Origin of the sequence: Brucella sp. NBRC 14130 (assembly GCF_040371715.1) — a bacterium.
Taxonomy (GTDB): Bacteria; Pseudomonadota; Alphaproteobacteria; order Rhizobiales; family Rhizobiaceae; genus Brucella; species Brucella intermedia.
This window is the reverse complement of sequence record NZ_BAABTE010000010.1, coordinates 1-57671: the sequence shown is the minus strand read 5'-3', so window position 1 is coordinate 57671 and position 57671 is coordinate 1. Positions and strand designations below refer to the sequence as shown.

The window sequence follows — 57671 nt, the reverse complement described above, 5'->3', positions numbered from 1 at the left end:
CGGAGAATCCGTGCGCACGGCATCTTCCATCAATCCCCGCGTAATGCGCAGGTTTTCGGCCTTGTCGGTCTGCGGGCTCGTTTGGATCAGGCTAATCTTCATTTCTTCCTCCAGCGAATGGATTGGTATTCAGTTCAGTCAGGCAACCAGGGCTTCGCTTTTCAGCATGTTCACGGTCGAGACCATGCCCTGGCGAAGCGTCATGTTCTGGGTGGCGACAACCAGCATCGTGGCGCCCTCGTTCTGCGCGAAGCGCCGTTCGGCTTCGGTCCAGGCGGGCATGATCCACGGCTTCCCGGCAGCGCGTGCAGCCGCCGCGCAGCGGCGCAGGTCGGCCTTGTCGTCATCATTGAAAGCGTAGGCTCCCCGCCCCCGCGCAAGCGCCAGATCCGAAGGGCCGGGAAACAAGCCGTCAACCGTATCGAGCGCAATGATCTTCTCGACATCGGCAAGACTTTCCGCCGTCTCGATCATGGCGAAGCATTTAGTGCGCTTGTTCTCTTTCTCGAAGGCATCGGTGGCCGGGCGGGCATAACCGAAAATGCGGCCGCCAGTATAAGAGCGCGTGCCGACCAGCGGATATTTTGCCGCTTTCGTAACCTGCTTCGCATGTTCCACGCCCAGAATATGCGGAACGATGACGCCATCCGATCCGAAGTCGAGCGCCTGCTGAATGGCTTCCGGCGTCGGTGCCAGCACCTTGGTCAGGGTGGAAAGACTCTGCGCCTTGGTGAAGGCCAGAAACTGGTCCAGTGTCGACAGGTCGAAGGTTCCGTGCTCGAGTTCGAGGACGAAGGATGAGAAGCCGCAGGTCCGGGCAATTTCGAGATAGCTGAAATGCGGTTGCGACATCCAGAGGGCGATATTTTCCATGCTTGAAGTCACTTTCAGTTGGGAGGTTATTTGCCGATTGTGCGGGACAATCCGAGTGTGCGTTCGATGACGAAGATGATGAGCAGCGTCGCCGCGATCAGCACGACCGAGATGGAAGCGGTCATCGGGTCGGTGCGGCTTTCGACATAATTGAAGATTTCGACCGGCAGCGTCGTCATGCGTGGCCCGGTGATGAAGAGCGAGATCACCACCTCATCGAAGGACAGAAGGAAGGACAAAGCCGCACTTGCCACCAGACCCGGCATCATCAATGGCAGTGTGATGCGACGGAACACCGTGAACGGGGACGCACCCAGCATCGTGGCGGCCTCTTCGACCGATGGAGGCAAGGTGGAGAACGCGGTTATCATTATGCGGATGACGTAAGGGGTCGTCACGATCAGATGGGCGATCACAAGACCTGTAAATGTGCCGAGAAGTTCCAGCCGCACGAAGACCAGCAGAATGGCGAGGCCCAGCACGATGGATGGCAGAAGCAGCGGCGCAGTAAAGAGGTTCAGCACCGCTTCGCGTCCACGGAACTGATAACGGCGGATCGCATAGGCCGCCGGGATACCCGCCAGAAGCGACAGGACGGTAACGACCGATGCAATGCCGAGGCTGATCCAGAACGCCTGGATGAGCGTTTCATGGTGCAGCATTTCCGCATACCACCGCACGCCCCAGCTCTGCGGCGGAAACGTCAGATAGTTGTCGTTGCTGAACGATAACGGCACCACCACCAGAATGGGGGCCAGCAGGAACAGGTAAAGCAGGCCGACCAGAAGGCGGAATGGCAATGAAGTTGAACCGATCATCTCATTTCTCCTTGCCGGTCAGTCGATGCGACGTGCGATGCGGGAATAGACCATCAGAGCGAGGCCGAAGATGATCAGGACAATGACGGAGGTTGCGGCTGCCCGCGGCCATTCAAGCTGGATCACGGCCTGATCGTAGATTTCCGTCGCCAGCAGGAACACGCGTCCCCCGCCAAGCAGTTTGGGCGTGATGAAGGAACTGATTGCCAGCACGAAGCAAAGCAGGCAGCCAAGCGCGATACCCGGCAAGGTGAGCGGCAGGATGATGCGGCGAAACCGGGTGAAGGCATTGGCGCCGAGGGATGCCGCAGCCTCCTCAAGCGAAGCGTTCAGGCGCCCGAAACCGGCAATCAGCGACAGCGCCATATAGGGGATCAGGATTTCCACCATGCCGATGAACACACCAAGCGTATTGTTGACGAGCCTGATGGGGGAGGAAATGATGCCGAGGTTCATCAAGGCTCCGTTGACGAGCCCCTGATCGCCGAGAAGCACCATCCAGCCATAGGTCCGCACCACGCTGCTGACGAGCAGCGGCGAGACCGTCACCACGAAAAGAAAGTTGCGCCATACGGGTGAAACACGGTGCAGGAAAAGCGCAATCGGATAGGCACAGATAAGCGTTGTCAGCGTGATGAATGCGCTCAGCCAGAGCGAGTTGAACACCAGACCCCAATTGAAACTGTCGGTGAAGAAATTGATATAATTCTCAAACGTATAGCGGTCTGTCAGGACACCGCCGCTCTCGCTCTGCAGGAAAGATATCTGCGCCAGATGCGCAACCGGCGCGATAAAGGCGATGAGATTGATCAAGGCCATCGGCAGAAGAAGCGCAACGGCGACGAGACCGTAACGCCTGCGTCTCGACGGCTTTGCCGGGATGATGCCGGTTGATGTGATCGCTGTCATGACCTCAGCTCCCAAAAACCAGCATGTCTTCCGGCTTCCATTCGCATAGCAGCCGGTCACCGGTATGGAATGCATGTCCCGCGCTGGCGGTCGGCACTTCAACTTTCAGGCAGGCGCCTTCGATCTCGATGTCGTACTGAACGATGTCGCCGATATAGGTCGTACGCTCAACCACGCCGTGCGCGCTGTTGGTTACGACGCTGACAAGATTGCGATCGCGGTTGGGCGTGAGATTGATGCGATGCGGACGAATGGCGATCTGCCCGGACCCGCGTGACTTTCCATGCGTGTTGCAGCGATAGGCGGCGCTGCCGAGACGGCAGACATTTTCATCCAGGATCTCGCAATTGTGGACATTGGCGCGACCGACGAATTTGGCGACGAACAGCGACGATGGCTTTTCATAGATTTCTTCCGGCGAACCGAGCTGCGCCAGCCTGCCGCTATCCATAACGCCCACGACATCACACATTGTCAGCGCTTCTACCTGGTCATGCGTGACGAAGACCGTGGTGATATCGAGGCGTTTCTGAATCTCACGGATTTCGATCCGCATGTCGTCGCGCAGCTTCGCATCCAGATTGGACAGGGGCTCATCGAGCAGAAGAATACGCGGACGAATGACCAGCGCCCGCGCAAGCGCCACGCGCTGCTGCTGGCCGCCGGACATCTCCTTGGGCTTGCGCGAGCCATAGCCGGGAAGCCGCACCATTTCGAGTGCTTCTTCGACCCGCTTCTTCGCCTCAGCCTTGGCGACCTTGCGCATATCGAGACCGAAAGCGACATTCTCGGCCACCGTCATATGCGGGAACAGGGCATAGTTCTGGAAAACCAGACCAATATCGCGCTGATGGGGTGGCCTGTGCGAAATATCGTTGCCATCGATCAGGATGTTGCCGTCCGAGATCGATGCGAGACCCGCAATCATGCGTAATGTCGTGGTCTTGCCGCAACCGGACGGGCCTAGGAGACCGAGCAGTTTTCCGCGGGGAAGATCGAGATGAAGATCGTTCACTGCCCGGTAATTGTTACCGTAAAGCTTGGTGAGGGCTTTCAACTGTAGAAATGAGCTTTCTGCTGCCATATCGAAACCTGTAAGGGTTCGGCGCCGCCCCGAAAAAACGGGGCGGAAGCGTAAATTTCAGGGTGAGGTAGGTTTAACGACCAGCCGGAATGATCTGGCGCCGCCAGGGATTGAGCAGCTTGTCGCGCATATCGCCGATAGTCATCCAGTCGACCGGAATGAGCTTTTCACGTTGAACCGTATCCATGTACGGGATGCGCTTTTTCGTTGCGTCGTTCACAGCCGCTTTCGTGTTCGATGGCGCATAGAACATGATCTCGGCGAAGCGGGCCTGCGCTTCGGGGCTTATCGCGTAATCGATGAATGTTTTGGTCGCATCCATGTTCTTGCCATTGGCAATTGCACTGATCACATTCACCTGCGCAGCCGTGCCTTCCTTCGGCCCGACCGACTGAAGTTTTCCGCCAGTCTGATCATAATAGAATTGCGCGCGCGCATTATAGCCGATGGACAGGGTCGCCGTGCCGTTTGCAACCAGCGTATAGGCATCGGGCTTCGGTTCCCACGTCTGTACGGCAGGCGCCAGTTCCACCAGCTTGTCCACGCCGGGCTTTACGGTCTTCGTATAATCGTCTTCACCGGCAAGCCGGTTTGCAATGATCGTAAGCAGGATGGCCTGAATATCGCCGCCGCCCTGCGCCGGGATGATGACCTTGCCGCTTTGCTGCTTGTCCCAGAGCGCTTCCCAGCTGTCCGGTGCACCTTGCCCAAATGCATCGTGATTATAAAGCAGCGAAAGCGTGTCATATGTGATTGGAATTGCAGCGCCAGCGAGTTCCTTGCCGAGGGCAGCCACATCGACATAATTTTTGAGCGTCGCTGGGTCGAGCTTTTCGACCAGCCCTTCCTCATCAGCTATCTTGGCGACCGAGAGATCGTAGATTACCGCATCCGTCTGCGGCGAGGACTTCTGGGCACGCATGTTTCCAAGCGATGTCGCGGCATTCTGCACCCCGTAATAAGTGACCTTGATATCAGGATGTTCCTTCTGGAACGGTTCGATGACGGCCTTGACATAATTGTCCTGAAATGCGCCGCGATAACCCATCACGGTAATTTCTGCTGCATTGGCTGCGAAAACAGTCAGAGCCGAAACACTCAACGCTAAACTCGCCAGAAAAGCCGATTTTCTGTTGATCAGACGTGCCATCAGTCACTCCCCTTTTGTTTGAGAACAAGGTGGAGAATGGTGGCGGGAGCGTCCAACGACTTATTCTGTCCGCCTGTTCGATTTTGCTTTATGCCTTTGAAACTCGGAGCTTTTGCTCCTGCATTTCAAGCGAAGATACTGGTCTGATGAAACCTGCATCCAGCGGATGATGAAATTCTGATCCATTGCCTGTTTTTTGAGCAGATTCCCGCTGTGCGGTTCCATTCGCCCGTTGCCTTATGCCTTTGTCGCCTTGAAACCACCGGCATCGCAAGACTGGCACGGTCCTTGCTTCTCTCAAATCGAACACCGAGCCGCGCGACACCGCATGACTTGTGGTGATCGATCAACCGAGGATGACAGAGAGACTAGCCGATGACCAAGTACAAGCTCGAATACATTTGGCTCGATGGATGCAAGCCGGCGGCGAACCTGCGCGGCAAGACGCAGATCAAGGAATTCGAGGCTTTCCCGACGCTCGACCAACTGCCGCTCTGGGGTTTCGATGGTTCTTCCACGATGCAGGCTGAAGGCCGCAGCTCGGATTGCGCGTTGAAGCCGGTCGCGATCTATCCCGATCCTGCGCGCAAGAACGGCGCTCTCGTGATGTGCGAAGTCATGATGCCGGATGGCATCACGCCGCATCCGTCCAACAGCCGTGCAACCGTCCTTGAAGACGATGATGCATGGTTCGGCTTCGAGCAGGAATATTTCTTCTACAAGGACGGCCGTCCGCTCGGCTTCCCGGAACAGGGTTTCCCCGCCCCGCAAGGACCGTATTACACCGGCGTCGGCTACAAGAATGTCGGTTCCATCGCCCGCAAGATCGTCGAGGAACATCTCGATCTCTGCCTGGATGCCGGCATCAATCACGAAGGCATCAACGCGGAAGTGGCCAAGGGCCAGTGGGAATTCCAGATTTTCGGCAAGGGTTCCAAAAACGCCGCCGACCAGATGTGGATCGCCCGTTACCTCCTGCTTCGTCTTTGCGAGCAGTACGAAATCGACATCGAATTCCACTGCAAGCCGCTCGGCGATACCGACTGGAACGGCTCTGGCATGCACTGCAACTTCTCGACCAGATACATGCGTGAAGTGGGCGGCAAGGATTATTTCGAAGCCCTCATGGCGCAGTTCGAGAAGAATTTGCAGGACCATATCGACGTTTACGGCCCGGACAACCACATGCGCCTGACCGGCAAGCACGAAACCGCTCCGTGGAATAAGTTCTCCTATGGCGTTGCCGACCGCGGCGCTTCGATCCGCGTTCCACACTCCTTCGTGAGGGACGGGTATCGCGGTTATCTCGAAGATCGCCGCCCGAATTCACAGGGCTGCCCATACCAGATCGCTTCGCAGGTCCTGAAGACGATTTCTGAAGTCCCGACCTCGGAAGACGAAGCACTCGCTGCCTGATTTCCAGACCAACGGCCAGCTGGAGGAATTCAGCGGGCCGTTGGTTAAGTTTCTCGGAAAACTGCAAACAACAAAAAAGGCCGGGGCGAAAACGCACCGACCTTCCTGATCATCGCTTTACTACCAGTGCCAGTACATCCGTGGTCAAAAGCATCAAGCGATGAAGGCTATTGCGAGCGACAGACGCGTTCCAGCGCTCTTGAGCAATGCCTATGACAGCCATATAGGCGCACATCTTGTTCAAAACAAGGTCGTGCATCAAATTAGTTCCGGCTTACCCTTCCCGCGCAAGACCGAAGCATGTTGTTCCTAGAGCATTTCCAGCAAAAGTGTGAAACGGTTTTGCGTTGGATAATGCGACAAAACAAATAGTAAGAGCGGTTCCGGCGATTCCGTTAGAACAGGAACCGCTCTAGGATGCCTGAACGACCTGTCTGCGTCCGTCCACATCATTCCCTCATCATTGTCGATCGCCATCGCACTGCGGTGCGTTCGCGCCGCTATCCCGGCTGATCTGAATGAACGGGTGACAGGATCGGGAACCGAACGAGCGTCGATGGCGGAAGCGTGGGGAGACTGGATTCCTTGCAAACGGCCCAGACTCGAATCATTGACTTTTGAAAATGGCCGCATTTAAACACCTGTCACATTCCTGCAATGGATCAATCCCCCGCGACCGCGTAACTCGGTGCGCTGCGTTAGAAATCAAGAGTAAATCATGGCAAACGAAGATCTCGAAGCTCGGCATCTGGAGACTCTTGATCGCGACCTTGGCCGCTTCGTCAAGCTGGAAACGGCGGCGAGCTACGTCTCCCGTCCGCTCGTGGCGCCCGGCATCGCTCTTGTATTCATCATGCTTGCCGGGCTTGGAGCGGCGATGCTGCTGGGTCATTCCAGCCAGATGTTCATCGTTGTCGCCGCAGCCGTCTTCGGCGCTTACATGGCCTTGAATATCGGCGCCAATGACGTTGCCAACAACATGGGACCCGCTGTCGGAGCCAATGCGCTAAGCATGGGCGGTGCGATTGCGATTGCTGCCATTTTTGAAAGTGCGGGTGCGCTCATTGCCGGGGCCGATGTCGTCTCGACGGTGGCGACCGGCATCATTGCGCCCGATACGCTCGCAACCCCGGTCATGTTCATCTGGGCGATGATGGCCGCGTTGCTCGCCTCGGCGCTCTGGGTCAATCTTGCCACCTGGATCGGCGCTCCCGTTTCAACCACCCATGCGGTTGTCGGAGGCGTCGTCGGGGCGGGCATCGTTGCGGCTGGCTTTGGAGCGGTGAACTGGTCGCAGATGGCCGCAATCGCGGCAAGCTGGGTTATCTCGCCGGTGCTGGGTGCGATCATAGCCGCCGGTTTTCTCTGGCTGATCAAAGCCCGTATCGTCTACCGTCCGGATAAGATTGCGGCTGCCCGCGTTTGGGTGCCCATTCTTGTCGGTCTGATGGCTGGCACCTTTGCAACCTATCTGATCATGAAGGGGCTGAAGCAGCTGGTCGATGTATCGATCGAGGCCGCTCTGGCTATCGGGCTGGCTTTCGGGCTTGCAAGCTGGCTAACCTTGATCCCCGTCATTCGCCGCCAGTCGCAGGGGCTCGAAAACCGCAACAAATCGCTGAAAGTCCTGTTCAGCATTCCGCTGGTTGTTTCGGCGGCGTTGCTTAGCTTCGCCCATGGTGCAAATGACGTGGCCAATGCTGTTGGTCCGCTTGCGGCGATTGTTCAGACATCGCAGACGGGCACGTTGAACGACGGTGTCGAGATTCCGCTCTGGGTCATGCTGATCGGCGCTTGTGGCATTTCGTTCGGCCTGTGCCTGTTCGGCCCGAAGCTCATTCGGATGGTTGGCAATCAGATCACCAAGCTGAACCCGATGCGGGCCTATTGCGTGTCGCTTTCCGCCGCGATCACCGTCATTCTCGCCAGTTGGCTGGGATTGCCGGTCAGTTCAACCCACATCGCCATCGGTGCGATCTTTGGCGTCGGATTCTTTCGCGAATGGGATACGGAACGGCGGCTGAAAAAGGCGCGCCAGGCCCTGCCGCTTGAGTCCATCCCGGTTGAAGAGCGCCGCCGACGCAAGTTGGTTCGCCGTTCTCACGCGCTGACGATTGCCGCAGCCTGGGTGGTAACGGTTCCCGCCGCGGCAATTCTCTCGGCCATTCTGTTTGCCTTGCTGAACCAGTTGCCCGTGGGGAATTCCTGATTCAGCGACCTAAAGCGTGTCGCATTTATCATATTCACACAACACGCTTTAAGCTTTCGTGCATGTCTTTATCCCAAAACCGGTTCCCACTTTTGGGAGACATGCTTTAGGCTCCGCTGAGAATTGCAAAAGCCCCAAGCTGCAAGCCCGGGGTTTTGTCCCCGCTGCTGTTCACGCCCTGGGAGCACCGGATAGAAGCTGGATTGAGCGTCAAGAAAATGCTCCAATCCCATGGACTGATTGACATCATCATAGGGTCATTCGAAGCAGGCGGCATAAATGGAATTCAAGGAGACTGGCATGAGCGTGCAATTTGCCCCGCAGCTGACGGTGTGCGGGATTGAGGAACTGGCCGGGCAGCGGGCGCGAAAGGTCACCCATGTTCTGTCGCTGGTCGATCCAGACCTTCCCGAACTGGATGCGTTTCAGACTTTCGAGCAGCATCATCGCGTGACGTTGCGTTTTCACGACATCATCAATGCCGCCGACAATCACACAATGCCAACGCCCGATCATATGAGCTCGATCCTCCAGTTCGGCTCGGACTTCCTCGCTGCACAGAACGGGGAAGCGCCTCGCCACCTGCTGGTCCATTGTCATATGGGCGTGTCGCGTTCGACGGCGGCCATGGTTTCGCTCATGGCGCAGGGCAATCCCGACGAAAACGCTGAAAACCTCTTCGCGCGCCTTGTCGCCATCCGCCCGCAGGCGTGGCCGAACTCCCAGATGATCGGCTTTGCCGACGAACAGCTTGGGCGTAAAGGCGAACTGACCGACGCATTGCGCAGGCATTACGGCCGCCAGATCGAACGCAACCCGCAATTTACGGAATGGATGACAAGACTGGGCCGTCAGGCCGAGCTTCAGATGGCGATACCGGTTGCACCGTCGACGGCATCGTCGATGTGACCACATCAGCCTGCGAAAGAAAAAGGCGCCTTTCGGCGCCTTTTTGCTAACTTATCAATCGGCCGGCCCATATCAATATACAGGCGCCGATGAAGCCCGCGATCAGATAGCCCAGCCAGCCGCCGAACGAAACACCGAGCAATCCGAAGATAAAACTCGCTACGGCTGCGCCGATGATACCGAGAATGATATTCATGAATATCCCGGTATTGCTGTTCATGAAATTGGAGGCAATCCAGCCGGCCAGACCGCCGATGATGATTGCCGCAACCCAGCCTATTCCTGCGCTTCCCATCGAGAACCCTCCTGATTACAGTCCGGCGGGCACCTTGCCGCCGTTATCCTTCAGTTTCTGAATGACCTGCTTGTGCAGCCAGACATTCATGGTCGCGGAATCGCCCGTGTCACCGGTATAGCCCAGTTCCTTGGCAAGTTCCTTGCGGTGCTCCAGGCTGCTGTCGAGGCCAAGAGCCTTCATCAGATCGACGATCGAAGTCTTCCAGTTGAGCTTCTGGCCGCTTTTGGCGACGGCGGCATCAAGAATAGCGCCTACGTCGACGCTGCCCGCAGTAGCGGGTGCCGACTGCGCCGGAGCGGCAGCGCTCGGCGATGCGGTTGGCGTCGGCGCTGGCGAAGCAGCGGTTTCCGTGGAAGGCGTTGCAGCCTGCGCCTCTCCCCAAATGGCGTTCTTAATCTTGTCGAAAATCCCCATCACGAACTCCAATCGTTGAAAAATCGATATGCCCCCAAACTTCCGACTTTGGACGATCGGAAACCTGGACACAGCAAATCATCCGGTGATTCCCGGACAAACGCTCGAAGTAAATGAAGATGAAGCGGTTTTGTTCCCTATAAAGTTGTAACAGAAAGTTTCAGCGTGTCTTGATCGCGCATCTATACAGCCGGGCGCATGCCGATTGGACGTGCCGGAATCAGCCTCACGTTCTGCGCCGGACATATCGCCAGCCCGAAACAATCCCCTATCTTGTTACGCATCAGCCCCGAACAAGGGAGTGGCCGCGCGTGCACAAGCAGCTTGTTACGTTCAATGCCGGTTCGTCGACCGTCAAGATCGGCACCTTCACCTTTGACGGACAGCACATCCGAAAACGGGCGCGGGGCGAGATCGACCTGAACGAATCTCCCGTGACCTTTCGATTGCGCGGTGAAAGCGGAAACCTCGACATTGCCCTGGCATCTGCGGACGCCGGCAATATCGTCAGCATTCTGGAAGAATTGCTCGTACGATTGTCCGATCACATCAGCCCCGGCAACATTCTCGGCGTCGGTCATCGCGTCGTCTTTGGCGGCGATCATTTCCCCGGGCCGGTATTGTTAGACGACAAACATATCGAAGTCATCGAGAGCCTTTCCATTTACGCGCCGCTCCACCAGCCCAAAAGCACAGCCCTGATAAAGGCCGTTCGGGAACTCCTTCCCCATCTTCCGCAGGCGGCTTCCTTCGACACCGCCTTCCACCAGACCATACCGGACAAGATCAGGCGTTTTGCGGTTCCCATCGCCCTCCATGAACGCGGAATAAAGCGATATGGCTTTCACGGCTTGTCCTACAAATCCATCATCGCGAACTTTCCCCGACGAGAGCCGGAGCTTGCTGGCGGGAAGATCGTCGCCGCACATCTGGGAAGCGGGGCAAGCCTGTGCGCCATGGACGGCGGCAAAAGCGTCGACACCAGCATGAGCTTTTCCACGCTTGACGGCATTCCGATGGCGACACGTTGCGGAACCATCGATCCCGGCGTTCTCCTTCATTTGTTGCAGCAGGAAAACATGCAGGCCGACGCGCTTTCCGACCTGCTTTATCATCGCTCCGGCCTTCTCGGATTGTCCGGGATAAGCAGCGATACACGCGACCTGCTCGCAAGCGATGATGCCCGTGCCCGGGAAGCCATCGACATTTTCACCGCGCGCATTGCCGGTGAAATATGCAGGCTCGCCGCGATGCTTGGCGGGTTGGATGCCTTGATCTTCACCGCCGGTATCGGGGAACACCAGCCCGCAATCCGCGAAGCGGTCTGCGAACGTCTGTCCTGGCTTGGTTTTGAAATCGACGCTGCCGCCAACGAAAACAATGCTTTCCGGATCACGCGCCCAACCTCCCCGGCAGCGGCCTTCGTGCTTGCTACCGACGAGGAACAGATCATCGCCGCCGAAACGCTGGACGCTCTTCGGAACACCGCAGTTACAGCGCCCGCCGCATCTGCGTAACCATCCGCGAAGGAGACAGAGAATGACCAAAGCACCGGCCCAAGGCCCCCTGGCACCTCAGCAGCTCGCGCTGATCGATCGCTACTGGAAAGCGGCGAACTATCTTTCGGTGGGGCAGATCTACCTGATGGACAATCCCCTGCTGCGCAAGCCGCTGGAACCTGAGCATATCAAGCCACGGTTGCTCGGCCACTGGGGGACGACGCCCGGCCTGAATTTCATTTACGCCCACCTCAATCGCATCATTCGGGAAAGAAATGCCAACATAATCTACATATGCGGGCCGGGGCACGGCGGACCGGGCATGGTAGCGAACACCTATCTGGAAGGCTCCTATTCTGAAATCTATCCGGGCGTGAGCGAGGATGAGGCAGGAATGCGCAAACTGTTCCGGCAGTTTTCCTTTCCCGGCGGCATACCAAGCCATGTCGCGCCGGAAACGCCAGGCTCGATCCATGAGGGCGGCGAGCTGGGATATGCGCTTGTGCACGCCTATGGCGCCGCTTTCGACAATCCTGATCTGGTGGTCGCCTGTGTGGTCGGCGATGGCGAGGCGGAAACGGGAACCCTTGCCGCCTCATGGCATTCCAACAAGTTTCTCAATCCCGCACGCGACGGCGCCGTGCTGCCGATCCTTCATCTGAACGGCTATAAAATCGCAAATCCCACCATCCTCGCCCGCCTTTCCGATGACGACCTCACCAGTCTCTTCAGCGGCTATGGCTATGAGCCGTTCTTCGTCGAGGGCAGCGAACCCGAGGCCATGCACCAGCAGATGGCAGCGACACTCGATACGATCTTCGCCCGGATCGAGACGACAAAGCGAAGTGCCGATGTGAAATCACCGGAGCGCCCCCGCTGGCCCATGATCATTCTGCGAAGCCCGAAAGGCTGGACCGGCCCGAAGGAAGTCGACGGGCTGATCGTAGAGAATTACTGGCGATCGCATCAGGTTCCCGTCGCTAATTGCCGCGAAAATGATGCGCATCGCAAAATTCTTGAAAGCTGGATGAAAAGCTATAACCCGGAGGACCTGTTTGACGAAAAAGGTGCGCTGAAGCCCGAACTGCGCGCGCTCGCGCCGCAGGGCGAACGGCGCATGGGGGCCAGCCCTTATGCAAATGGCGGCTTGCTTCGCAAGGAACTGCATACGCCCGACTTCCGGCAATATGCCGTCGAGGTCACCGAACCGGGAGCGCTGGAAGGGCAATCCACCAAAATACTCGGTGAATATCTGCGCGACGTGCTGAAGCTGAACGAGCCGGAGAAGAATTTCCGCGTCTTCGGCCCCGATGAGACCGCTTCAAACCGTCTCGGCGCAGTCTTCGATGCCAGCGACCGCGTGTGGATGGCTGAAACCCTCGACATAGACGACCATCTGTCGGCCGATGGCCGCATCATGGAAGTGTTGAGCGAGAACCTGTGTCAGGGCTGGCTGGAGGGCTATCTGCTGACCGGAAGGCACGGGTTTTTCTCCTGCTACGAAGCCTTCATCCATATCGTCGATTCCATGTTCAACCAGCATGCAAAATGGTTGCAGGTCGCGCGCGAATTGAAATGGCGAAAACCGATTTCATCGCTCAACTATCTTCTGACCTCTCATGTCTGGCGTCAGGATCATAACGGCTTTTCCCATCAGGACCCGGGCTTTGTCGACCTGGTGGCCAATAAGAGCGCCGATATCATCCGTGTCTATTTTCCCCCGGACGCCAACACGCTGCTGTGGGTTGCCGATCACTGCCTTAAAACCTGGGATCGCATCAACGTCATCGTGGCGGGAAAACAGCCTGAACCGCAATGGCTGTCGACGGACGAGGCCGTGCGCCATTGCGAAGCCGGTCTCGGCATATGGGACTGGGCCGGAACCGAGGACGGTCTGGAACCCGACATCGTGATGGCCTGCGCGGGTGATGTGCCAACGATGGAAGTTCTCGCCGCTGTTTCTCTCCTGCGCCAGTCCCTGCCGCATCTGCGCATCCGCGTCGTCAATGTCGTGGACCTGATGGTTCTGCAATCACCGCAACACCATCCGCACGGCATTGCCGACGACGAGTTCGACCGCATCTTCACGACCAACCGGCCCGTCATCTTTGCTTACCACGGTTATCCCTATCTCATTCACCGGCTGGTCTATAAACGCACCAACCATTCCAATTTCCACGTGCACGGCTTTATCGAACAGGGAACCACGACCACGCCTTTCGACATGACGGTGCTGAACGAACTGGACCGGTTTCATCTGGCCATGGCGGCTGTCAGGCGGCTGCCGATCGGCAATGACGTGGCGGGTCCTTTGATCGCCACGTTCGAGGAAAAGCTCGTCCTTCACAAACGTTACGTGCGGGAACATGGCGAAGACATGCCGGAAATCCGGGATTGGAAATGGGACGCACGGCTGTAAGCAACCGCGCGAAGAAGCGCGGCGCCCGCAGGCACCGCGCTTCAGGTTCAGCCAATTGTCGCAGGCGCGCTGATGGCGCCGCGATGCTGACGTGCGGGTTTTCTCACCAGCGCTTCAACCCCAGCAGTTTCTCGCCAAGCAGGGTCAGCGCGGCCGTCTCAGCGTTGTGTTTTTCCCATTCGCGCGGATCACCGGGAAAAGCGTCACGCCTTGGATGATCACGCTCCCGCCAGAGCCGGATGCGTTCCAGTCGTTCGGTCTCGTTTTCCCATTCGGCGGGGTGCATGGAGATATATTGCGCCATGCGCACCCGGTTGTCGGAATGGTTCGGCCTGACGCCATGTGCCAGCAGCGAATTGAAGATCATCAGGTCGCCTGGCTCCATGTCGATATTGACCACTTCGAGCCCGGTCATGTCGGGGTGCATGGGGTCGCGGTCGTCCGGCTGTGTTTTCACCCATTCCTCGAAATGCTCGAACAGATAGGGCGCGCACTGGAAACCGCCCACATCGCCATCCTGCTTCTGCAGGCTGAGAACACCCTGCACGCCGATTGGCAGAGGCCGGATCGAAGTGTCCACGTCCCAATGAATGAAGCCGTGCGGGTTGCCCTTGATCTTCTTTGGCGGATTGAGGTTGGCCCGGTCGATGGTGACCCACAGGTCCTCCCTGTCCCATATATCGACAAAGACGTCATAGACACGCTGCTCCATACGATTGTCCCACAGATACTGGTGATTGTAGATTTCCAGCATCCCGGTATTGTTGAGCTCCTTCATCTTGTGCTCGCGCCGCTGCGGCGCATACCAGGTTGAAGGGTCTTTCGGGTCCTTTTCGTCGAATTCCCAGAGCAGATCGACAAGACGCGCAACATTGGCCGCCGGGACGGCCTGACGGACGATGACATATCCCCTTGTCGTCCAATGTTCCCAATCGGCCTTTGACAGAACGCGCAGCGGCAGGTTCTTCCTGATGTCCTTCAACTGGATCGTCGCGGCTGTGGTCGGATGGCTGTCGCGCTTGGTCATTGTGGTGTTCTGCATATCGTTCTCCCATCATATGCTTGCCCGGAACCGGGGATGCAGAAAAGCTAATGGTTTCCCGCGCGCCATGTTGCGTCCAAATGGACAAAACTGATACTATTCCAGCGTCAAACCTGTACCCCAAGGCAACATGAAGCCACTTCTTGAACATTTGCCCGCATCGCCGGACGCTTCCTGGAGCATGCTCAATCGGCGTCTCGACGATGCGATCCCTTTCGAATGGCATCATCATCCCGAGTTTGAATTGACGCTGACGCTCAATTCCCGCGGCCAGCGCTTCATCGGAAACCACGTCGCCGAATACGACCATGGCGATCTCGTCCTCATTGGCCCCGATCTGCCGCACACATGGGCCTCGCGCGAAAAACTCGACGAGACAAAACCGCACGTGGCGCTTGTCTTCTGGTTTCGAAGGGAATGGATAGATGGCCTGACGTGGGGATCGGTGGAGCTGGCTCCCATCCGTCGCCTGATATCCGACGCCGGCACGGCTCTGGCGTTTGATCCGGCGCTCGGTCGTCGCCTGTCGGCGGATTTCGAAGCGCTGTTCCTGCATCCGCCCGCGCAGCGGCTGATCGGCCTGCTGACGATACTGGCAAGGCTCGCGGAGGAGCGCACGAGACAGCCACTTTCGTCCGTCATTCCCCAGCAGCATGTGGGCGACCGCTCAAGGATCGACCGGGTACTCGTGCATATCCATAAGCACTATCACGCGCCCCTGCGCATGGAGGAGCTTGCCGAAATCGCGTTCCTCAGCGTTTCGGGGCTGCATCGCCTGTTCCAGCGGCACACCCAGATGAGCGTCTCCGAATATCTGATCGCCTTGCGGATCGGTGAATCCTGTTCGCGGCTTTCGGGCACGAACCAGCCCATCCAGCACATAGCCGCCGAAGTCGGCTACGCTTCCCTCGCCAATTTCAACCGGCAGTTCAGACGGTTGCGCGGCATGTCCCCGCGCGAATACCGAATGTCCTTCCGCCGGTAGGTTCGACGTTCAGGCAAAGGCATACTCACCCGCCATTGGGCTCAGGAAGGCGCCTAATCAAAGGTCTTTGATCAGAAAAACTTCGGACTCAGGCTGAAACTTTCCAAAGGAAATGGCTCCGGCCTCGCGAAAGCCATTGCTCCGGTGCCATTCCTGAGGTTCCTTCTCGTCGGCAACACTCGATGTCATCAATTGCGTGACCTGCTGTTCCCGCATCGCGCTTTCCCAGTGCCGGAACAGCAATCCGCCAATGCCGCGCCGCCGGTATTGGGGAATGACCCAGATCATATCCATGTAGGGGATGACACCCCAAAACCAGCTGTAGCGAAGAAATCCGGCAGGCTCCGCATCCGCCAGAGCCATGATATACTCGCCAGCGGATAGACAGCGCTTCACCCAGTGCGCAGGCACGTGCAGGTCATGGCTGATCAGCCAGTCCGTATATCGGATATCAGCGGTAATAACATTCGTGTTCATTCTCTGCCTGTCATTCTGCCCGTTCCATTGGCCAGGTCGTCCGGGATCGGACCGCTCCGCCATGAATTGTCCGTGGCAAGAAAATCGACGAACGCCCGCAGTTTCGGCGAGAGATGGCGGCTCGACGGCCACATGACCTGCAAGGGCGTGGGAATATCGAGATAATCCTCGAGAACGCTGACCAGTGTCCCGTTCGCCAGCTGGGGGCGCACGCTCAAATCCGGGATGGAAACAAGGCCGATGCCTTGCTCCGCCAGGGATATTTGCGGCTCCAGTGAATTCAGCACCATGCGGGCGGGCAGGTCGGCTTCGAAGATTTCATCTTGCCTTCTGAAACGCCAGCGGTCGAGCTTGCCGGTCGTGGGGAACCGGTAAACCAGGCACGAATGGCGCGCCAGATCCTCCGGCTTTTCCGGCACCCCATGCCTGCGCAGATAGTCCGGAGAGGCAACGACCGCCCGGCGATAGGAGCCGAGCTTGCGGGCCATCAAACGGGAATCGCCCTGATGGCCTGTACGGATCACGGCATCGAACCCTTCCTCGATCACGTCCACAAGCCGATCCGTGAAGTCGAGTTCCAGTTCTATTTGCGGGTGGTGGCGCGCGAAAACCGCAATGGCCGGCAGGAACAATGTGCCCAGCGACGGCAGGCTGACGCGGAGCCTGCCGCTCAGTTCCTGACAGGTCTGCGACAATTCACTTTCGGCCATCTCGAATTCACACAGGATGCGGTGGCATCGGTCCAGAAACTTCACGCCTTCCGGCGTCAGCGAGATGCTGCGCGTGGAACGATGGAACAGCCTTGTGCCGAACCGTTCCTCCAGCCGCACCACTGCCTTGCTTACAGCAGACGGCGAAATGCCCAACCGACGCCCCGCCTCCGTGAAACCTCCGGTTTCGGCTGCCTGCACGAAAGCGCGCAATGCGCCAAGACTGTCCATCCCCTGAGCCTCCATGCCCGACATAAATGTCAAAAGTATTTGGAATTATAGCCTACTTTTCTTGATTGGCGAGATTGAGCAATTTCCCCAACCCGATTTACCAATAGGATTTTGCTCCATGTCATCCACCTCCACCCCTCGACAAAGCACGGAAAGGCTGCCCGTCGGGGCGCTGCTGGCCCTCGCCATGGCGGGCGTCATCACGCTCATGACCGAAGTCATGCCCGCTGGCCTTCTTCAACAGATCAGCCCCAGCCTCGGCATAACCGACAGCCTCGCTGGGCAGATGATATCCGTTTACGCTGCAGGCTCGTTTCTCACCGCCATTCCGCTCATCACTTTCACGCAAAAACTGCGCCGCCGCCCGCTTCTGCTCATGGCAATCGTCGGCTTCGCGGTGGTGAATGCCGTAACCGCCCTTTCCAACAGCTTCGCGCTGATGCTTATCGCCCGGTTCTGCGCCGGAATATCCGCAGGCCTGGTGTGGGCGTTGCTCGTTGGCTATGCAGCGCGGCTTGCGCCATCGCATCTTGCCGGACGTGCGATTGCCATTATCGGCATAAGCGCGCCGCTGGCCTTTTCCTTCGGCGTTCCGGCAGGCACATTTATCGGTGCGCTGGCCGGATGGCGGCTCGCTTTCGGATTGATGAGCCTTCTCGCGCTTGCCCTCGCCATCGTGATCCACTTCATCGTGCCGGACCTTCCCGGACAGAAGCAGGAACAGCGGTTTTCCGTGCCGGATACACTGCGCATACCGGGCGTGCTGAAGATACTCGGCATGACGCTGGCATTCGTGATCGCACATAATATCCTTTACACCTATGTGTCGCCGTTCCTGAGCCTTTCCGGCCTGTCGGCCCGCGCCGACATGGTGCTCTTCATTTTCGGCATTGCGGGAATTGCCGGTCTCTGGGTCGTCGGCACGTTCATCGACCGCAAGCTGTGGCCGATGATGCAGGGCAGCATCATCGTCGTTGCCGCCTGCGCCCTCGCCTTCGGGGTCTGGAACACCTCGCCGCTGATCGTCCTTGCCACCGCCGGCCTGTGGGGACTGATTTTTGGCGGCGTTCCAACGCTGCTTCAGACAGCGCTCGCCAAAGCTGCCGGCAGCGCGGCGGACGTGGCGCAAGCAATGCTCGTCACCTTCTGGAATCTCGCCATTGCCGCAGGGGGACTGATCGGCGGCCTTGTTCTCGGCGGTCTAGGCGCAGGCTATCTTCCCTGGGCTATGGCCGCATTTCTCGCGGTCACATGGCTGATTTCGCTTCAGTCACATGCCGTGGAACTTTCTGCTGAAACGCAGCCATAAGCCGGGAACGAGGGATATGGGCTCGGCAAATGCTGTACATGGAATGCCGGGCGTGGCTGGCTTCCAGCAGCTTCGTCCGCTCATGTCACCTCTTGCGCGCCACGATATAGGGGCGATTATCGGTGCCCCTCGCGGCGTGATGTTCAACGGCAAGGATATCGAAGCCCGCCGCAGATATTTGCTGGCTCAGTTCTGTCGCCCGGAAGACGCCCGCATAGGGCGCCTTGCCGATCAGGCGCATCGCGGGCAATGCAAGCCGGATAAGCGGGTTCATGTCGCCCACGCAAGGCGTCTTGGAAATGAACAAGCCTCCCGGCTCAAGCAAAGTGTGGATTGAGCGCAGCGTGCCCGACAGGTCGCGAACCAGATGGAGATAGTTGAAACCAAGAACCACGTTGAACCGTGCCGCCTCTGAGGCAAGCGCCTGCGCGGTCGCCCTTCGGAAGACGAGAGCCGGGACCGGGGAAGCGGCAAGCTTTTCGTTGGCTTTCGCGATCATTCCGGCAGAAAAATCTGTAGCTAGATAATGCTGAACAGCACCGGCAAGCTTAAGCGCTGTCGTTCCTGTTCCGCAGCCCAGTTCCAGCACCTTGTCGCTTGCACCAAACAAAGCCCGGGTCCGGTCCAGCGTGCGCTCATAGCCGATCTGGTCCGCGATCTTGCCCATGGCATATTTCCGCGATGTCCGATCCCAGAAACGCGCATCGCTTGCTGTGTTCATGAAGGGCCGCCTCCCAACCACCGTTGCACGCATGAATAGTGCAGAAATGTGATTGCGTGAAGAGGCGGCTCTCCGCGCCTTGGCTGATGAATGCTTCCAATCAGCCAAGGCTTTTCTGTCTGGCGCGACGCTGGACCAGATAGGTAGCAACGGTTGCAGCGAACAGCAGCAATGCCGTTGCCACCACGACAGCGACATAGGCATTCTCGAACGCTTGCGAAGCAAGCGTGGTCAGCGCGCTGGCGTCAGCGGCGGCCATTGATTGCGCTGCAAGCAGCGCCTCATCAAGGCTGTCGCGGACAACTGGAGGAATGCCTGAACCGGCTGGCAGAACAAGGCTCGCCGTATAGAAAGCCGACAGGATACTGCCGAAGATCGTGACGCCCAGAGCATTGCCAAGCTCGAACGAGACTTCCTCCACCGAAGCCGCCATCCCCGCTTTCTCGGCAGGCGCGCTCCCCATGATCGAGGATGATGCGCCGGTCATCGCGCAGCCGACGCCAAAGCCAAGGACGGCAAGCCCCGCCAGATAGAAGTGCGCCGAGATCCGATAGGTGAGGATGTAGATCATCACCCCGAGCGCCGTAACGCCGAGCGATATCCAGAGCACCTTGCCCGCACCGAAGCGCGGCAACATTGCGCCCGCAAGTGGCCCCGCAACGAAAGCTGCCAGCGGAATAGGCAGAATGGTCAGGCCCGCCTGGAGCGGTGTCATGCCTTCGATCAGCTGCATGCGCTGGCTGAAAACCAGTTCCATGCCGGTCATCGAACCCGACGCAACCAGAGCAGCAAACACGCCCAACGAGAACAGTCTCGTCCTGAACAGCGAGAAATCGATCAGTGGTTCAGCGCTTGCAAACTGTCTGCGGACGAAGATGGTCGTGGCAGCAAGGCCGATGACGAGCGCTGCCGCAAAAATGGACATGGAAGCATCGCGCTTTGCAAGTTCCTTGACGGCATAGGTGAGCGCGATCAGACCCACCATGATCTGGATCGACCCGACCAGGTCCCATTTGCGCTGTGAGCCGAGCGGACGGTTTTCAAGGTGGAAGGCCGAAAGCCCGAGCGCAACCAGAACAACCGGCACATTGATCAGAAAGACCGAACCCCACCAGAAATATTCCAGCAGAATGCCGCCCGCGACCGGACCGATGGCAGCGCCACCCGAAGCGATTGCCGCCCATATGCCGATGGCAAGCGAGCGTTCTTTCTCATCGGTGAACGTGAGGCGGATGATCGAAAGTGTGGCAGGCATCATCATGGCCGCACCGCAGGCAAGGAATGCGCGCGCCGCAATCAGAATTTCCGGATTTGGCGAATAGGCCGCACAGAGCGAGGCAAGGCCAAACACCGCAAGGCCGTTCATGAACATGCGCTTGTGGCCGAGCTTGTCTCCGAGCGTGCCGAGGCCCGGCAGCAGACCTGCCACCACCAGAGGGTAGATGTTCATGATCCAGAGCTTTTCCGAAGCGCTGGCCGCCAGATCATGGGTAAGACGCGGCAGGGCTGTGTAAAGCACCGTCATATCCACGACGATCAGGAACAAGGCGCTGGAAACAATTGCGAGAACAAGCCAGCGATTTTGCGGCAACATCGGTTCATACCTTTTCAATACGGTCGTATTCAAACTTGTCAGAGGTGCCGACGTAATATAAATCCGTCCGTATGGAAAGTAAGAAATTGCAAAAAACGGGTCGCCCGCGCTCGATCGACCGCGATCATGTGCTCGACATGGCCGAGAAGCTGGTTGAGGAAGGCGGCATCCTTGCGCTGACCATGGATGCGGTGGCGCAGGCCGCCGGTGTAACCAAGGGCGGCGTGCAATATTGCTTCGGCAACAAAGACGGGCTGATGAAAGCCATGATCGAACGGCTGGGCGACCGGTTCGACGATCAGGTGGCGGCACGCAAGCCGCATAAGAATGACGCGATCTCACACATAGCGGCCCATATCGCGGTGACACGCGAAAGCGACGCAGACGACGATTCGCGGTTTGCGGCGATGATGGCGAGCCTGATTCCCAACTCCCATTATCTCGAGGAAACCCGCGCCTGGTATCGCAAGCAATGGGACGGCCTTGATGTTTCGACGCCGGAAGGACGGCGGGCACGCTTGGCATTCATTGCCAATGAGGGCGCATTCTGGCTGAGAAGCTTCAACCTGTTCGAGCTGACACAGAAAGAATGGCAGTCGATCTTCAATGATATCGAAGACCTTCTTGGCGAGCATTCAAAAGGGCGCGAATAGGCTTCAACGGTGGATCGGAGCTGGCGCTCGCTCCATCATCGCTACCGGCAGGGACAAGAAATCTGTGCCATTAGGGCGCGGTTCTTTCCGCAAACCGTTCACAGTTTTCGAGATGCGCTCCGGCCTCAAGAAATCTTTTTTCTGTACTCTGTAGGACCCAACCCCGTATGACGTTTGAAATATTTACTTAAGTAAGAAGCATCTGAAAATTCAAGATCATGTGCAATTTGCTGCATTGACCTTTTTGGCTGCATCAACTGCTTCTTGATTTCCAGTATTACCTGCCGGTCGATCAGCGTTTTCGGGGCATCATTGAAGAATCTCTTGGTAAGTCGCGAGAGATAATAAGGTGTCACATTCAGGAGACCCGCATAAAAGGAGACTTCACGCTGATGTCTGCAATGCAGGAATATCAACTCCCAGAATTTCCAGCAGAGCGCTTCCTGCCTGCTGTAATCATTTTTCTCGGTAATATCGAAACCGGCGGCCTTATGCGAAAGCCACAGGAACAGATTCTGAAACTGATTGACCAGAATGGTTCTCTGATATTGCAGCGACTCTTCGTAAATGAAAGCGGTCATCTTCTCCCATACCGAGAGAAAACGAATGGTACGCTCATCGGCCTTGAAAAACGGATGCCGGCTTAGAAACAGAAACAACTCGTTTGGCAATCCATAAGCAATATCCGAGGCTATGGAGCGCTCTATCAGATAATAAGAGCAGGAAAAATGAGATGATCTATTGCTCACAGAAGCGATGCTATCGTCATAGAGAACCAGAAAATCGTCTTTTTGCATCTGGTAGCTGCGGAAATTTACATCGAATTCGGCCGAGCCATTCTGGCAAATGAGCAGCACAACATAACTCAATGACAATAGCTGGTTGTCGTCTTCTTCGAGCCGACCTTCCCCGATCCCGAATTCAACGCCTTCCGCGGGGCGCAAGGAGCAACCTGTTTTCATTTTGTCCATCATTGCAGCGCAATCGCTTCAGAAAAAGACCGTTTGTTTTCATTATTACCTGTTTCACCCGGTTCCTTCCATTGTCAACTTTTCCCTGTCTTCGTTAAAAGCCGGGGACAGCAACCCTCCATGGAAATGAGAAGAACCATGCTTGAAACCGAACGCCTTATCATGCGGCCATGGCAAGATAGCGATGCAGCCAGCCTGTATAAATATGCCAGCGATGATCGGGTGGGACCGATTGCCGGCTGGCCAGTTCACCAGAGTGAAGAAGAAAGTCTGGAAATTATCCGGACGGTGTTTTCGCATCCGGAAGTCTATGCCGTCACCCTGAAAGAGGACAATGTCGCCATCGGCATGGTGGGATTGCTGATCGGCAAGGACAGTAATTTCGATATTGCCGCCAATGAAGCAGAGGTTGCCTACTGGATCGGTGTCCCCTTCTGGGGAAAGGGCCTTATTCCGGAAGCTGTGAAGGAACTGATGCGCCATGCCTTCGAAGACCTGAAAATGGCGGCTCTGTGGTGTGGTTATTTCGCCGAAAACGAGCAATCCTTCAAAGCCCAGGCGAAATGTGGCTTTAAACATCACCACACGGAAGAGAAGCAGTTCAACCAGTTCATGAATGACCATCGCGTCGAACATATAAGCCGTATCGGCATGGATGAGTGGCTGGACTTACAGAAGTGAGTTTCGGTGCCTGTCGGTTCAACCAGGTTTTGTGTGGGGCTTTGCGGCCCCCTGCTCCTTTTTGGTTGCAGCGAATGCGAGCGACTATCCGGCTATTCTGCCCCTTTAAACGCAAAAAAACCCGCCGCTTGTGCGACGGGTTTTTATTTTTGGTTGCGGGGGCAGGATCTAATCTTCACTTGCTGCCCGAGCAAGTAAAGATGGTTGCGGGGACCGGCGTCGATCATAACTTGCAATCGACGCCGGCAAAGATGGTTGTGGTAGCATGCACCCATCTTAACTTGCTTTTCCGAACAGCGGCCTAGATGCCGATCCTTGCCAAGGTTGGGGTCGGGCGTTCGAATCGCCTCACCGCTCCAAATTTCCTAAATAATTCAGGGGACTAAGCAAAGACCGCCGAAAGGTGGCCTTTCCCTTTTCGGGTTGGTCAACACATGGTCAACACGGAATCGTCTTTCATCGGCAAGTAGAGACGACGTGGCGTTGCGACCACGCGTGATCTCATTCGTAGCAATGGCTGTGTCGTGTCGCATCGCTATGTGGCCTCCGAACTCCGACTGGCCTTTCCGATGAGCCAATCGTAGAAGGCGCTAACTTCAGATTGCCGCGCCGCTTTGAGCGCAGCGACGACATAGTATCCCATCCGACAGGCCAGCCGTGCTCGGGGATCGGCGAACGAGGCGACCGCATTCGATCTCCTGTGCAATGAAGACCTTGCGGACGAGGGCTAGGCCCAGGCCAGCGCCAGTATCAGGAAGACGATTCCGGCTACAGGGCCGCTCGCGCGGAAACGGGCAGAATGGCTTCTGCTGTCTCCATGCACGCTAGCGTATATCGACAGACTTCTTCCGGTTATGAGCGGCTATTTTATCTTTAGTGGCAAGTGTTGGCGCGCTGGACATCCTGCGCGCCAACACTTGCAAGTTCAGCGGACAATGATAGCTTCGATTTCGACTAGGGGCCCCTCGGCAAGCCGGCGACCTCCGGCACGTTCATTTCGAGGATCTCGGGACTTTCGAGGCCGTGCTTACGGCCGCTGATTACAGGATTCACTATTACGATCTCGGCGTGCATGACCTTTGGACGCTCGATCCGCCGCTTGCCGATCTGCTCGTCGTGCTCGGCGGCCCGGTGGGGGTGTATGAGACGGACGCCTATCTGTTCCTGGCCGAAGAACGGCAGATTCTGGAAGCACGGTTGAAGGTAGATCACCCGACCCTGAGCATTTGCCTTGGCGCGCAGCAGATCGCAGCGACGCTGGGGGCCACGGTCGCGCCATCGGGGATCAAGGAAAATCGGCTTTTCGGAGCTGACCTTGACCGATGCCGGGCGGGTTGGGCCGCTCAGGCATCTGGAAGGCGTCTCCGTGCTGCACTGGCACGGCGACGCCTTCCAAACCCCCTAAGACGCCGAGAATCTCGCGACGACGGCGCTTTGCGCGACGCAGGGCTTCGCGCTCGGCCGGAACGTCCTCGGCCTCCAGTTTCACCCTGAGATGGACGCCTGCGCCGACATCGAACGCTGGCTGGTCGGCCAAACGACGCCCTCCGCGTCGATCGCCACCTGCTCGCCGGTGATCTCCATCTGCGGCCCGACCGTGTTGCCGAAGCCGCCGAGGATGACCGAGACGAAAAGCGGTTCATCGCCTTGCACATGATGCAGGAGAGGATCGCACCAGACGCCAGACCAAAGAACACGAGAGCCATTCGGAGCAGCCAGACCTACCTTGAGAACGATCGGTATGTAACGCGCCGACAGATGGCGTCGAACTCCGTCAGCAAAGTGCGTTAGAGCTCGCGGAAGATTTCGAGGGCTTTTGCGGAATACATGATTGCTGGCCCCCCACCCATCTCGACGGTGACTTCAAGCATCTCAACCAGTTGAGCCTCCTCTGCTCCGTGCTGCTTTGCAGCTTCGACATGATAAAGAATGCAGTCTTCGCATCCCTTGCTGACGGCGATCGCCACGGCGACCAGTTCCTTCTGCGCCGGTGAAAAGCTGCCAGGCTGGGTCGCCTGCTTGCTGATCGCGCCAAACCCCTGTATCAGCAGCGGCGTGGATTTCGCGAAGGCGCCGAGACGTGCCTTTGCCAGACCGAGTTTATCCTTGATATTGTTCATGATGACCTCCTCACAAAATGAATGTGGACGAGCGAGCCTCGTAACATGTACAGTTTTCCGCCTATTGCAAAAACGCAGCCGGTGAACAGTCGAGAACCTCGTTTGCGCGCACAGCAAAGCGCCTCGCCAACGGGGCGTACTTCGCTGCTTCGGGATCAGCAGCGTTCCCCGCGCTGGCGCGGTCGACAACGCCGACAAAGATCACGGCAAACCGGAAGAGCGCGAATGCGACGTGGAAGGGTTGCGGCTGCGGAACATCGGGAAGGATCGTGCGGTAGAGCTGGAAAAACTCGCCGACCCTCGGGATGCCTTCGCCTCCATGACCGAGAATCCCGCCGTATTCGTCCGGCGACGTGAACCAGGGCATTGCTGCGAACGCGAGATCAGCCAGCGGATGGCCCGTCGTTGAAAGCTCCCAGTCAAGGACCGCCGCCACACGCGGCTCGCTGGGATGAAACATCATGTTGCCCAGCCGGAAGTCACCATGGGCGATGGACACCAGTCCATCATTCGGCGGCAGCACCGCAGCGATCCGTTCGGCGAGCCTACCCAGAATCGGGTCGTCTGAAAAACTCGACCCCTTCAATTGGGTGGTCCAGCGGTGGACCTGCCGCGCGAAGTAGTCGCCCGGACGGCCGTAATCGCCAAGGCCTATCTCCGAGGGACGGTAGCTGTGCATTTTCGCCATCGTCTCGGCCATCGAGCGATACATCGCGCGCCGCTCGACGGGCGACAGTCCCGGCAGGATGCAATCCGAAAAAACGCGCCCGTCCACTCGTTCCATGAGAAAGAAAGGCGTTCCGACGACATCGGTTTCCTCGTGGAAGAGGATCATCTTCGGAACCGGCACCTCCGTTGCGCCAAAAGCCTGCATCACGCGATATTCACGGTCGATCGCGTGGGCTCCGCGCAGGATTTCACCCGCCGGCTGCTTGCGCAGAACCATGCGTCGCCCACCGAAATCGACGAAGTAAGTCGGATTGGACTGTCCGCCGCCGATCCGCTGAAGGTCCATCGCTCCCGGACCAAATTGCGTTTCGAGGAATGTAGCAAGCCCCTTGGGGGTGGCGACCGCTACGCTTACATTGGCGCGACGATTGATGCGGACACGCTCGCCCTCCAGCCGGCCGTTGACCAGCGGATGCCGGACGGCCGTATCGCCCACGACCTTCAGCAGAATGTCGTTCAGCCCGGCGGAGCCAAGCTGGCCCTTGAGCTGCAGCACCTTGCTCATGTCGACGCTGATGATCTGCACGAAATGCGGGATCGTGGTCCAGCTGTTGCCGATATGGCTCTTCATCGCGCGCTGGTGTCGCCTTCAGGTATGGGCTCTTTTAACGCCCCCTCATGTTCCCCCTTGCCCCGGTTGGCTTCGGCTGTCGGGTCCGGCGCGCACCATAGTGAGCCCGTGTCAGGCTTTTTGCCGCCACGCTTTCTTCGCACCTCCACAATGAATGGTTTTGTTTGTCTCATTGTGCTTTATGCTCCGCTTCTGTTGGCAACGATTGCGTTTGATGCTTGCAATCGTCGCAAGGCCAGCGCAAATGCGCTCAGTGCGCTGCCGGTCAACATAAGGTCGATCGCCAGCAGCGCGCCGATGATCCACAGACTGTTGACCGGCCAGCCCGCAAGGACGATCAGTGAAACGAGCACTGTGGCGACGCCGGCGGCCACGAGCCACGGCCAACCCGAAACAGGGCGGATCGCCAGACCGGCGACAGTTCTGACAATGCCTGCGACGAGCATGCTGAGAGCCATCAGCAGTGTAAGGAAAGTGGATGCCAGGACCGGGTTCCAGAATGTCATCAGTGCGGCCACCACATAAAGCGCACCAACCAGGAGCAGCACGACAATTTGCCCCCAGCGTTTCATCTGAAACGCAAAGACGATATGCGCCGCACCCGCCAACAGCATCGTCGTACCGACAAAGAGGACGGAAACGATCGTGGCCAGCAAGAGGTTAAAGAGGGCAACAAGCGCTACCAGCGCGAGCAAGATACCTGCGCCCAGCAGCCACCGCCATCGCGACCGCAATAGTTGCCACTCGGTGGCGTCGAGGCCTGCGGTATAGAGGGTCATCATACGTATTCTCCTTCGATAATGACGTGAAGAAAGCTGCGCCGCGCTGTGTCAGTTTCCGCCGACGATCTTGCCTGCGAGGACAAACGGGCTGGAAAGGACCGCTCCGGCCGAATTGAACACAAACGCTCCGGCTTGCCTGATATTTCGGGGGTCGCCGGTTCCATCCCGGCCCGAGAGTTTCGGATAGAGCGCAGCAAGGCCAACGAACCGATTGTGTCTGAAGCTGTCGGAAGCCTCGATATCCGATATGTCGATCACCTGTACGTTCGCCTGACGCGTTGCCTCTATAACCTTCGGATCCGTCACATCGATCCTGCCCAGGCGCTGGCGTTCCGTGGATAGGAATTCCGAGACCTTGAGCGCCCTGTCATCCTTTGAGACAAGGATAGTCATGGGCGGATGGAGCGGCCCGATCACTGCCAGCTGCGCACCAAACACATCAACGTCGATATCGGGCGCCGCCAGCACCACATGCAGTCGCCGGATGACTGCGTCCTTACCGGTAAGCCGTAGCTGACGCACGGCTTCCGTCGTCAGCCATCCACCCATGCTGTGACCGACAAGCGTGATGAGACCCTGCGTCTCCTTGCGTGCGAGCATGCCGAGAAGATCCACCAACTGGTCGCGCGAGAAGGTGACAGCGTCCTTGTCGGCGACGTAGCCGCTCAGGGCACCTTCGGACGGCCAGGCAAACAGGATCGGAGTTGCATCGACACCGGCGTCCGCTGTCATCTGGGCCATACGATAGACGGCCTCGGTGAAATTGGTGTTGTAGCCATGCACGAACACGCCGAGGCTCGGCGGTTTGCCGTTGCGCTTGCGCGTTACCTCTGCCTCGAATGTCGGTGCGTCGAGATGCCGTTGCTCGACTGTCACGAAATCCGTGTCCGGGTTCGGGTTCGATTTCGGCCATTCCACATTGCCGGCCTTGTGGCCCGGTGGGATGGAGACCCTGTAGCGGATGTAGCTGACCTCGCGGGTCCGGTCCGACCTGTAGACACCGTTCTCGTCGCGCTTTCGCGTGGTCGCCACGTAGATGGTCGTGAGCTTCGCACCCGGAACGGTTTCGGCGGTTTGGGCAAGCAGTTCCGGTCCGGGGCGGCCGGCACAGCCTGCAAGCAGGCTGGTTAGAAGAAGTAGCGTAAGGCGAAGACCGAATTCTCGCATTGACTGAACCGATTTGTGAGAGGCGTTGGAACCATCGCGCCTCTCGGTACGACAGAGTTTGTTCTGCCGCCGAGCGAGCGACGACCTCGATGTAGTTTGCCCGCAGCCAGCCTTCTGGCTAGGCCGTGATGTGGAAACCGTTATCGGCGTAGATCATCGGCCCCGACAGAGGCGTTGCCGCCTTGCTCCCAGGATGCGGCGATACGCCCGACCTCTGCGATATTCACCAGGCGCCGCGATGGTGTGCTCTCGCGCACCGTGTCGATGAGCTCGTCGAAACGCTCGATACCCGAGGCTGCCCTGACCGCGATAGGCACGGTAGAAGGGCTTGGGCGCCATGGTGTCAAAGACGGCCTTGATCTGGCCCTCAATGCGAACGCCGGGCAGGAACAGCAAAGCGCCCAGTGCATCGGCGACCGGGCGCACGAACGGGACAGCCTTGTCGTTGAGGTAGGTGACCGCCAGATCGGCGCCAGCGGCCCTGAACGCGGCCGCACAGCCGGCAGCGATGGAGGAGTCGTTGGCGATGCCGACGACGAGGCCGCGTTTTCCGAACAGTCAACGATCGCAGCCATCACTCAGCCTCCCGAAATTCTTAAGGCCTCAGTGGCGATTACCTGCTCCTCATCGGTCGGGATCACAAGGACGGTGAGACGACTGGCTGGACTGCTGATGACCGGGCGGCTTCCCGCGTTTGCTTCAGGGTCGAGGTCGATGCCGAGCCACATCAGCCGCGTGCAGATATCGGCCCTGATTGCCGGCTGGTGCTCGCCGATGCCGGCCGTGAACACCAACGTGTCAAGACCGCCGAGGGTCGTGCCAAGCCGGGCGATCTCGCCGGCGATCCTGAAGGTGAATAGCTCGATTGCTTCCTTGGCTTGGTTTTCATCGCTTTCCAGGAGCACGCGGCTGTCGGCGCTGATGCCGGAAACGCCCAGCAGACCGGAACGGTGATAGAGGAGATCCTCGATTTCGCCGAGATCGCGACCGGTCTTCGCCAGGTGAATGACCACGCCGGCATCGAGCGCCCCGCAGCGCGTCGCCATCGGCACGCCGTCCAGCGTCGAAAAACCCATGGTGGTGTCGCGGCTGACGCAGTTGTGCATCGCGCAAAGGCTTGCGCCGGAGCCGAGATGGGCGACGACGACCTTGCCCGGCGCCTGCTCTGGCCAGTTCTTGAGAAGCTGGTTGGCGATCGATCGATAAGAAAGGCCGTGGAAGCCGTAGCGTTTGATGCCCTCTTGGTAGAGCTGCCTCGGCAGTGCGAAGCGGCGTACCGTCTCGGCTTGCGTGCGATGGAAAGCCGTGTCGAAGGAGGTGGTCTGCCTGATTTCCGGGCGAAGGCGTGCGATCGCCCGGACAAGGCGCAGCGCCTGCGGCTGATGGAGCGGCGCGAGCGGTATGAGCGCTTCCATCTGCGCCATCGCCTGATCGTCGATCAGCACCGGCCCGTCAAACAGGTCGCCGCCGTGCACGACGCGGTGGCCGATAGCGACGATACCCGACAGATCGTAATGCCATGACAGCCGGTCGAAGGCTTCACGCAAAACCTCGTCCAGCTCTTCTTCTGCTTTGGCTTCCAGTTCGACATCGAAGCGATCCGGCCCTTCGGAAAGCTCGAAGCGCAATGGCGCCTTGCGGAAATCGATCATTCCCTTGCCGATGCGCGTGAGCCCCCCGTCTTCTACGGCGAACAGGCCTATCTTGACCGTGGAGGAGCCGGCATTGAAGGTGACAAGGAGTTGCTCGCTCATATCGTGGCTCCCGTGCCGGGTATCTGGTTGCGGGCCACGAGCAGTCTTGCGAGCGTTGCCGAAGCGATACGCGCCGAAAGGGGATCGGAGCGGCTGGTCAGCACGATCGGCACACGGGCACCAAGCACGATGCCGGCCGCGGTCGCCCCTGCGAAATAGATCAGTTGCTTGGCCAGCATGTTGCCAGCCTCGAGGTCCGGCACGAGCAGGATGTCGGCCTCACCCGCGACCGTGGAGACGATGCCCTTCGTCTTCGCCGCATCCAAGTCGATGGCATTGTCGAAGGCAAGCGGGCCATCGACACGCCCGCCCGTGATCTGACCGCGCGCCGCCATGACCGTCAGCGCGGCGGCGTCGAGAGTGGACGGCATCTTCGCGTTGACGGTTTCGACCGCTGCGAGCACCGCCACGCGGGGCTCATCGACGCCGAGAGCCCGAAGAAGGTCGATCGCGTTCTGGCAGATGTCGCGTTTCTGGTCGAGTGTCGGCTGGATGTTGATCGCGGCATCGGTGACGATCAGCGGCTTGTCGTAGGCTGGGACGTCGAACGCGAAGACGTGGCTGATGCGCCGCTCCGTCCTGAGACCGGACCCGGTGGCGATGACGGCGCCGAGAAGCTCGTCGGTATGCAGGCTTCCCTTGACCAGAACCGATACCGCACCGCCGACCGCAAGTTCGACCGCGCGCGCGGCTGCGGCATGACTATGGGGAACATCCTCGATCGCCATGTCGCCGAGATCAATCCCTGCGGCTTCGGCGGCGGCGCGAATCTTCGCTTCCGGCCCGACCAGCAGCGGCTCGAACAGGCCCTTTTGGCGGACCTCGACCGCAGCCAGGATTGCTCCGGCAGAGCATGGGTGAACGATTGCCGCTCGAACCGGGGGCAGCCCGCGGGCTTCCGCGACAAAGCCTTCATAGCGGCTTGCACGTTTCGTATTCGGCAATGCGACGGAGGACGCCGCCTCGGTCCATTCGATCGACTTGCCGGGCGCAATCACCATGGCCGTGCCGGTCAGGACATCTTCGGCTTTTTGATTGGAGCAGATCGTCTCCAGTGCAACCGTGCGATTATCCGGGTATTTCTGCACCACCCGCACGGTGGCCGTGATCGTGTCGCCGTCGACGACCGGCTTCACGAAGCGGAAATCCTGTCCCAGATAGATCGTCCCAGGGCCCGGAAGCCTTGTGCCGATCACGCGCGAAACCAGCGCTCCTGTCCAAAGCCCGTTGGCAACAATATCGTTGAAGAGGGTCGTTGCCTTCGCTGCCGCGTCACCCGGAGCCGGCCTGTTGCCGCCAGCCATCGCCGCCAGCAGATCGATGTCGTAATCCCCTGCGACCCGTGTGAGGCTTGCGGTATCGCCGACCTGTAAATCGGCGAAGGTATGATTTGTCAGCAAGCTGTCGGTCATCACCCTCTCACTTCTGGAATACGTAGGCGCCGGGCGCCTCGGCGATGGCAGGAAAGCCCTTGTCGGCGACGCCGAGTGAAGGCGGGGCAACACGATCCTTGCCTGAGTGTGCGGCAAGCCACGGCAGCCAGGCCTCCCACCAGGAACCGTCCCGGGTCTCAGTCTCTGCTGCCCATTCGTCGGGGCCAAGGCAGATGTCGATTGCCAGCCTGGTCGCGATGCGATAGCGGCGGCCGCGATGGCCTGGCTCGCTGACGATGCCTGCGTTGTGCCCGCCGCTGGTCAGAACGAAGGTAACATCGGTATCGGCTAGCTGGTGGATCTTGTAGACCGATCTCCATGGTGCGACATGATCGCGTTCCGTTCCCACGACGAACATCGGCACACGGATGTTCTGCAGCGCCGCCGGGCGGCCATCGACCATGAAGCGGCCGGCTGCAAGCTCGTTGTCGAGGTAGAGGCGTTGAAGATATTCGGCATGCATCCGGTAGGGCATGCGCGTGGAGTCGGCATTCCACGCCATAAGGTCGTTCATCGGTGTGCGTTCGCCCATGAGATAGTCGTGGACCAGTCGCGACCAGACGAGGTCGTTGCTCTTCAGGATCTGAAAGGCCCCCGCCATCTGGTCAGCCGACAGATATCCGCGATCCCACATCATGCTTTCGAGGAAATGCATCTGGCTCGGGTCGATGAAGAGCGCCAGTTCGCCGGGTTCGGAAAAATCCGTCTGGGCCGCGAAAAGGGTGAGCGTGGCCAGCCTGTCGTCGCCGGCGCGCGCCATCGCAGCCGCCGCGATCGCGAGAAGCGTGCCACCCAGGCAATAGCCCGTCGCGTGGATCTTGCTGTCGGGAACGATCGCCGCGATCGCATCGAGCGCGGCCATGATGCCCATTCGGCGATAATCGTCCAGCGTGAGATCGCGATCCTCTGCCCCAGGGTTTCGCCAGGAAACGGCAAAGACCGTGTGTCCCTGCCCGACCAGATAGCGTACCAGGGAGTTCTCCGGAGAGAGGTCGAGGATGTAGTATTTCATGATCCAGGCCGGCACGATCAGCACCGGTTCCGCCACCACGGTGTCGGTCGCGGGGCTGTATTGGATCAGTTCGATCAGATGGTTTCGGTAGATGACCTTGCCGGGAGTGACGGCGACATTCCGGCCCGGCACGAACTCTTCCGCGCCCGCGGGCGGGCGGCCGCCGGCAAGCCTGCTCACGTCTTCGAACCAGTTCTGAAACCCCGCGAGGAAGTTGACCCCTCCCGTGGCGAGGGTTTTGTTGATGACCTCGGGATTGGTGAAAGGGTTGTTGGACGGCGAGAACATGTCGAGCACTTCCCGCGCGGCGAAGGAGACCACGTCCTCGTGGTGGGGAGCGACGCCCGGCACCTCCCGCGTCGCATTATGCCACCACTGCTGGGCGAGCAGGAGCGCCTGGGCATAGGCCGCATAGGGCTGTTCCTTCCACGCCTCCCCGGTGAAGCGGTAGTCGCCCGGCAAGGGCTCGATGCAGGATGGAGTGTCGTCATGGACACTGGCGGCGCAGAGATAGCCCGACAGCCTAGCGCTTTTCCGCACGGCCTTGTCGGCGAGTTCCAGACGCTTTCCAGGCGCCGAGGCCAGATGGATCGACCAGTCGAACAAGGTCAGCGCGAGCGCCGCCGGGGAAAGCCCGCCGGTCATCCGCGCGCTCAGCGCCTCGCGCATCCGATCGATGGCGCGGTAGGTTTCCGTGTCGAAAGTGCCGTGAGGGGCCTCCGCCGCCTTGATGTCTCGCCGGCTCAAATCATTCATTGCGGCTCTCGACTGATCGGCACGGCGGTCGTCATGGTTTGACATCCCTTGTCTTCGTTCATGATGAACTCGACGACCTGGGAGACCAGAGCCGTCAGTTCACGATCATTTCCGCCACTCTGCAGGGCTGGCGTACCGATGACGTGACGAAGGATGCTGACCCCGGCCAGGAACGCGGCGACCATGGACGCGCGCTGCTCGGACATGAGCGGGCATTTGGAAGCGAACGGCTTGACGAACCCGTCGTCGATGAGCTCGCGAAAAACCCGCGAGGCCTCGGGGCTGGAAAAGGATCGAGCGAGAATGTCAAAAGGCCGGATTTCGTTGGCGCCCTTCTCGGCGAGGATGTCTTGCGCCAGCGTCATATGCAACTCGCTCGGCTCACCGACCAGCCAGACCTCCGGCTGAATCATCGCCTTGACAGCTGCCCGGAACAGCTTCTCCTTTGAACCGAAGGAACGATGAACATAGGCCATGTCGACGCCGACATCGGCGGCAATGTCCCGCAGCCCGGTTTCCTCATAGGAGTGGGTGGAGAAGCGAAGTATCGCGGCTTTCAGGATGCGCTCACGGGTGGTGTCTTCCGGGACGGGCCGGATCATTCGGTTGGGCATGATCTCTCCAGATTGACGGTAAGAAGGTTTATCGGCATAAAGATACCAGGTCAACCATTGATGACTGGCTGTTCCCGAACGCTGGGAAGAACGCTTTGTTCCGCTCCATCCAGGCGTCCGGAAGAGTATTCATTCAGTTGAGGCGCCAAACTTACAATAGCTACCTCATGGGCAGCGCTTCACGCGTCTGGCCGCCGTCTATCATATTTCGCGCAATGTCAGGTCAAGATGCAAGTTGATGCCTTTTACACATTTACTATAGCGGTTGTACTTCTGCTGGCGGGTAAGATCGTGATTTTGAACACGCCGGTCCTGCAGAAGTATTCGATACCGGAGCCCGTTATCGGAGGGCTCGTGTGCACTATCGTCGTCGCCCTCGTCTATGCGGCATTTGAACGAAAAATCATCTTCGATCTTGGAATGCGTGACGTCCTGCTGCTGCTGTTCTTCGCCGGCATCGGACTGAAGGCGGATATCAAGACATTGATGACCGGCGGCCGCCCTCTAGCCATCCTGCTTTCGCTCGCGATCGTCTTCATGCTGATTCAGAACGTTGCCGGCATGAGCATGGCCTCTCTTTTCGGCCTTGAACCCCGGGCCGGCCTGATGGTGGGATCGATCTCGCTCACGGGCGGCATTGGCACCACTTTGGCCTGGGCGCCGATTTTCGTCGAACGGCTTGGTATCGCCAACGCGATGGAATTGGGCGTCGCGGGCAACACAATCGGCCTGATTGCAGCCTGCATGATCGGCGGTCCGGTCGCCGCGTTCCTGATAAAGCGTCACCGCATCATCGCCACCCACGAAGCGGACCTCGATATAGGCTCCTCCAATGACGGACGGCAATCCAGGCTCGATTATTTCTGTGTTCTCTGGGCGATCCTCGCGCTGAATCTGGCGCTCATCCTCGGCCTCGGCATCAGCCGCGTGCTGGCGCTTACCGGGCTCAATCTTCCAGCTTTCGTGAGCTGCCTGCTCGCAGGCATCCTGATCCGCAATCTCCTGCCGATCGCCGTGAGCTCCAGAGTGCTGCGACTATGGCCAGGCGTCGAGGACGGGCTTGCGCTCGTTTCGGACCTGGCGCTCGGCCTGTTCCTGACAATGGCGCTGATGGGCCTGCAACTGTGGCAGCTTGACGGCGTGTTCGTATTTGTTGCCTGCACTATGGCCGTTCAGATAGCCCTCGCCGTCATGTTCACGATGGCCATCGTCTTCCGGCTGATGGGAAGCGATTATGAAGCCGTGGTCATGTCGGCCGGCTTCGGAGGGATCGCACTCGGGTCCACCGCGACCGCGATCGCCAATATGACGGCGGTGACACAGCAATATGGCGCAGCCCATCGCGCCTTCATCGTCGTGCCGCTGGTATGCGGGTTTTTTATCGATATCGTCAACGCCCTGATCATCTCGGCCTTTGTGGGGTGATGACATGCTCGCCGACTTGCCGAATCGCAGCCCCCTACTTGACCCAGAATGGACAGGTCGGGATCATGCGCTCGATCATCGGTTAACGACAAGGTCGGCCGGCCCATTGACATCAAGGTCATCAACTGATGATATGCTCCGAATTTTCGGACATGCGGTGACGATACTGGGGCAAGCAGCAGTTCTTCACGCAAATACTCGGGTTGCATATGAAGAACACGTCTAAAGAGCCGCCTCAAGCAGGATTTGCTTCAACTATCGAGCCAGCGCCAAAGCAAAGCGATTGGCAGAGCCGTCAAGCAGATGGATGGCAGCGACACGTCATCGTTGCCGGACGTCACAAGCATCTCGACCATCGCGTCAGATCCTTCCTCCATCTTCAATCCGGCCGGGCAGCAGCGTCGTCTCGCGCATGCCCGGTTCATGGTCTTCGCGACCAAGACAGGCTCCTTCCCATGACAACATTTTGCACGATGACATCAAACTCTCACCGCGGCCCTTGGCGGCTTGGACCTGCAACCGACGCGCAAGGGGAAGTTCGCTCGTGAAATCGCTGAGAAACTGGATCATCGCGATCGTTGTCATCGCTGTCGTTGGCGGCGCCTATTACGCCCTGCGCATTTATGACGGCTCGGGGCTGCCGGCAGGGATCGCTGGCGGGAACGGCCGCATCGAGGCGACCGAAATCGACATTTCCACGAAGACCCCCGGACGCATCAAGGAGATTCTGGTCGACGAAGGCGCGTTCGTCAGCGCAGGCCAGGTGCTCGCCGTCATGGATACCCAGCAGCTCGAGGCGCAGAAAAAGCAGGCCGAGGCCTCGCTGCAGCGCGCGGTGATCAGCGTCGATACCGCAAAAAGCCTTCTGTCCCAGCGCGAGGCGGAGCGGGAAGCTGCCGCTGCGGTGATCGGCCAGCGCGAAGCTGAACAGGACGCCGCAGAGCGGAAACTCGCCCGCACCGAACAGTTGATCAGAACCAATACGACCTCGCAGCAGACGCTTGATGACGACCGCGCGGCAGCGCAAAGAGCACGCGCAGCCGTTGCGGCGGCAAAGGCGTCGCTGTCCGCCTCAGAGGCTGCCATCGGCGCGGCCAAGGCCCAGATCATCGATGCGGAGGCCTCCGTCGTGGCGGCCCAGGCAGCGATTGAAAGCATCGTCGCGGATATCAACGACAGCACGCTGAGGTCGCCGCGAGAAGGCCGTGTGCAATATCGCGTCGCGCAGCCCGGTGAAGTGCTGTCGTCAGGAGGCCGCGTCCTCAACATCGTCGATCTGAGCGACGTTTACATGACCTTCTTCCTGCCGACCGAGCAGGCGGGCCGCATTCAGATCGGATCCGAAGTTCGTCTGGTTCTCGACGCCGCTCCCCAGTACGTCATCCCCGCTACGGCAAGCTTCGTGGCGGACGTCGCACAGTTCACGCCGAAGACGGTCGAGACCGAGGAGGAGCGCCAGAAGCTGATGTTCCGCATCAGGGCCAAGATATCCCCCGACCTGCTGCGCGAGCATATCCAGTATGTCAAGACAGGGCTTCCTGGCATGGCCTATGTCCGCATCGCACAGGATGCCGAATGGCCCGCTCACCTCACCGAGGCTCTGGTCAAATGAGCAGCCTTTCGCCAGGAGAGCACGATGCAAAGACGCTCTCTCCCCCTGTTGTGACGGTCAAGGCTGTCAGTCTGTCCTATGGCAAGACGCGGGCGCTCGACGCCGTCAGTCTCGACATTCCTGCCGGGATCATGGTCGGATTGATCGGTCCCGACGGTGTCGGAAAATCCAGTCTGCTCAGCCTGATCGCCGGCGCTCACAAGATCCAGGACGGCCATGTCGAGGTTCTGGGCGGCGACATCGCCAGCAAGAAGCATCGTGACCGGACCTGCCCACAGATCGCCTACATGCCGCAGGGTCTCGGCAAGAACCTCTACCCGACGCTTTCCGTCTTCGAGAATATCGAATTCTTCGCGCGGCTGTTCGGGCAGGACAAGCGCGAGCGCGAGCAGCGCATCGGCGACCTGCTCGAGCGCACCGGGCTGGCGCCCTTCCCTGACAGACCGGCCGGCAAACTCTCCGGCGGCATGAAACAGAAGGTCGGGCTCTGCTGCGCGCTGATCCATGACCCCGATCTTCTGATTCTCGACGAACCCACCACCGGCGTGGATCCGCTGTCGCGCCGGCAGTTCTGGGAGCTGATCGACGATATCCGCCGCGACCGCCCGTCGATGAGCGTGATCGTTGCGACCGCCTATATGGAGGAGGCACAGCGCTTCGACTGGCTGGTGGCCATGGATGACGGCAAGATCCTTGCGACCGGCACGCCCGACGAGTTGCTCGCGCGAACGGGTGCCGCCAACCTCGATGCCGCTTTCGTCGCGCTCCTTCCGGAAGAGCGACGTCGCGGCCACCACGAGGTCGTCATACCGCCCCGATCCGAGGAGAACCAGGCCGACTTCGCCATCGAAGCCGAACACCTGACCATGCGTTTTGGGGATTTTACCGCGGTCGACAATGTCAGCTTCCAGATCCCGCGCGGTGAAATCTTCGGGTTCCTCGGCTCCAATGGCTGCGGCAAGACCACCACGATGAAGATGCTGACCGGCCTTCTGCCGGCAAGCGAAGGCACCGCGAAGCTGTTCGGCCACGAGGTCGACCCCAATGATATCGAGGTGAGGCGCAAGGTCGGCTATATGAGCCAGGCCTTTTCGCTCTACAGCGAACTCACGGTTCGCCAGAACCTCGATCTGCATGCGCGGCTGTTCAACCTGCCACCCGACGAAATCCCGGCGCGCATCGCCGAGATGGCCGAACGCTTCGATCTCAACGAGATCATGGATGCCCTGCCCGATGCGCTGCCACTCGGAATCCGGCAGAGACTGTCCCTTGCCGTGGCGATGATCCACGCCCCCGACATCCTGATCCTCGACGAACCGACATCGGGAGTCGATCCGGTGGCGCGGGACGGGTTCTGGCAGATCCTCTCCGACCTGTCGCGCAAGGACGGCGTCACCATCTTCGTTTCGACCCATTTCATGAACGAAGCCGAGCTTTGCGACCGTATCTCGCTCATGCATGCCGGCAAGGTTCTCGTCAGCGATACGCCGCGCGCCATTGTCGAAAAGCGGTCCGCCGGGACATTGGAAGAGGCCTTCATTTCCTACCTGGAAGAGGCCATCGGTGAGGCTTCAGCTGCGCCCGCCCCAATCGCGCAGCGTGAAGAGGCGGATGAAGTCATCGCCCCCCAAGCGGCTTCATCCGCCAACTCCACCTTCAACCTGCGCCGCATGTTTGCCTATACCCGGCGTGAGGCGCTGGAACTGCGCCGCGATCCGATCCGCGGGACGCTCGCCATCCTTGGCAGTGTCATCCTCATGTTCGTCGTCGGATTTGGCATCAACATGGATGTCGAAAACCTGGCGTTTGCCGTTCTCGACCGGGACGACACGACGATCAGCCGCGACTACACGCTTCAGATCGCCGGATCGCGCTATTTCACGGAGAAGGCGCCGATCATCGACTACAATGACCTCGACCGGCGCATGCGCAACGGCGAACTCAGCCTCGCCTTGGAGATACCGCCAGGCTTCGGGCGCGATGTCGCGCGCGGCAGCAAGGTCGAGATCGGCGCCTGGATCGACGGCGCGATGCCTTCACGAGCCGAAACGGTGCGGGGCTATGTGCAGGGCATGCATCAGACATGGCTGACCCAGAAGGCGCGTGAACTCTACGGAGACGCGGCAACGACCGGCAACTTCCAGATCGCCCTTCGCTACCGCTACAATCCGAGTGTCGAGAGCCTCAAAGCCATGGTGCCGGCCGTCATTCCGCTGCTTTTGATGATGATCCCGGCCATGCTCGCGGTTTTGAGCGTGGTGCGCGAAAAGGAGCTGGGGTCGATCATCAACTTCTACGTGACGCCCGTCACCCGCATCGAGTTCCTGCTCGGCAAGCAGTTGCCTTATATCGCGCTCGCCATGCTCAACTTCTTCATGTTGACGGCATTCGCAGTCTTCATCTTCGATGTACCGCTGACCGGCAGCTTCCTGACGCTGACGGGTGCGGCTCTTCTGTACGTCACGGCGGCGACCGGGCTCGGACTGCTGATCTCCACCTTCATGAGCAGCCAGATCGCCGCGATTTTCGCAACCGCGCTGATCACGCTCATTCCGGCCGTCCAATATTCCGGCATGATCGATCCGGTGTCGTCCCTTCAGGGAGCAGGCGCCTATATCGGCCAGATCTATCCGACGACCTATTTCGTGACGATCGCGCGGGGCACGTTCTCCAAGGCGCTGGAGTTCAAGGATCTTGCGGCGTCTTTCATTCCGCTGCTGATCGCTGTCCCGGTTCTTCTTGCCAGTGGCGCGGCGCTCCTCAAGAAACAGGCGGGGTGATCCATGCGCTTGGCCAATATCGCCCAACTCGGCGTCAAGGAGCTCCGCGGTCTCGCCCGAGACCCGATGCTCGTCGTCCTGATCCTTTATGCCTTCACCCTGTCAGTCTATACGGCATCGACCTCCATGCCCGAGACGCTCAACAAGGCTGCCATCGCCATCGTCGATGAGGACCAGTCACCCGTCTCGTCCCGCATCCTGACCGCCTTCTACCCGCCGTATTTTTCCATCCCGAAGATCATATCGCAGCACGACATGGACAGCCGCATGGATGCGGGCATCGATACCTTCGCCCTCGACATCCCGCCTAATTTCCAGCGCGATCTGCTCGCCGGCAGAGCGCCCACGATCCAGCTCAATGTCGATGCTACACGCATGTCGCAGGCATTCAGCGGCGGCGGCTATATCCAGTCCATCATCTCCAGCGAAGTCAGCGAATATCTCAACCGCTACAGGGGAGGAAGCGACGTTCCCGTCGATCTCACTCTGCGTTCCCGCTTCAACCAGGAGCTCAACAAGGGCTGGTTCGGCGCCATCACTAATGTGATCTCGTCGATCACCATGCTCTCGATCGTGCTGACCGGTGCGGCCCTGATACGCGAACGCGAACATGGTACGATCGAGCACCTGCTTGTGATGCCGGTGACGCCGACGGAGATCATGCTGAGCAAGATCTGGTCGATGGGGCTCGTCGTCCTTGTCGCTTCGGCCGTGTCGATCGTGTTCGTGGTGCAGGGCGTTCTCCAGGTGCCGATCCAGGGTTCTGTCGGTCTTTTTCTCGCAGGCGCGGCGCTGCAACTCATCGCCACCACATGCATGGGGATCTTCCTGGCGACGGTCGCCGGTTCCATGCCGCAGTTCGGCCTGCTGCTGATGCTAGTCCTGCTTCCACTTCAGGTCCTGTCGGGCGGCGTCACGCCGCGCGAAAGCATGCCGCTGATCATCCAGGATATTATGCTGGCGGCGCCTAACACTCACTTCGTGATCCTGGCTCAGTCCATTCTGTTTCGCGGAGCGGGCTTCGACGTTGTCTGGCCGCAGTTGCTGGCGCTGGTGCTGATTAGCGCGGCGCTTTTCGTCCTTGCCCTGCGCCGCTTCCGAAGCTTCCTGCGATAGGCAAAGGTTGGGCCACGATGACCGTGAGACGTAATCCGAGCCGCTTTAATTGAAAGGCATACCATTAAATCCGCAACAGGAGAAACCTAGCCATGCAAGAACACATGAGGGCTGCGGTCGTTCATGAATTCGGTGCGCCGCTGACGATTGAAAGCGTTCGGGTACCCGTGCCCGGACCTGGGGAACTGCTGGTCAAAGTGATGGCCTGTGGCGTGTGCCATACCGATCTGCACGCCGCCTCCGGCGACTGGCCGGTCAAACCATCCCCGCCCTTCATTCCCGGCCACGAGGTTGCCGGTACCGTGGCGGCTATCGGCCCGGGCGTGACGGACTTTACGATCGGCGATGCGGTCGGCATCGCATGGCTGCACGACGCATGCATGCGATGCGAACACTGCGAGACGGGTTGGGAAACGCTTTGCGAACATCAGCACAACACGGGTTACAGCTGTGATGGAGGTTTCGCGGAATATGCGATCGCCAACGCTGCATTCGCCGCAAGACTGCCCGGCAATGTCGACTTCGCAGCCGTGGCGCCCATACTGTGCGCGGGCGTGACGACCTACAAGGGGCTCAAGGAAACCGAAGTCCGACCCGGCCAGTGGGTGGCGATCTCGGGCATCGGTGGCTTGGGCCAGGTCGCCGTTCAATATGCCAAGGCTATGGGATTGAAGGTGATTGCACTGGATATCGCGCCTGAAAAGCTTGCGCTTGCCAAGCAGGCCGGGGCCGATCTGGCTCTCGATGCACGGCATCCCGATGTGATTAGGGACGCACTCCAGGCAACAGGTGGCGGGGCACACGGCGTTTTGGTCACCGCCGTCTCACCGCCGGCATTCACGCAGGCGCTTCATCTGGTTCGACGAAAGGGCACTGTTGCCCTTGTTGGATTGCCACCTGGCGAGTTCCCGACGCCCATTTTCGATGTCGTGTTGAAACGCATAACCGTGCGGGGCTCCATCGTCGGCACGCGCCGGGATCTCGATGAGGCCATCGCCTTTTTTGCTGAAGGCAAAGTCAAGGCGCATGTCACCCCAGCGCCGCTTGAAGAGATCAACCGGATTTTTGAGGAGCTCAAGGCTGGCCGTGTGGAGGGCCGCGTCGTGCTCGACATGGCAGGCAAAGCCGCCTGATCAGATCAAGGCCGCGTTTCGAAAGGGGATGCACATGATTACGTCTGACATCATGACCCGCGACGTCGCAACGATCAGTGTGGATGCTCATGTGCGCCACGCTGTTTCCGTGATGCTGGAGCGCGGCGTCAGCGGTCTGCCGGTAACCGACAGCGAGGGAAACCTTGTCGGGATCATCACCGAAGGCGACCTGATGTCGCGCAAAGAAATCGGCAAGTCTTTGCTCGGGCGGCAGAACCATCCGATGACCGATGAGCAAGATCTCAAAAACTACATCCGATCCAATAGCTGGCGCGTTGGTGACGTCATGACAGCGGAGGTCGTGACGGTCGCCGCTTCCACTCCGTTGGCGACGGTGGCCGAAACCATGCTGAGCCGCAACATCAAGCGTATTCCGGTAACGTCCGACCGCGCGGTTATCGGGATCGTCAGCCGCCGCGACCTTTTAAAGGCGACCTCCTTTTCCGGTATCGAACACATTGCGCGTGGAAACGAAGGTATCAGGCTTGCAGCCTCGGCGCGTATCCGCAATGACCTCGGATTTGATCCGGTCAGGCTGAACATCGACGTACACGACGGGACGGTTGCGGTTGCCGGAGCGGATTTGACGGAGCTCCAGTTCAGGGCGGTGCAATGCGTTGTTGAGGGCATACCCGGGGCAAGCTTTCTCAAGCAAACGACTTGATAATGCTTTCGCGTAAATGAATTTGAACAGTATTGGAATTTGGAGTTCGGCACTGAGATGCAGGTGCTCGAACAGATGGACCATCAAGGCAGCGCTTGAGCGTCTTTCGCAGCGTTAGCGACGATTCCGACCATAGTAATCAAGACTTGTAAGGGCGCGATGACACCCAAAATGCACCTGCATTAGTCATCAGCCGTTGACTCAGATCAATTCCTCGACCTATAATACAGGCAACGGTCGTTTTTCTTCGCCTGCACCCAGAGGCTTTCTCCGTTCCGAGCAAGTCGCAACCGCCCGCGAAGCTTGAATATCGACTGTTTCTCGGAGGGGTTTATGAGCGATATTTCTGAAGCATCGACGGAACGTCAGTTCCGGTTTCCAACCGCATTCACGATCCTGTTCGGCCTGATCGTTCTGGTCGCGGCACTCACGTGGATCATACCAGCCGGGCAGTACGACCGCGTGCAGAACGCTGCCCTGAACAAACAGGTGCCGGTCGCAGGCACGTATGCGGTGACCGAGCCGACGCCCCAGGGGATATTCGACATCATCATGGCGCCGATCCGCGGGTTCTACGACCCTGCAGCCGGCACGGCAAACGCCATCGACGTCGCTCTTTTCGTTCTAGTGATTGGCGGATTCATCGGGGTCGTCACCTCGACAGGCGCGATCAATGCCGGAATCGAGCGCGCTATGGCCAAGCTCAAGGGACGGGAAAAGTGGATGATCCCGTTCCTGATGGCGCTGTTTGCCTTCGGCGGCACCACCTACGGAATGGCCGAAGAAACGCTCGCATTTTATATGCTGCTGATCCCGATCATGATCGCCGCGCGATATGACGCGGTTACCGCCGTCGCCATCATCCTCCTTGGAGCAGGCGTTGGCGTCCTGGGGTCCACGGTCAACGCATTTGCCACCGTTATCGCCTCTGACGCGGCCGGCGTGCCGTTCACGCAAGGTCTGATCCTGCGCGTCGTCATTCTCGGGCTGACCTGGCTCGCCTGCGTCGCCTACGTCATGCGCTATGCGGAACGGGTTCGGCTCGATCCCGCCAAATCGCTCGTCTACGACATGAAGGTCGAGAACGAGAAGTTTTTCCTCAGCGCTCATCACGAGGGGACGATCGACTTCACCCTGGTACACAAGGTTGTCCTTGCGGTCTTCGGCATCACCTTCGTGGTGATGATCTGGGGTGTGCTCAAGGGCGGATGGTGGATGGGCGAGATGAGCGGCCTCTTCCTCGCCTCCGCAATTGTCATAGGCGTCATTGCGCGAACGGGCGAGAAGAACTTCACGGATGCCTTCGTCAACGGCGCACGCGATTTGCTTGGCGTTGCCCTGATCATCGGCTTGGCGCGCGGTATCGTCGTCATCATGGATGCCGGCAAGATCACCGATACGATCCTACACTGGGCAGAGGTCTCGGTTGCCGGGCTGGGCAAAGTCGCCTTCATCAACGTGATGTACTGGCTCCAGATCCTGCTGTCGTTCTTCGTGCCGTCGTCGTCGGGTCTTGCGGTCCTGTCGATGCCGATCATGGCTCCGGTCGCCGATTTTGCCGGCGTGGGGCGCGATCTGGTCGTCACCGCCTATCAGTCGGCCAATGGCATCGTGAATCTCATTAATCCGACCTTCGCCGTGGTCATGGGGGCGCTCGCCATAGGACGTGTCCCATACGAACGGTGGCTGCGCTTCATGTGGCCGCTTCTCGTGATCCTCACCGTCATCATCATGGCGAGCCTCAGCATCGCCGCCATCATCGTCTGAAGGAGATTGTTATGCCCCACACCTACGGAGTTCATTCCGAGGTCGGCAAGCTTCGGCGCGTTCTGGTCCATCGACCTGGCGCAGCGCTTGCCCGGCTCACCCCGTCGAATTGCCACGAACTGCTCTTCGACGACGTCATCTGGGTCAAGCAGGCCCGCGTCGAGCATCTGACCTTCGTGGACGCCATGCGCCATCGCGGCGTCGAGGTCGTGTTTCTGCGCGAGATGCTGGTAGAAACGCTACAGATTCCCGAGGCTCGCCGCTGGCTTCTTGAACGGCGGGTCAATGACGACACGGTTGGCGTGGGCTTCGCCGATGATCTCAGGGCGCATCTGATGGAGATCGAGGCGGACGCCCTTTCTCTGATCCTGCTGGGCGGACTGAGCAAGGCGGAGCTACCGATCAAAAGCGCCGGCCTTCTCGCCGAAACGCTGCGGCCGGAGGATTTTGTCCTGCCACCGCTTCCCAATCATCTCTTCACCCGCGACACGACCTGCTGGATTTATGGCGGCGTAACGCTCAACCCGATGCGCTGGAACGCGCGCAAGCTCGAAACCGTCAACATCGCCGCCATCTATCGCTTCCACCCGGATTTTCGCGACGCGGGCTTCCCGGTCTGGTGGGGCGATCCGGACAAGGACCACGGCCTTGCCACTCTGGAGGGCGGCGACGTCATGCCGATCGGCAACGGAACGGTTCTTGTGGGCATGGGCGAGCGGACGACACCGCAGGCCGTCGGCCAGCTCGCGCGATCCCTGTTCGAACAGGGTGGCGCGGAAAGAGTGATCGCCTGCAAACTGCCGATCGAGCGCGCCTCCATGCACCTCGACACCGTCTTCAGCTTCTGCGACCGCGATCTCGTGACGCTGTTTGCGGATGTCGCTCACAAAATCGAACCCTATTCCATTCGCCCGGGCGAGAGCGAAGGCACCATCGATGTGCGCAAGGAAGAGCGGCCGCTCGTAGAGGTCGCGGCCGAGGTGCTGGGGCTGAAGCAGTTGCGCGTGGTCGAGACGGGCGGCGATGCCTATGTCGCTGAACGCGAGCAATGGGATGACGGCAACAACGTCGTGGCGCTCGAGCCTGGCGTCGTCGTCGCCTACGACCGCAACACCTATACGAACACGCAGCTTCGCAAGGCAGGGGTCGAGGTCATCACCGTGCCGGGCGCCGAACTCGGCCGCGGCAGGGGTGGCGGCCATTGCATGACGTGCCCCCTCATCCGGGATCGGGTTTAAAGGAGGTCTATCATGCCCGTTAACCTGAGAGGTCGCAGTGTCCTGAAGCTGCTCGATTTCACGCCGGACGAGATCCGTTTCCTGCTCAAACTGTCAGCTTCGCTCAAGCAGGCGAAATACGGCGGCTACGAGGAGCAACGCCTGAAAGGCAAAAATCTCGCGCTGATCTTCGAGAAGGATTCGACGCGCACACGCACGGGTTTCGAGGTGGCCGCCTATGACCAGGGCGCCCACGTTACCTATCTCGGGCCAACCGGCACCCAGATCGGCAAGAAGGAGTCGATGAAGGATACCGCCCGCGTTCTCGGGCGGATGTATGACGGCATCGAGTATCGCGGCTTCGGACAGGACCAGGCTGAAACCTTGGCAGCCTATGCCGGCGTTCCGGTCTACAACGGACTGACCGACGAGTTCCATCCGACGCAGATTCTCGCCGATTTCCTGACCATGCGGGAATACACGCGCAAGCACCTCTCACAGGTCAGTTTTGCCTTCCTCGGTGATGCCGGCAACAACATGGGCAATTCGCTGCTTGCCGGTGCCGCACAGATCGGCATGGACATGCGTCTCGGCGCGCCGAAGGCGTGCTGGCCCGAAGAGGATCTCGTGCGGCAATGCCGGGAGATCGCAGCCAGGACGGGCGCGAAGATCACCCTGACCGAAGATGCTGCCGAAGCGGTAAAGGGCTGCGACTTTGTCTATACCGACGTCTGGGTGTCGATGGGCGAACCGGATTCGGTCTGGAAGGAACGCATTGAACTGCTCACACCCTATCGTGTCACCGCTGACATCATGGCGGCGACGGGCAATCCGCATGCGAAATTCATGCACTGCCTGCCCGCGTTCCACAATCGCGAGACCGAGATCGGCGAGAAGATCTTCCAGCAATACGGCATCGACAGCATGGAAGTAACCGAAGAGGTCTTCGAGTCCGAAGCGTCCATCGTCTTCGACCAGGCGGAAAACCGCATGCACACGATCAAGGCCCTGCTTGTCGCAACGCTGGGATCGTGACATGAGAGTGGTGGTGGCACTGGGAGGCAATGCGCTGCTCAAGCGCGGGGAGCCCATGACGGCTGACGCGCAACGCGCTAACGTTCGCAAGGCGGCCGCATCGATGGCCGATCTGGCGCGCGACCATGACATCGTGGTCGCCCATGGAAACGGACCGCAGGTCGGTCTCCTCGCCTTGCAGGCGGCTGCTTACAAGGACGTCGACCCCTATCCGCTCGACATCCTGGGTGCAGAGAGCGTCGGCATGATCGGCTATCTGGTCGAGCAGGAACTGACCAATGCGATGCCTGCGGGATCAAAGATAGCGACACTGCTGACCCAGATCGAGGTCGACCGGGACGATCCCGCCTTTTCTCACGCGGAAAAGCCGATCGGTCCGGTCTACACGCAGGATGAGGCGGTAAAGGCGAAAGAGGCATATGGCTGGCCGATGGTGGAAGAGGCGGAAGGCCGCTGGCGCCGGGTCGTCCCGTCACCACTACCTCAGCATATTACCCAGATCGAGACGATCAGGCTCCTTGTCGAGGCTGGCGTCACTGTCATCTGTGCCGGCGGTGGCGGTATCCCGGTCATGCGCGAAGCCGATGGGACGCTTCGGGGGTTGGAAGCGGTGATCGACAAGGACCGGGCGGCATGTCTGCTCGCCAAGGAGCTTGGCGCTGATGCTTTCCTGATGCTCACCGACGTGGACGCCGTTTATGAGGGGTGGGGAACAGCGGATAAACGACCGATCGGCAAAGCTACACCTACCGAATTGAACAGCGATGTGTTCGCGGCCGGGTCCATGCGACCGAAGGTGGAGGCGGCGTGCGATTTTGCAAACGCGGGCGGAATTTCCGGAATAGGCCGGCTTGAAGATGCGCGCGGGATTCTCGAAGGGCGACAAGGCACCTTGGTGACGCTTCAGGCGATCAATCAAGCGAGCTGATATCACAAGGAGATCGCTTTATGGGATAAGGCTGATCTGATCGTCACGGGAATATCGCGCAACGAAACCGATGGTCGATCCTTATTGGGCAGCACGACGACGTCTCTTTTGCGAGAGAGCGGACTGCCCGTGCTTGTGGTGAAAAAGAAGTCGGTCGATACAGGCGACCGGATTGTCGTCGCGACCGATGTTTCCGCGGCTGCGTCTGCCGTGCTCGAAACCACTGTCAGGTTCTTCCGACCTGAAACCCTTATTCTGTTCCATGCATTCGATCCTCCGTTCAAGAACTGGGTCGAGAACAAAGAGGCTTACAGTCACCAGTTCTCACAAGATATCGCTCAACGAGCCAGAGACACCCTGGATCAATCTCTGATGACAGGCGCAGCTTGCCAGGTTCAAGTCGTCGCGCTGGAGGGCGATCCAGCGCGGCGACTGGCTGAATATGTCGACGATAACGATATTGATCTGGTGATTGCCGGTACAGAAAGCAGGAGCACGATCCTGAACTTGTTTATCGACAGTGTGGCAGGCAATATTCTCCATGAGGTCCAGTGCGACATCATGATCGTTCCCAGCCATGCTCATCTTTGAAGCATGCCGCAGGCATCGAACCTGACAAGATCCACGTCGTCCTGCGGGCACGTTTCGATAGTGAGAAGCCGAGCCCAAGGAGCCGGTGGGTCTCCGGCAAGGGGGCTCATGGTCATGAGGATTCCTCGCCGTGGACCGTCAGGGGTGGACCGTGAGCTATCGGGGCATCATGTGAAAGCCCGCTACGATCATTAGTTTCGCGATCGAAGATGCCTCAATGCCACCGGCTGTCTCAGGCGGCAACGAAGTCCCGCGTCTTCTTGTTGTAACGTCGGGTGATCCACTTTCGGATTTCGCTGAACCAAAGGACGCTGCTGCTCATCGCAAGGCAGAGCAACCATTGGTCAAGTGACAAAGGCAACGTTCCGAACGCGGCGTTGAGAAAGCTCACATTGACGACTGCTATCTGCAGGACAACAGACAAGCCGACCGCCGCCCAAAGCCACCTGTTCGCGAACAGTTGGCTGAACGCACTGCTGGATTCTGATCGGGCGCTGAAGCAATTGAACAGTTGGGCGAAAACCAACACGGTGAACCCCGCCGTGCGTGCTCGTTCCAGGCTCTGAGACCCTTCGATGAGCCCGCCGGGCAGATAGAGATCCATGGTCAGAAGCGTTGCCAGCGCCATCACCAGGCCGAGCGCGATAACGCTCCGCCACATTTGCGCGTCGATTGCGTGCTCGGTGGATTTGCGAGGCGGTCGCGCCATGACGTCGTCCGTTTCCGGATCGATACCCATGGCAAGAGCAGGGCCGGAGTCCGTGATCAGATTGATCCAGAGGATTTGAGTTGCCAGCAGCGGAAGAACCAGTTCGCCGCCGCCGGCGTCAGCCAATCCTATCACGCCCGCCCCGATGACGCCGAGGAACACGGTCAGCACCTCGCCCATATTGGAAGACAAGAGATAACGCAGGAATTTACGGATATTGTCGAAGATCCCGCGCCCTTCCTGCACTGCGTCGACGATGGTGGCGAAATTGTCGTCGGCCAGCACCATATTGGCCGCTTCCTTGGTAACTTCCGTCCCGTTGATCCCCATTGCGATGCCGATATCCGCCGCCTTCAACGCCGGCGCGTCGTTGACACCGTCGCCCGTCATCGCCACGACATTGCCATCGGCCTGCAGGGCATCGACGATGCGCAGCTTGTGCACGGGAGCGACGCGGGCATAGACCGAAATCGTGCGAACCGCCGCCGCGAAGGTGGCATCGTCCATGGCGTCGAGATCGGCCCCGGTCAAAGCCTTCGCGCCGTGATCGACGATGCCAAGCAAAGCGGCTATGCGCGATGCCGTACGCGGATGGTCGCCGGTGATCATCATCACGCGTATTCCGGCTCTGCGGGCTTTCGATATGGCGACGGCCGCTTCTTGCCGAGGCGGATCGATGATTCCGACCGTCCCGACAAAGATCAGATCATGTTCAAGGTCTTCGCCCTCCTCCGTGCCTTCCCCATCGGCCAGCGGCCGATAGGCGACCGACAGAGTGCGCAAGGCGTCGTCGGACAGCCGTTCAACTTCGGCGGCGGCATGCGCGCGCTGTCCGGCGTCGAATGGAACGACATCCATACCGATCCGTACATGCGTGCAACGAGCCATCAGAACATCCGGTGCTCCCTTGGTCACGAGAATCCGCTCGCCGCCATGCTCATGGTCGATCTCGATGGTCGACATCATCTTGCGGTCTGAACTGAACGGAATTTCGTTGATGCGTTCGAAGCGTCGCCTGCGGCGGTCGGCAATTTCGAGCTTACGCTCGGCAACCAGAAAAGCGGCCTCGGTGGGATCGCCCTGAATTTCCCAGACTCCGTTCTCCGCCTGGCGCAGGGCAGCATTGCCAGCCAGACTGCCGCCGCTCAGAACCACGATCTGCTCGGCGCGCAGAGGCCCTTTGAAACCTCCACCGCTATCGACTTCCAGATCGCCGACTGGCGCATACCCGACGCCAGTGACACGACTGCTGCCGGACGCCGTTACGATGCGCTCGATGGTCATTTCGGATCGGGTCAGCGTTCCTGTCTTGTCCGAACAGATGACGGAGGCCGAGCCGAGCGTCTCGACCGACGAGAGCGTCTTGACCACGGCCTTTCGTCCCGCCATGCGTTGGACGCCAAGCGCGAGCACCAGGGACAATATGGCGGGGAGGCCTTCCGGGACTGCGGCGACGGCCAGCGAAACGCCCATCAGCAAAACGGAAATTACGTCGGAAGGGCCGTTGATGTCGGAAACCAGCAGCACTGTCGCGACCACGACGATGGCGATGGCGACAACGGCAATCCCGAGCGCGCGGCCGACGCGGGCGACCTCCTTCTGCAAGGGTGTCGTTTCCTCCTTGCTGGCGTCCAGCATCTGCGCAATGGCGCCGATTTCGGTCCGCATTGCGGTTCCGGTGACAATTGCACGACCGGTTCCCTGAACCACCGCTGTTCCTTTGAACACCATGCAGAATCGCTCGGCCAGCGGGGCAGGATTATGCAGAATGGCTGCATCCTTGAGGACGGCCTCGCTTTCGCCGGTGAGCGAGGCTTCCTGCACGCGAAGGCTTGCCGCGCTGAGCAACCTTGCATCGGCTCCGACGGCGTCACCCTCCTCAAGCAGCAGGATGTCGCCCGGCACAAGCTCGGCGCAGGGAATGCGCATTCGCTCGCCGTCCCTCAGAACGGAGGAGGTAACGGCTGTCATTCGCGCCAGCGCGGCAACGGCATCAGCAGCTCTTGTTTCCTGCACGAAACCAAGAACTGCATTCGCCAGAACCACCATGGCTATAACGATCGCGTCGATAGGCCAGCCCGCATGTCCGTCAATAATCCACGCTGCCAAGGCGATGACAATGGCACCAAGCAGCAGGTAAACGAGCGGATCCCGAAACTGGGAAAGCAGACGCTGCCAGACAGGAACCGGCGGCACCGCACGCAGTTCGTTGGGACCATTTTCTGCCAGCCGGCGTGCCGCTTCCGTCCCGGTCAGACCGCGCTCGGCGTGACTGGCGAGTTCGTCTACGACTTCCTCCGCGGCGCGGAGCGAGTAGTCATCCGGTGTCTGCGGCGCGCGACCACAGGAATTTCCGTCGCCCTTCATTCAGCAGTCCCTTCTATGATCTGTCCATGTCCCGTTTCCAGGCAGGGACCGACCAATTGATCAGCAGGCCTGCTGCGGAGACGTCGACCTCATGCCCATGAGGAGCGTTTCAGCTGCATCTGAGCTGGGAAGAATGTCATCGAGACAGATGACGACCTGTCATCAAGCCGCACAAGAGGCTACACGAATGATCCGCCCCGGCTTGGAAGCAATGCAAGGTAAGGGACCGAACGATATCAGCATTTTCCGGTTCCTGAGATGATTTCGTCAGCGATAAGGCCACGTCCAGTCCCGGATTTCGGGCATATCTTCCCCATGTTCATAGACGTAGGCCTTGTGCAAGACGAGTTTCTCCTGGAGCGCTGCAACGATCTCCGCTCCCTTTTCCTTCAGGACGGGAAGTCGCTCGACCGCCTCGATGGCCAGATGGAACCGGTCCAACTCGTTCAGAACGGCCATGTCGAAGGGCGTTGTTGTGGTGCCCTGCTCGATAAAGCCTCGCACATGAAAATTCGAATGATTGGTGCGTTTGTAGACCAGCCGGTGAATGAGGTACGGATAACCGTGATAGGCGAAGATCACCGGCCGGTCGCGTGTGAAGATGCGGTCGAATTTCTCGTCGGAAATTCCGTGCGGATGATGTTGCTGCGATTGTAAAGCCATCAGATCCACAACGTTGACGACCCGGACGCGCAGATGCGGCAAGGCCTGTCGCAAGAGATCGACGGCAGCCAGCGTTTCCATCGTTGGCACGTCGCCAGCGCAGGCCATCACGATGTCCGGCTCCAGCCCGTCCTCGGTCCCCGCCCATTCCCAGACACCGAGTCCCTCTTCGCAGTGTTTCTCGGCCTGGGCCATGCTCAGCCATTGCGGAGCGGGCTGCTTGCCGGCGACGATGACATTCACTCGGTCCCAGGTCTTCAGGCAATGATCACCGACCCACAGCAGCGTGTTTGCGTCCGGCGGCAAATAGACCCGGACGATGTCGGCGCTCTTGTTGACCACCAGGTCGATGAAACCGGGATCCTGATGGCTGAACCCGTTATGGTCCTGCCGCCAGACATGCGAGGTTAGAAGATAGTTCAGCGAGGAGATCGGCTTGCGCCATTCCAGTTCGCGTGAAACCTTCAGCCATTTGGCATGCTGGTTGAACATGGAATCCACGATATGGATGAAAGCCTCGTAGCAGGAGAAGAAGCCATGCCGGCCGGTGAGCAGATAGCCTTCGAGCCAGCCCTGGCATAGGTGCTCGGACAGCACCTCCATGACCCGCCCGTCGGGCGAGAGGTGATCGTCGCTCTCAAGTGTCTCAGCCATCCAGACACGGTTGGTCGCCTCGAACACGCTACCCAGACGGTTTGAGGCCGTTTCGTCTGGCCCGAACACTCGGAAATTCCGCTCAGTCTCGTTGAGGCGCAGGACATCGCGCAGATAATCACCAAGCACCTTCGTCGCCTGCGCTTCCGTGGCGCCGGCGTGGCTGACGTCGACTGCGTAACTCCGAAAATCGGGAGTGTTCAATTCCTTGCGCAGGGCACCGCCGTTGGCGCGAGGATTGGCGCCCATGCGCCTTGACCCTCTCGGGGCAAGCGCCTTGAGTTCCGGTTTCAGCGCGCCCTTTTCGTCGAAGAGATCCGCCGGATTGTAGCTGCGTAGCCACTCTTCGAGGATCCCGCGGTGCCCCTCGTCTTCACGGCAATTGGCGACCGGCACCTGATGCGAGCGCCAGTGGTTCTCGACCATCTTACCGTCCACGATCTTCGGACCCGTCCATCCCTTGGGGCTGCGTAAAATAATCATCGGCCATCGCGGACGCTCGGATGATAAGGAAGCTTTCTCGCGGATCGCGGCCAGACGGTCAAAAATAGTGTCGAGCACTCCTGCCATCTGTTCGTGCATTCCAGCAGGCTCGCTGCCTTGGACAAAGAACGGCTCGTAGCCGTAGCCGATGAAGAGATGCTTCAGTTCGTCGTCGGAAAGTCGCGCAAGCACGGTCGGGTTGGCGATCTTGTAGCCGTTAAGATGCAGGATCGGCAGGACAGCGCCATCGCGGGCCGGATTGACAAACTTATTGGAATGCCACGCGGTCGCGAGCGGGCCGGTTTCGGCCTCACCGTCGCCGACCACGCAAGCGACAACCAGATCGGGATTGTCGAGTGCGGCTCCATAGGCATGCACCAGAGCGTAACCCAGTTCCCCGCCCTCGTGAATCGAGCCCGGCGTTTCTGGAGCAGCATGGCTTGGAATGCCGCCTGGAAAGGAAAACTGCCGGAACAACCGCTTCATACCTTCCTCATCTTCCCCGACCTCGGGGTAGATTTCGGAGTAAACTCCCTCCAACCAGGTGTTGGCTACCATACCGGGGCCGCCGTGCCCCGGGCCGCAGATGTAGAGGACATCCTCATCGCGAGCGGCGATGATCCGATTCAGGTGTGCATAGATGAAGTTCAGGCCTGGCGTCGTGCCCCAGTGACCAAGCAGGCGCGGTTTGACATGCTCCGCTTTCAGCGGTTCGCGGAGCAAGGGATTGTCCATGAGATAAATCTGACCGACGGACAGGTAATTGGCAGCACGCCAGTAGCGGTCGATGAGTGACAGATTCCCGGCTTCAAGCGCCATGAGCTTTTCCTCGCTTTAGCTAAATTCGGTCGGACGAAACTCAGGTCTCCGATGGGGCGCGGCAAGCATGCAGGTATCGGAACCACAAGTAACAGGATCGCCCCACGCTATAGGCTGACGCTTCAATGGTCAACGATTGATGACAGTCGTCGACGCGCCAAGTCCAGAAGTGGCTAGACCGACTGAGTACCAGTCCAGTCTGACCGTCTTGACGCAACTGCCAGCTATTTTAAACAGACCATTTTACTGTATTACACCGTATGCAGCGCAATACTTGCTTCGCGGAATTTTTCTAATGTGTTGAACAGCAGCGCACTCTTCACCGAGGCTGCTGTGCGGGGCGAGCCTACGAAGGCATAGCTCTCGAAGATAATTTGCCATCGGCGATGGAGCGGATGAGAACGCTCGGCTTCGGATCATTCAAGACACCCGGATGGCCATCATAAATAGCTAGGATCATTTGGCGGACCTGTTGCGGATCGCTGTCGACTGGAACGGAGAACGAAATCTCGACGCGGCCGAACGGCTCCCCCGATGTCATGTTGCGAATCGTTTTTGTAATCAGTTCGGAATTGGGAACGATCAGTGTTGACCTGTCCGAAATCTGGATCTCTGTCGAGCGAACGCTGATTTTCTTGGCGTCGCCTTCCTCATCGCCCAATCGGACGGTGTCCCCGATCTTCAATGGGCGTTCTGCCAGCAGGATCAGACCGGAAATGAAGTTTTGCGTGATGGCCTGCAAGCCGAAGCCAATACCAACTGATAGTGCACTGACGACGAGGGCGATGCGTTCCATGCCGATGCCAAGCGTGCTTATCGTCCACAATCCCACCAGGATAAAGCCCGCATACTTGAACATGGTGAGGACCGAGTTGCGAGCGCCTTTATCGAGCTCGGTCGCAGGTAGGTAAGTGTGCTCAAGCCATTTACGAGCGAGCCGGACCGCGCCTAGCGATACAGCAAGGACGAGCACGGCACGTATCAGGGCACCAAACTCGAATGTCATGCCAACGATCGTGATGCTGGACACGTCTCCTAGAGCAGATCCTGTTCAATCCGGGTCATATCCGGCTGCCCTGAAGTAGTTGGCGCATTCTGCCGGTGTAAAGCGGGGCATCAAAGCACCGACCGCGTCCCAGAGGGCATCGATCTTCCGCTCTGAACCGCGCCGGGTTTGCCGGAGGCCATTTCGTTTGAGTTATGCGGCCATGGCTGTTTCGTCCAGCATGGCGTAATACCGCTCTTCAGCTTCGGCTGGCGGTATATTCCCGATTGGCTCGAGAAGCCGTCGGTGGTTGAACCAGATGCCGTAATGGGGCTCGGCGGCATCGTCATCGTTCAGCAAGTTGTGAACGGGCAGTTGATCTTGTCGTTGGCCTTGGCGCGCGTAGCGTGTCGGCAGGGTTGTGCCATGAGGCACCCCCCAGTTCGGTTCGAAAACGAAGGGCAAGGACATGGATTATTTTATCGGCCTCGACGTCTCGCTGGCGAGCACCGCCATCTGCGTTCTAAATGCTCACGGAAAGGTGGTGAAGGAAACCAAAGTGGAGACCGAGCCGGAGGCGCTGGCTGCGTTTCTGCGGAGTTTGTCCGGGAACGTGATAGTGGTTGGGCTGGAGGCGGGTCCGCTGTCGCAATGGCTTCACAAGCCCCTGACGGAGGGCGGCTTCGAGATGGTGCTGATGGAAACGCGGCAGGTGAAGGGCGCGCTGCAGGCGATGCCGATCAAGACCGATCGCCGTGACGCCGAAGGTATAGCCCGGCTTTTGCAGATGGGCTGGTTCCGCCCCGTGCATTGCAAGTCGGTGTCGGCCCAGGAAATGCGGGCGCTGCTGACTGCGCGTAAGGCAATCCAGCAGTCGACCATCGATCTTGAATTGTCGCTGCGGGGCGTTCTGCGCAACTTCGGACTGAAGATAGGCCAGGTCGGCAAGGGGCGCTTCGAGGCCCGTATCCGCGAGCTGATCGAGGGCAATCCGATGCTTGAAGCCGCGGCGAACCCGATCCTGCGGGCTCGTATGGAGTTGCGTAATGAGCTGGCTAAACTGGAGAAACAACTGTGTGATCTGGCCAAGGCCGATTCCGTATGTCGTCTGATGATGAGCATGCCGGGCGTTGGAGCAATCGTTGCTTTGACAGTACGCTCTGCCATCGATGATCCAGAGCGCTTCCGCTCCTCGAAGGATGTCGGCCCCTGGGCCGGTTTGACACCGAGACGCAATCAGTCTGGTGAGCGTGATGTCGTCGGCCAGATCACGCTGGCAGGCGACGCTGGTCTCAGAACCGCTCTCTATCAGGCCGCCACGGTGATGCTGAATCGTGGCAAACCCAATTGGCTGACGGCCTGGGCGTGGAAGGTGGCACAGCGGCGTGGAAAGAAGCGCGCAACGATTGGCTTGGCACGACGTATCGGTGTGGTGTTGCACCGGATGTGGCGGGATGGAAAGGCGTTTCGATTCACCCGCGAGGCGACCACTATGGGTGCCGCAACGTAACTGCTCTTCATCACCGGAGCTTTACCAGGAAGGATTAACAGGCCGCGCGTGAAGCGCTGGATCTTCGAGGTCCCACGCCGGGACGCGGTGCCCGATGACGCCGATGGGTCGACTGTAGCCGGGGCGATGGCTCCGAGCACGCGAACCAGATGGGCGCGCGGGAACTGCTCTTGGACCAGGCATGGTGTGGCGGCCGTCGCGCCGACCACGGACGGAAGCACCATCCCGGCTCGGGAAGACACTTGGAAATCAGTTGCCACGTTCGCCGCAGCAACGTTCTAAAATTGGGACGTAGAACTGGATCGCGAGCGGTTAGCCGCATCGTGTTGTGTTCGTGTGGCCCCAGGGTACTTGACACCAACCGCCCCATTACGGAAGTCGACCCATTCAAGAGTGGCGAATTCCACTGTCTCGAAGCTCCTCCATGGTCCACGCCGATGGATAACCTCGGCCTTGTAAAGACCGTTGATCGTTTCGGCGAGGGCGTTGTCGTAACTGTCGCCGACGCTTCCGACGGAAGGCTCGATTCCAGCTTCTGCCAATCGCTCGGAATAGCGAATGGACACGTATTGAACGCCCCTGTCCGAGTGATGCACGAGGCCGCCGCCATGAGCGGGACGCCGATCATGAAGAGCCTGCTCCAGGGCATCGAGGACAAAGCCTGCATGCGCCGTCCGGCTCGCCCGCCATCCAACGATGCGACGAGCGAAGACGTCGATGACAAAGGCCACGTAGACGAACCCCTGCCAGGTGGCGAGTGGAGTAAGAAGCGCAGATGCGCTTCTCCTCCCCGAACCGTACGTGCACCTTTCAGCGCATACGGCTCTCTGTTCAAGCTTGGCCCATGGCCATAGCAACGTCATGGTAATGCGACGTGACGGT

General features: G+C 59.2%; 49 protein-coding genes and 3 pseudogenes (1 of these 52 running past the window's edge). 22 read left to right on the top strand and 30 right to left on the bottom strand.

Features of this window, described 5'->3' with window-relative positions; translation table 11 throughout:
• The 6 genes from ABWW28_RS19280 to ABWW28_RS19255 form a co-directional block, all read right to left on the bottom strand.
• On the bottom strand, positions 1 to 102 hold the 5' portion of the coding sequence (locus ABWW28_RS19280) for a carbon-nitrogen hydrolase family protein (RefSeq protein WP_113475504.1). Its footprint begins 738 nt before the window's first position; only the first 102 of its 840 coding nucleotides appear in the window; it begins with the start codon at positions 100 to 102; its stop codon lies beyond the left edge, outside the window.
• Positions 103 to 138: 36 nt separating this feature from the next.
• Complete coding sequence (locus ABWW28_RS19275; RefSeq protein WP_176588562.1) at positions 139 to 873, bottom strand: HpcH/HpaI aldolase family protein; 735 nt, start codon at positions 871 to 873, stop codon at positions 139 to 141.
• A 26-nt stretch (positions 874 to 899) separates the two neighbouring features.
• A complete protein-coding gene (locus ABWW28_RS19270; protein WP_006470062.1) occupies positions 900 to 1691 on the bottom strand; it encodes an ABC transporter permease in 792 nt (263 codons plus the stop codon).
• 18 nt (positions 1692 to 1709) lie between these two features.
• Complete coding sequence (locus ABWW28_RS19265) at positions 1710 to 2600, bottom strand: ABC transporter permease (RefSeq protein WP_176588561.1); 891 nt, start codon at positions 2598 to 2600, stop codon at positions 1710 to 1712.
• A gap of 4 nt (positions 2601 to 2604) precedes the next feature.
• On the bottom strand, positions 2605 to 3684 hold the full coding sequence (locus ABWW28_RS19260) for an ABC transporter ATP-binding protein (protein ID WP_176588560.1): 1080 nt from the start codon (positions 3682 to 3684) through the stop codon (positions 2605 to 2607).
• 73 nt (positions 3685 to 3757) lie between these two features.
• Positions 3758 to 4834: an extracellular solute-binding protein gene (locus ABWW28_RS19255; RefSeq protein ID WP_176588559.1), complete on the bottom strand. Its 1077-nt coding sequence runs from the start codon at positions 4832 to 4834 to the stop codon at positions 3758 to 3760.
• A 375-nt stretch (positions 4835 to 5209) separates the two neighbouring features.
• Between ABWW28_RS19255 and ABWW28_RS19250 the strand changes: the two genes are divergently transcribed.
• From ABWW28_RS19250 to ABWW28_RS19240, 3 genes are all read left to right on the top strand, one after another.
• The gene (locus ABWW28_RS19250; RefSeq protein ID WP_176588558.1) at positions 5210 to 6250 is read left to right on the top strand and encodes a glutamine synthetase beta-grasp domain-containing protein; all 1041 of its coding nucleotides are present in this window, start codon (positions 5210 to 5212) and stop codon (positions 6248 to 6250) included.
• Between the two features lie 718 nt (positions 6251 to 6968).
• Positions 6969 to 8459, top strand: coding sequence for an inorganic phosphate transporter (locus tag ABWW28_RS19245; protein ID WP_176588557.1), 1491 nt, complete (start codon positions 6969 to 6971; stop codon positions 8457 to 8459).
• Positions 8460 to 8759: 300 nt separating this feature from the next.
• Entirely contained in the window at positions 8760 to 9368 is a 609-nt protein-coding gene (locus ABWW28_RS19240) for a tyrosine phosphatase family protein (RefSeq protein ID WP_025091101.1), read from the top strand.
• A gap of 46 nt (positions 9369 to 9414) precedes the next feature.
• On the opposite strand, the gene ABWW28_RS19235 is transcribed toward ABWW28_RS19240, so the two are convergent.
• Positions 9415 to 9663 carry a GlsB/YeaQ/YmgE family stress response membrane protein gene (locus tag ABWW28_RS19235; protein ID WP_176588556.1) on the bottom strand — a complete coding sequence of 83 codons (249 nt, stop codon included), beginning with the start codon at positions 9661 to 9663 and terminating at the stop codon, positions 9415 to 9417.
• 15 nt (positions 9664 to 9678) lie between these two features.
• Positions 9679 to 10080, bottom strand: coding sequence for a DUF3597 domain-containing protein (locus tag ABWW28_RS19230; RefSeq protein ID WP_176588555.1), 402 nt, complete (start codon positions 10078 to 10080; stop codon positions 9679 to 9681).
• Positions 10081 to 10391: 311 nt separating this feature from the next.
• On the opposite strand from ABWW28_RS19230, the gene ABWW28_RS19225 reads away from it, so the two are divergent.
• Positions 10392 to 11597, top strand: a complete 1206-nt coding sequence (locus tag ABWW28_RS19225; RefSeq protein ID WP_176588554.1) for an acetate/propionate family kinase — start codon at positions 10392 to 10394, stop codon at positions 11595 to 11597.
• Positions 11598 to 11619: 22 nt separating this feature from the next.
• Positions 11620 to 13998, top strand: coding sequence for a phosphoketolase family protein (locus ABWW28_RS19220; protein ID WP_176588553.1), 2379 nt, complete (start codon positions 11620 to 11622; stop codon positions 13996 to 13998).
• A 103-nt stretch (positions 13999 to 14101) separates the two neighbouring features.
• Here ABWW28_RS19220 and ABWW28_RS19215 read toward each other — a convergent pair whose 3' ends face one another.
• Positions 14102 to 15040, bottom strand: a complete 939-nt coding sequence (locus ABWW28_RS19215; RefSeq protein WP_113341976.1) for a phytanoyl-CoA dioxygenase family protein — start codon at positions 15038 to 15040, stop codon at positions 14102 to 14104.
• 130 nt (positions 15041 to 15170) lie between these two features.
• Between ABWW28_RS19215 and ABWW28_RS19210 the strand changes: the two genes are divergently transcribed.
• A complete protein-coding gene (locus ABWW28_RS19210; protein WP_113341975.1) occupies positions 15171 to 16025 on the top strand; it encodes a helix-turn-helix domain-containing protein in 855 nt (284 codons plus the stop codon).
• 57 nt (positions 16026 to 16082) lie between these two features.
• Here the strand turns inward: ABWW28_RS19210 and ABWW28_RS19205 are convergent, their stop codons facing one another.
• Positions 16083 to 16502, bottom strand: coding sequence for a GNAT family N-acetyltransferase (locus tag ABWW28_RS19205; RefSeq protein WP_353391784.1), 420 nt, complete (start codon positions 16500 to 16502; stop codon positions 16083 to 16085).
• The gene (locus ABWW28_RS19200; RefSeq protein WP_113341973.1) at positions 16499 to 17443 is read right to left on the bottom strand and encodes a LysR family transcriptional regulator; all 945 of its coding nucleotides are present in this window, start codon (positions 17441 to 17443) and stop codon (positions 16499 to 16501) included. The genes ABWW28_RS19205 and ABWW28_RS19200 overlap by 4 nt, the downstream gene beginning before the upstream one ends.
• Positions 17444 to 17561: 118 nt before the next feature.
• Between ABWW28_RS19200 and ABWW28_RS19195 the strand changes: the two genes are divergently transcribed.
• Positions 17562 to 18752 carry an MFS transporter gene (locus ABWW28_RS19195; protein WP_247886276.1) on the top strand — a complete coding sequence of 397 codons (1191 nt, stop codon included), beginning with the start codon at positions 17562 to 17564 and terminating at the stop codon, positions 18750 to 18752.
• Between the two features lie 85 nt (positions 18753 to 18837).
• Here the strand turns inward: ABWW28_RS19195 and ABWW28_RS19190 are convergent, their stop codons facing one another.
• The gene (locus ABWW28_RS19190; protein ID WP_176588551.1) at positions 18838 to 19473 is read right to left on the bottom strand and encodes a class I SAM-dependent methyltransferase; all 636 of its coding nucleotides are present in this window, start codon (positions 19471 to 19473) and stop codon (positions 18838 to 18840) included.
• 100 nt (positions 19474 to 19573) lie between these two features.
• Positions 19574 to 21067, bottom strand: coding sequence for an MFS transporter (locus ABWW28_RS19185; protein ID WP_113341970.1), 1494 nt, complete (start codon positions 21065 to 21067; stop codon positions 19574 to 19576).
• Positions 21068 to 21153: 86 nt separating this feature from the next.
• Between ABWW28_RS19185 and ABWW28_RS19180 the strand changes: the two genes are divergently transcribed.
• Positions 21154 to 21720: a TetR/AcrR family transcriptional regulator gene (locus ABWW28_RS19180; RefSeq protein WP_247886275.1), complete on the top strand. Its 567-nt coding sequence runs from the start codon at positions 21154 to 21156 to the stop codon at positions 21718 to 21720.
• Between the two features lie 125 nt (positions 21721 to 21845).
• Here ABWW28_RS19180 and ABWW28_RS19175 read toward each other — a convergent pair whose 3' ends face one another.
• Positions 21846 to 22694, bottom strand: a complete 849-nt coding sequence (locus ABWW28_RS19175) for a helix-turn-helix domain-containing protein (protein ID WP_176588549.1) — start codon at positions 22692 to 22694, stop codon at positions 21846 to 21848.
• A gap of 135 nt (positions 22695 to 22829) precedes the next feature.
• Between ABWW28_RS19175 and ABWW28_RS19170 the strand changes: the two genes are divergently transcribed.
• Both ABWW28_RS19170 and ABWW28_RS19165 read left to right on the top strand, forming a co-directional pair.
• A complete protein-coding gene (locus tag ABWW28_RS19170) occupies positions 22830 to 23372 on the top strand; it encodes a GNAT family N-acetyltransferase (RefSeq protein WP_121994924.1) in 543 nt (180 codons plus the stop codon).
• Between the two features lie 1023 nt (positions 23373 to 24395).
• Positions 24396 to 24866: a glutamine amidotransferase-related protein gene (locus ABWW28_RS19165; RefSeq protein ID WP_247880745.1), complete on the top strand. Its 471-nt coding sequence runs from the start codon at positions 24396 to 24398 to the stop codon at positions 24864 to 24866.
• 45 nt (positions 24867 to 24911) lie between these two features.
• Here ABWW28_RS19165 and ABWW28_RS19160 read toward each other — a convergent pair.
• The 10 genes and pseudogenes from ABWW28_RS19160 to ABWW28_RS19115 all read right to left on the bottom strand — a co-directional run.
• Positions 24912 to 25054, bottom strand: a pseudogene (locus ABWW28_RS19160) (NAD(P)(+) transhydrogenase (Re/Si-specific) subunit beta); the annotation flags it as partial.
• A gap of 105 nt (positions 25055 to 25159) precedes the next feature.
• The gene (locus tag ABWW28_RS19155) at positions 25160 to 25492 is read right to left on the bottom strand and encodes a carboxymuconolactone decarboxylase family protein (RefSeq protein WP_151683242.1); all 333 of its coding nucleotides are present in this window, start codon (positions 25490 to 25492) and stop codon (positions 25160 to 25162) included.
• 61 nt (positions 25493 to 25553) lie between these two features.
• Positions 25554 to 26792, bottom strand: a complete 1239-nt coding sequence (locus ABWW28_RS19150) for a phosphotransferase (RefSeq protein ID WP_353391779.1) — start codon at positions 26790 to 26792, stop codon at positions 25554 to 25556.
• Positions 26793 to 26971: 179 nt separating this feature from the next.
• Positions 26972 to 27574, bottom strand: a complete 603-nt coding sequence (locus tag ABWW28_RS19145) for an HdeD family acid-resistance protein (protein ID WP_151683238.1) — start codon at positions 27572 to 27574, stop codon at positions 26972 to 26974.
• 48 nt (positions 27575 to 27622) lie between these two features.
• On the bottom strand, positions 27623 to 28741 hold the full coding sequence (locus ABWW28_RS19140; RefSeq protein WP_112830863.1) for an alpha/beta hydrolase: 1119 nt from the start codon (positions 28739 to 28741) through the stop codon (positions 27623 to 27625).
• Between the two features lie 153 nt (positions 28742 to 28894).
• Positions 28895 to 29251, bottom strand: coding sequence for a hypothetical protein (locus ABWW28_RS19135; protein WP_425598299.1), 357 nt, complete (start codon positions 29249 to 29251; stop codon positions 28895 to 28897).
• Positions 29252 to 29319: 68 nt separating this feature from the next.
• Complete coding sequence (locus ABWW28_RS19130) at positions 29320 to 30495, bottom strand: acetate/propionate family kinase (protein WP_112830864.1); 1176 nt, start codon at positions 30493 to 30495, stop codon at positions 29320 to 29322.
• The gene (locus ABWW28_RS19125; RefSeq protein ID WP_112830865.1) at positions 30492 to 31907 is read right to left on the bottom strand and encodes a bifunctional enoyl-CoA hydratase/phosphate acetyltransferase; all 1416 of its coding nucleotides are present in this window, start codon (positions 31905 to 31907) and stop codon (positions 30492 to 30494) included. Before ABWW28_RS19125 ends, ABWW28_RS19130 begins: the two co-directional genes overlap by 4 nt.
• Before the next feature lie 7 nt (positions 31908 to 31914).
• Positions 31915 to 33696: a PHA/PHB synthase family protein gene (locus ABWW28_RS19120; protein WP_112830866.1), complete on the bottom strand. Its 1782-nt coding sequence runs from the start codon at positions 33694 to 33696 to the stop codon at positions 31915 to 31917.
• Positions 33693 to 34364: a TetR/AcrR family transcriptional regulator gene (locus ABWW28_RS19115; protein ID WP_353391775.1), complete on the bottom strand. Its 672-nt coding sequence runs from the start codon at positions 34362 to 34364 to the stop codon at positions 33693 to 33695. The genes ABWW28_RS19120 and ABWW28_RS19115 overlap by 4 nt, the downstream gene beginning before the upstream one ends.
• Positions 34365 to 34538: 174 nt before the next feature.
• On the opposite strand from ABWW28_RS19115, the gene gltS reads away from it, so the two are divergent.
• The 11 genes from gltS (at position 34539) to ABWW28_RS19060 (ending at position 48599) form a co-directional block, all read left to right on the top strand.
• Positions 34539 to 35735 carry a sodium/glutamate symporter gene (gene gltS / locus ABWW28_RS19110; RefSeq protein ID WP_112830868.1) on the top strand — a complete coding sequence of 399 codons (1197 nt, stop codon included), beginning with the start codon at positions 34539 to 34541 and terminating at the stop codon, positions 35733 to 35735.
• Between the two features lie 544 nt (positions 35736 to 36279).
• Entirely contained in the window at positions 36280 to 37347 is a 1068-nt protein-coding gene (locus ABWW28_RS19105) for an HlyD family secretion protein (protein ID WP_112830869.1), read from the top strand.
• Positions 37344 to 40127: a ribosome-associated ATPase/putative transporter RbbA gene (gene rbbA / locus ABWW28_RS19100; protein ID WP_035226462.1), complete on the top strand. Its 2784-nt coding sequence runs from the start codon at positions 37344 to 37346 to the stop codon at positions 40125 to 40127. The genes ABWW28_RS19105 and rbbA overlap by 4 nt, the downstream gene beginning before the upstream one ends.
• A gap of 3 nt (positions 40128 to 40130) precedes the next feature.
• On the top strand, positions 40131 to 41243 hold the full coding sequence (locus tag ABWW28_RS19095; protein WP_035226464.1) for an ABC transporter permease: 1113 nt from the start codon (positions 40131 to 40133) through the stop codon (positions 41241 to 41243).
• A gap of 92 nt (positions 41244 to 41335) precedes the next feature.
• A complete protein-coding gene (gene adhP, locus ABWW28_RS19090; RefSeq protein WP_353391772.1) occupies positions 41336 to 42376 on the top strand; it encodes an alcohol dehydrogenase AdhP in 1041 nt (346 codons plus the stop codon).
• A 34-nt stretch (positions 42377 to 42410) separates the two neighbouring features.
• Positions 42411 to 43061, top strand: coding sequence for a CBS domain-containing protein (locus ABWW28_RS19085; RefSeq protein ID WP_162708344.1), 651 nt, complete (start codon positions 42411 to 42413; stop codon positions 43059 to 43061).
• Positions 43062 to 43394: 333 nt separating this feature from the next.
• Entirely contained in the window at positions 43395 to 44828 is a 1434-nt protein-coding gene (locus tag ABWW28_RS19080; RefSeq protein WP_112830872.1) for a YfcC family protein, read from the top strand.
• A gap of 11 nt (positions 44829 to 44839) precedes the next feature.
• Positions 44840 to 46066: an arginine deiminase gene (arcA, locus tag ABWW28_RS19075; RefSeq protein ID WP_112830873.1), complete on the top strand. Its 1227-nt coding sequence runs from the start codon at positions 44840 to 44842 to the stop codon at positions 46064 to 46066.
• Positions 46067 to 46078: 12 nt separating this feature from the next.
• The gene (gene argF / locus ABWW28_RS19070; protein ID WP_112830874.1) at positions 46079 to 47080 is read left to right on the top strand and encodes an ornithine carbamoyltransferase; all 1002 of its coding nucleotides are present in this window, start codon (positions 46079 to 46081) and stop codon (positions 47078 to 47080) included.
• 1 nt (position 47081) lies between these two features.
• Positions 47082 to 48008 (top strand): carbamate kinase, encoded by a 927-nt coding sequence (gene arcC / locus ABWW28_RS19065; protein WP_112830875.1) that lies wholly within the window; start codon positions 47082 to 47084, stop codon positions 48006 to 48008.
• A gap of 12 nt (positions 48009 to 48020) precedes the next feature.
• Complete coding sequence (locus ABWW28_RS19060; RefSeq protein ID WP_353391823.1) at positions 48021 to 48599, top strand: universal stress protein; 579 nt, start codon at positions 48021 to 48023, stop codon at positions 48597 to 48599.
• A 232-nt stretch (positions 48600 to 48831) separates the two neighbouring features.
• Here the strand turns inward: ABWW28_RS19060 and ABWW28_RS19055 are convergent, their stop codons facing one another.
• The 5 genes and pseudogenes from ABWW28_RS19055 to ABWW28_RS19035 form a co-directional block, all read right to left on the bottom strand.
• Entirely contained in the window at positions 48832 to 51675 is a 2844-nt protein-coding gene (locus ABWW28_RS19055) for a cation-translocating P-type ATPase (protein ID WP_353391769.1), read from the bottom strand.
• Between the two features lie 267 nt (positions 51676 to 51942).
• Positions 51943 to 54294: a phosphoketolase family protein gene (locus tag ABWW28_RS19050; RefSeq protein ID WP_313014462.1), complete on the bottom strand. Its 2352-nt coding sequence runs from the start codon at positions 54292 to 54294 to the stop codon at positions 51943 to 51945.
• A gap of 346 nt (positions 54295 to 54640) precedes the next feature.
• On the bottom strand, positions 54641 to 55324 hold the full coding sequence (locus ABWW28_RS19045; protein WP_151683215.1) for a mechanosensitive ion channel family protein: 684 nt from the start codon (positions 55322 to 55324) through the stop codon (positions 54641 to 54643).
• A gap of 21 nt (positions 55325 to 55345) precedes the next feature.
• Positions 55346 to 55465, bottom strand: a pseudogene (locus ABWW28_RS19040) (IS630 family transposase); the annotation flags it as partial.
• A gap of 27 nt (positions 55466 to 55492) precedes the next feature.
• Positions 55493 to 55750 (bottom strand): hypothetical protein, encoded by a 258-nt coding sequence (locus ABWW28_RS19035; RefSeq protein WP_353391825.1) that lies wholly within the window; start codon positions 55748 to 55750, stop codon positions 55493 to 55495.
• Here ABWW28_RS19035 and ABWW28_RS19030 point away from each other — a divergent pair.
• Positions 55749 to 56789, top strand: a complete 1041-nt coding sequence (locus ABWW28_RS19030; protein ID WP_353391767.1) for an IS110 family RNA-guided transposase — start codon at positions 55749 to 55751, stop codon at positions 56787 to 56789. The genes ABWW28_RS19035 and ABWW28_RS19030 overlap by 2 nt on opposite strands.
• Positions 56790 to 57067: 278 nt before the next feature.
• Here ABWW28_RS19030 and ABWW28_RS19025 read toward each other — a convergent pair.
• Positions 57068 to 57553, bottom strand: a pseudogene (locus ABWW28_RS19025) (DDE-type integrase/transposase/recombinase); the annotation flags it as partial.
• Positions 57554 to 57671: the final 118 nt, after the last annotated feature.

What these genes read in the sequence shown, in the direction of transcription:
- ABWW28_RS19240 (WP_025091101.1), top strand. Translation starts at nt 8,760, where the DNA reads ATGAGCGTGCAATTTGCCCCGCAGCTGACGGTGTGCGGGATTGAGGAA.
- arcC (WP_112830875.1), top strand. Translation starts at nt 47,082, where the DNA reads ATGAGAGTGGTGGTGGCACTGGGAGGCAATGCGCTGCTCAAGCGCGGG.
- ABWW28_RS19235 (WP_176588556.1), bottom strand. Translation starts at nt 9,663, where the DNA reads ATGGGAAGCGCAGGAATAGGCTGGGTTGCGGCAATCATCATCGGCGGT.
- ABWW28_RS19170 (WP_121994924.1), top strand. Translation starts at nt 22,830, where the DNA reads ATGCTTGAAACCGAACGCCTTATCATGCGGCCATGGCAAGATAGCGAT.
- ABWW28_RS19085 (WP_162708344.1), top strand. Translation starts at nt 42,411, where the DNA reads ATGATTACGTCTGACATCATGACCCGCGACGTCGCAACGATCAGTGTG.
- gltS (WP_112830868.1), top strand. Translation starts at nt 34,539, where the DNA reads ATGCAAGTTGATGCCTTTTACACATTTACTATAGCGGTTGTACTTCTG.
- ABWW28_RS19260 (WP_176588560.1), bottom strand. Translation starts at nt 3,684, where the DNA reads ATGGCAGCAGAAAGCTCATTTCTACAGTTGAAAGCCCTCACCAAGCTT.
- ABWW28_RS19125 (WP_112830865.1), bottom strand. Translation starts at nt 31,907, where the DNA reads ATGACCGACAGCTTGCTGACAAATCATACCTTCGCCGATTTACAGGTC.
- ABWW28_RS19130 (WP_112830864.1), bottom strand. Translation starts at nt 30,495, where the DNA reads ATGAGCGAGCAACTCCTTGTCACCTTCAATGCCGGCTCCTCCACGGTC.
- rbbA (WP_035226462.1), top strand. Translation starts at nt 37,344, where the DNA reads ATGAGCAGCCTTTCGCCAGGAGAGCACGATGCAAAGACGCTCTCTCCC.
- ABWW28_RS19195 (WP_247886276.1), top strand. Translation starts at nt 17,562, where the DNA reads ATGTCATCCACCTCCACCCCTCGACAAAGCACGGAAAGGCTGCCCGTC.
- ABWW28_RS19140 (WP_112830863.1), bottom strand. Translation starts at nt 28,741, where the DNA reads ATGCGAGAATTCGGTCTTCGCCTTACGCTACTTCTTCTAACCAGCCTG.
- ABWW28_RS19095 (WP_035226464.1), top strand. Translation starts at nt 40,131, where the DNA reads ATGCGCTTGGCCAATATCGCCCAACTCGGCGTCAAGGAGCTCCGCGGT.
- argF (WP_112830874.1), top strand. Translation starts at nt 46,079, where the DNA reads ATGCCCGTTAACCTGAGAGGTCGCAGTGTCCTGAAGCTGCTCGATTTC.
- ABWW28_RS19275 (WP_176588562.1), bottom strand. Translation starts at nt 873, where the DNA reads ATGGAAAATATCGCCCTCTGGATGTCGCAACCGCATTTCAGCTATCTC.
- ABWW28_RS19220 (WP_176588553.1), top strand. Translation starts at nt 11,620, where the DNA reads ATGACCAAAGCACCGGCCCAAGGCCCCCTGGCACCTCAGCAGCTCGCG.
- ABWW28_RS19255 (WP_176588559.1), bottom strand. Translation starts at nt 4,834, where the DNA reads ATGGCACGTCTGATCAACAGAAAATCGGCTTTTCTGGCGAGTTTAGCG.
- ABWW28_RS19150 (WP_353391779.1), bottom strand. Translation starts at nt 26,792, where the DNA reads ATGAAGAGCCATATCGGCAACAGCTGGACCACGATCCCGCATTTCGTG.
- ABWW28_RS19200 (WP_113341973.1), bottom strand. Translation starts at nt 17,443, where the DNA reads ATGGACAGTCTTGGCGCATTGCGCGCTTTCGTGCAGGCAGCCGAAACC.
- ABWW28_RS19030 (WP_353391767.1), top strand. Translation starts at nt 55,749, where the DNA reads ATGGATTATTTTATCGGCCTCGACGTCTCGCTGGCGAGCACCGCCATC.
- ABWW28_RS19250 (WP_176588558.1), top strand. Translation starts at nt 5,210, where the DNA reads ATGACCAAGTACAAGCTCGAATACATTTGGCTCGATGGATGCAAGCCG.
- ABWW28_RS19185 (WP_113341970.1), bottom strand. Translation starts at nt 21,067, where the DNA reads ATGTTGCCGCAAAATCGCTGGCTTGTTCTCGCAATTGTTTCCAGCGCC.
- arcA (WP_112830873.1), top strand. Translation starts at nt 44,840, where the DNA reads ATGCCCCACACCTACGGAGTTCATTCCGAGGTCGGCAAGCTTCGGCGC.
- ABWW28_RS19205 (WP_353391784.1), bottom strand. Translation starts at nt 16,502, where the DNA reads ATGAACACGAATGTTATTACCGCTGATATCCGATATACGGACTGGCTG.
- ABWW28_RS19175 (WP_176588549.1), bottom strand. Translation starts at nt 22,694, where the DNA reads ATGATGGACAAAATGAAAACAGGTTGCTCCTTGCGCCCCGCGGAAGGC.
- ABWW28_RS19035 (WP_353391825.1), bottom strand. Translation starts at nt 55,750, where the DNA reads ATGTCCTTGCCCTTCGTTTTCGAACCGAACTGGGGGGTGCCTCATGGC.
- ABWW28_RS19210 (WP_113341975.1), top strand. Translation starts at nt 15,171, where the DNA reads ATGAAGCCACTTCTTGAACATTTGCCCGCATCGCCGGACGCTTCCTGG.
- ABWW28_RS19230 (WP_176588555.1), bottom strand. Translation starts at nt 10,080, where the DNA reads ATGGGGATTTTCGACAAGATTAAGAACGCCATTTGGGGAGAGGCGCAG.
- ABWW28_RS19215 (WP_113341976.1), bottom strand. Translation starts at nt 15,040, where the DNA reads ATGCAGAACACCACAATGACCAAGCGCGACAGCCATCCGACCACAGCC.
- ABWW28_RS19050 (WP_313014462.1), bottom strand. Translation starts at nt 54,294, where the DNA reads ATGGCGCTTGAAGCCGGGAATCTGTCACTCATCGACCGCTACTGGCGT.
- ABWW28_RS19155 (WP_151683242.1), bottom strand. Translation starts at nt 25,492, where the DNA reads ATGAACAATATCAAGGATAAACTCGGTCTGGCAAAGGCACGTCTCGGC.
- ABWW28_RS19120 (WP_112830866.1), bottom strand. Translation starts at nt 33,696, where the DNA reads ATGAATGATTTGAGCCGGCGAGACATCAAGGCGGCGGAGGCCCCTCAC.
- ABWW28_RS19145 (WP_151683238.1), bottom strand. Translation starts at nt 27,574, where the DNA reads ATGATGACCCTCTATACCGCAGGCCTCGACGCCACCGAGTGGCAACTA.
- ABWW28_RS19190 (WP_176588551.1), bottom strand. Translation starts at nt 19,473, where the DNA reads ATGAACACAGCAAGCGATGCGCGTTTCTGGGATCGGACATCGCGGAAA.
- ABWW28_RS19055 (WP_353391769.1), bottom strand. Translation starts at nt 51,675, where the DNA reads ATGAAGGGCGACGGAAATTCCTGTGGTCGCGCGCCGCAGACACCGGAT.
- adhP (WP_353391772.1), top strand. Translation starts at nt 41,336, where the DNA reads ATGCAAGAACACATGAGGGCTGCGGTCGTTCATGAATTCGGTGCGCCG.
- ABWW28_RS19265 (WP_176588561.1), bottom strand. Translation starts at nt 2,600, where the DNA reads ATGACAGCGATCACATCAACCGGCATCATCCCGGCAAAGCCGTCGAGA.
- ABWW28_RS19245 (WP_176588557.1), top strand. Translation starts at nt 6,969, where the DNA reads ATGGCAAACGAAGATCTCGAAGCTCGGCATCTGGAGACTCTTGATCGC.
- ABWW28_RS19080 (WP_112830872.1), top strand. Translation starts at nt 43,395, where the DNA reads ATGAGCGATATTTCTGAAGCATCGACGGAACGTCAGTTCCGGTTTCCA.
- ABWW28_RS19270 (WP_006470062.1), bottom strand. Translation starts at nt 1,691, where the DNA reads ATGATCGGTTCAACTTCATTGCCATTCCGCCTTCTGGTCGGCCTGCTT.